This is a genomic window from Halococcus qingdaonensis (assembly GCF_024508235.1).
Lineage (GTDB): Archaea > Halobacteriota > Halobacteria > Halobacteriales > Halococcaceae > Halococcus > Halococcus qingdaonensis.
In genome coordinates this window covers 2401749-2457230 of record NZ_CP101943.1, presented here as the reverse complement: position 1 = coordinate 2457230, position 55482 = coordinate 2401749, and the positions used below count along the sequence as shown (strand labels likewise).

The window sequence follows — 55482 nt, the reverse complement described above, 5'->3', positions numbered from 1 at the left end:
CAATCTTGATCTCGTGCTCTCGGACCACAACCTCCGGTGTACGACCTGTGGGAAGAACGGGCGCTGCGAGCTCCAGGACGCCGCCATCGAGGCCGACGTCGAGGTGCCCCGGTATGGCGTGTTCGACGACCGCGACGAGTACGAACCCATCGACGAGTCCTCGCCGTTCATCCAGATCGACCGGAACAAGTGCATCCTCTGCAATCGCTGCGTCGAGGCCTGCAACGACGTCCAGGTCGAGGGCGTGCTCCGTATCGAGGGGAGCGGTCCGGACACGCGCATCGGCTTCCAGAACGGTGCCGACGAGATGATGGACTCGACGTGTGTCTCCTGTGGCCACTGTGCGACGGTCTGTCCGACCGGTTCGCTCGTCGAGCAGGACTACACCGACGCGGCGACGATCCCGGTCCCTGGATTCACGCAGGAGAACTCCATCGGCGAGACCATCGGCGAGGATTACGACGGCCAGCCGAATCCGGCGACGCCGATGAAAGGGAATCAGACCTACGAGGACGACGCGCTCGACGGGGAGGCCGACGATGACTGAACAGCAAACCAACAGCACGAACGGCGGAGAGGACGAAAAGAAAGGCGTCGCGGGCTTCATGCAGCGCGCACGCGACCAGGCCCACGAGGCGAGCGAGAAGGACGTGACGAAGACGGCCCCGTTCAAGGCATTCGAGCACGCGACCGAGTCGGTCGCGCTGAACACGATGACTGAGGGGCGACTGTTCGATGTGGCCGACGCGCTCTCGGACTACCGCCTGCAGGACGTGGACGTGACCGACACGACCTGTGGCTACTGCGCCGTGGGCTGTCGGTTCGACCTCCACACCAAAGATGGAGAAGTGCTCGGCGCACGACCCACGGACCCGGAAAAAGCGCCGATCAACGGCATCTCGACTTGCGTGAAGGGGAAGTTCAGCTATAACTACGTCAACAGCGACGATCGCCTCACCGAACCCTTGGTCAAGGAGAACGGTGAGTTTCGGGAAGCATCGTGGGACGAGGCGCTCTCGCGAGTGGTCGACGGACTCGGCGGGATCATCGAGGAAGACAGTCCCGATGCGCTCGGGCTGATCTCCTCGTCGAAGGCCACGAACGAGGACAACTACGCGATGCAGCGGTTCGCCCGCGAGGTCATCGGGACGAACAACGTCGACAACTGCAATCGCCTCTGTCACGCGCCGACGGTCGCGGCGCTCAAACAGACCGTCGGCTACGGCGCGGCCTCGGTGGGGATGGACGACCTCGAAAACACGGACTGCTACCTGCTTTCGGGCTCGAACACGACCGAGGCCCACCCCGTGCTGGCGACACGGATTAAACAGAACGTCGCCGACGGGGCCGATATGGTGGTGTTCGACCCGCGGAAGGTCCAGATCGCCGAATACGCCGACCAGTACACCCGAACCGAACCGGGCTACGACACGGCCTGGATCAACGGACTCACCCGCTACATCATCGAAAACGATCTCCACGACGAGGAGTTCATCGACGAGCGCACCGACGGCTTCGACGATCTGAAGGAACATCTCGACCAGTTCACCCCCAAGTACGTCGAGCGGGTGTCGGGAGTGCCACCGGAGGAGTTGGCGTCGGCAGCGGAGACGATCGCCGCAGCCGATTCGTGCTGTTTCTGCTGGACGCTCGGGCTGACCGAGCACACCAACGGGACGGAGAACATCATCTCGATGTCGAACCTCGCGCTCGTCACGGGCAACATCGGCAAGCCCGGTGCGGGGCTGTCGCCGTTCCGCGGGCAGAACAACGTCCAGGGCGGCGGCGGGGACATGGGCCCGCTGCCGAACAACTTCCCGGGCTACCAGCCCGTCACCGACGACGAGATCCGCGAGAAGTTCGAGGCGGCGTACGACACCGAGATCCCGAGCGAGGAGGGGTGGCGGACGACCGAGCAGTTCCTCGCGGCCGATCGGGGCGATCTCCGCGGGATGTACATCATGGGCGAGAACGCCTCGCTCTCCGAACCCGGCGTCGATCACGCCCAGGAAGTCCTCGACGATCTCGACTTCCTAGCGGTGCAGGACATCTTCCTCACCGAGACCGCCGAACACGCCGATGTCGTCCTGCCGGCGACGACCGCCGTCGAGTCCAACGGGACGTTCACGAGTTCGAGTCGACACGTCCAGCTGGTGAAGCGAGCGATCGAGCCGAAGGGCAACACGCGTGGGGACTGGGAGATCCTGCAGGCACTCGCCAGGCGGTTCGGCCACGACTGGGACTTCGCGTCGCCCTCCGAGATCATGGACGAGATCGCCGAGCTGACGCCGATCTACGGCGGGATTAGTCACGAACGGCTCGAAAACGGCGCGGAGCTCCAGTGGCCCTGTTGGGACGACGGCCACCCGGGCACCACGCGCCTCTACGAGGAGGAGTTCAACACCGCGGACGGCAAAGCGTCGCTCATCCCGACGGGGCCGAACGAGCCGGCCGACCTCTCGGACGACGAGTTCCCGCTGACGATGACCACGGGGCGAGTGCTCTACCAGTATCACACGGGCACGATGACCCACCGCGAGGAGGGGATCATGTCCTACGTCGGCGAGGACTTCGTCGAGATCAACCCAGAGACGGCCGCCAACGCCGGCATCGCAAACGGCGACTACGTCCGCGTCGAATCGCGCCACGGGACGATTCGCGTCAAAGCGCAAGTCACCGAACGGCCCGGACAGGACACCGTGTTCGTCCCGATGCATTTCGCCGAATCGGCTGTCAATACGCTCACCGACGAGAACGATCTCGACACGGCGGCGCGAACGCCCGAGTACAAGGTGACGAGCGTCCGGCTCCGCTCCGGCGAGGAGAGCGACCCGGCACGAACGACCCGTGAGAGCGGCGACCGAACGCTCGCGGAGTCCGACGACTGATGACGCTCACACGACGCATCAAGCAGGCGGCGGGGCTCGGCGACGGCGAAGTCGGCGTCGAGAGCGATCGTGAACACGATGTCCGGGAGTGTACGGTCTGCGGGGAGCGCTTCGACACCGGTAAGACGACGTGTCCAGCGTGCGGTAGTCGACTGAGTCGGACGAAGACAGTCGTCCCGCACGCGCTGTTCAACCTGTTCGTGGTGCTCGCGGCGACCGGCCTGCACGCGATCCGGAACGTACTCACCGGCAACATCCCGCCGGAGTAAGGGTCGATTTTACCCTGGCCAGCGCTCTTATCCGTTTTCCGCCCCGAGAGAACGTATGACACGCCACGAGGATCAACCGACGCCCGACGAGAGCGACGAACTGTTCATCTGCCTCGACTGTAGCTACGAGAGCGTCGAGGAAACGGAGAGCTGCCCGAAGTGTGGCGGCGAGCTGGCGGTCAAACACTGACGACGGATTTCGAAAAGCGTCGAAGCCGGGGACACCGAACAGAACACGAGCAAGGAGGGGGGGTGCGAAGCGGTGATGATTCCCTACTGGTCGCCTATTTTATCTCAGCCTCGACATCGAAGTCGTCCGGTGTAGCCGTCCCGATAGCGGGAAGTCGTCGGAGTCGTGGACGGAAGAGGACGTAGACAGCCGTGAACCCGAAGCCGCTGGCGGCCAGCGCCATCGTCGTCGTTGTTCCCAACGTCTCTGCGATCGCTCCTCCGATGAGCGAACCGAGCGGGAGCGTCGCCCCGGAAGCGGTACCCTTTGTCGCCGAAATCCGACCCAGCAGGTCGGCCGGGAACACGCGCTGGTTCAGCGTCGAACTGAGCACGCCAGAGATCCCGGCGGGCACCAACGCAAGGCCGAACAGGACGACGGTGAGTGCCGGCGACGATACGAGAACCGCAGCGAGCCAGCAGCAGGCAGCCAGCCCGTGGACGAGGAGCATTCTTCCGTAGGGAACTCCCTCAAACCACGGACCGACGAGCGAACCGACGAGTCGGCCGATTCCGAGCGCACCTAGCAGCAGGCCGTAGACAGCGGGGCCGCCGAGGCCGTCGCCGAACGCTGGCAGTATCGCCAGCGTAACGCCGGTGGTGAAGTTCGCCACCGCAGTCATCAGTATCAGTTCGACGAACACCGTCCCGCGGAGCATCCTGACCCCGTCCTGGAGGTCCGAAACGTACGAACGAAGCACTGAGCGGACGGTCGGGGCGACTGATTCGGCTCTCGATTTCGTACGCTCGTCAGTTCTTGTAGCGACGCCGAGTCTGATGCCGGCGAACAGCAACGCGGCACCGGCGAACGTGGCCGAGTCAGCGAGAAACAGCGTCGTCGCACCGAAAACGGCGACGAAGCCGCCACCGAGCGCATCGAACACCATGTCCAGTCCGAGCGTCACGGTCGAGAGCGCCGCATTCGCCCCGGGGAGACGTTCGTCGTCGACGATACGGGGCAACAGCGCCGTCTCCATCGGAGCCATCAGCAGCGACGCGAGCATCAATATCGGGGCAACGGCGAACAAAACGCCGACGTGCAGAGAGTTCAGCGCTGCCGCCAGCGGCAGGACCAGTACGACGGTGCCCTGAACCACCTGCGAGCCGACGAGGACGCGTTCGAGCGGTAGGCGATCGACGAGCGGACCGGCAAACACCTGCAACAGCCACGGCAACAGTAGTATCGCGTTCAGCGCGCCGGTGACCAACGTCGAGCCACTCAGCTCGAAAGCGAGCCAGAGCATCGCCACCGTATAGAGGCTGTCACCGGCATTTGTGACGAACTGCCCGGCGAAAAAGCGCCGAAAATCGGCGTTGCGCCACAACACTCGATCGAGAGCGCTCATCGGCGATCACCCCCGAAAACCGTGGGAACAGTAGTGAAGAGAGCGGATAGGGAATTCGCTCGTCGATGCTGTGGCGATCGATGTGATCGGTTCGGTCGTGAGTCGTGTATCGGTACGCGGTCGTGCGAGTGCCGGCGTGTGACCGGCGACTCGGTGGATATCGGCATATGCGTGCGTGGTCGATGGAAAATGCGGCTACCGAGGAGGCAGCGAAACGAACCCGAGTGCTGCGGCTATCGGGCCCGTCCCGAGGCGGAGAGCGGGAGAGGGTTAAAGACCGGACGAACCGCGAACCGGTTGGTCATAGAACGTACATGAGGAGGTATGCGGGAATTCGATAAAAACGCACCGCTTTCGAACGAATGAAACGAGGAAAGAACGCTTGAGCGAGGCAGGAGTAGTCCCACCAGGATTCGAACCTGGGTCGAAGCCCCCAGAAGGCTTCAGGATTGGCCACTACCCCATGGGACTGTAGACGTCAGTTACAGCCGTCTCTACTTATCCCTGTTGGAACGGTTTCGTCCTGAACATCGAAATCGGTGGTTGATCGTCATGGTTCCAGTCGGTTTCGTCCCGAAAGAACAAGCGAACCACCGCCGATGGTCGTGTATGGACACACTTCGACTCGTCGGCGGGGTCGTAGTGGCGTATCTCGGATTCATCCTGATCATAGGTTCGTTCTCGCTCGTCTCGGATGCCGTTCCGGCCATCGCTTCGTTCGTCGCAGCGAACGCGACCCACCCGATAGTGCTGTTGAATCTCGGGTTAGTGGGTGCAACGGTTCTCATCGTCGCGCTCGCGTGGCGCAAACGGTGACGAAAGATCAGAGCTGACCGATGGTTTCGACGAATATTTTCGATTCCACGAACCAGTGCGGGCATGTACATCGGACGATTTCTCGTCGTCGGCCCCGACACCGGCGCGTACCGCGTCTCTTCGCGATCGTTCCCGAACCGGCAGATCGTCGAGCGCGACGACCGCTTCACCGTGGTGCCGACCGACGCGGCCGACAAGACGGACAACCCCTACGTCTCCTACAACTGCGTGCGACCGGTCGGCGATCGGATCGTCGTCGGCAACGGCTCGCACACCGATCCGATCGCCGAGAAACTCGCGCTGGGCTATCCCGCCCGCGACGCGCTCGCGCTCTCCCTCCTGGCGCTCGATTTCGAGAAGGACGACTACGACACCCCGCGCATCGCCGGCGTCGTCGGCCCGGAGAGTTTTATTGGAACTGTTCGCCGCGACGGACTCGTCGTGGAGGAGGTGACGGAGCCGACGCTGGTGGCAACCTACGAGAAGGACAGTCCGGAACCGACAGAGATTGCCATCGAGAGCGCCGCCGGGGCCGCTAACGCGGTCTACAACGCCGACTTCGAGCACGCGGTCTGTGCGGCCGGCGTCGCGCGGGCGGGCGACGAGTTCGAGACGGCCATCGAGAACGGCGATTGAAGGAGGGCGAGGTCGTAACCGGGGCATGATCGTCGGTGTCATCGCGGATATTCACGGGAATCGAGTCGCGCTCGACGCCGTTCTCGACGACATGCCGCCCGTCGACGCGCTGGTCTGTGCCGGCGACGTGGTCGGCTACAACCCGTGGCCCGGCGCGTGTGTCGACGCGCTCCGGGAGCGCGAGGTGCCGACCGTGATGGGTAACCACGACCGCGCGGTGGCGACCGGAACGGATTTTTCGTTCAACAGCATGGCCGGTGCCGGCGTCGCGTATGCCCGCGAGCAGCTCGACGACGGACAACTGGCGTGGCTCGCCGGGCTCCCCGACGAGCGCATCGAATTCGACGATCGGGTGAAAATCATCCACGGCCATCCCGACGATCCGGACCGTTACACCTACCCCGACATGTTCGCCGCGGACATGCTCGACGACGAAGACGTGCTCGTGCTCGGCCACACGCACGTCCAGCATCACGAGAGCTACGACGACGGGATCGTCCTGAATCCGGGCGGCGTCGGCCAGCCGCGCGACGGCGACCCGCGGGCAGCCTACGCGACGCTGGATCTCGATGCGATGAACGTCAATGAGCACCGCGTCGAGTACGACATCGAGCGTGTCGAGCGCGCGGTGAGCGAGGCAGGATTGCCGGAGCAGATCGGAAGTCGGCTGCGAAAAGGTCGTTAGAAGGTGTCCTGAACGATCGACAGCGCGCGCTCGCGATCGTCCCAGTCGACGAGCACCGCCACCGAGGTCGCGCTCGTGATGACGTCGTGGGCGGTGACGTGCTCGTCGCTGAGCGTCTCGATCATCCCCTGGACGACGCCCGACTGGGTCGGGAGCTCGCCACCCGAGATCCGGAGCGCGGCGAACTCCCCGTCGACGGTCACGCTCGACAGGGCGTCCTCGTCGATGACGCGCTCATGGAGCACCGTCTCGGCCTCCGTCGCGTCCTCGGTGTAGAGATAGAACGTGATCGAGTCGAGGCCGCTCGCCGCCGCGTCGATGTTGATCCCCACGTCGCCGAGCGCGCCCGAGAGCGTTGCGAGAATGCCCGGACGATTCCTGATCGCGCGCCCGGCGACCGTGAGACAGGACAGCGGCGTCTCCTGAAGGTCGATGAGCGTCTCGAAGGTGCCCTCGATGCTGGTCCCACCCTGGAGCAGGTCGCCGTGCTGGTAGTGGACGACCCGGACCCCGAGCTCCGGTTCCTTGTAATTGAGCGCGCTCGGCGCGATGACCTCCGCCCCCCGGAAGGAGAGGTTGCGGAGCTCGTCGACGCTGATCTCGCCGACGTTTCTGGCCCCTTCGACGACCCGGGGATCGCCGGTCATCACGCCCTCGACGTCGGTGACGATGACGACCTCCTCGGCACCCATGTAGTTGCCGAGCATGACGGCGGTCGTGTCGCTGCCGCCGCGGCCGAGAGTGGTGACCGAGCCGGCGTGATCCTCGGCGAGAAAACCCGTCAGGACCGGGACGACCTCGCCCATGCGATCGGCGAGCGCCTGCGCGCGGCGGGTCGTCTCCTCGACGTCGACCTCGCCGTGTGAGTCGGTGATGACCGGCCAGTGCTCGCCGCCGGGTTCGACGAACGCGGCGTCGACGCCGCGCGCCGAGAGGGCAGCCTTGACCATCCGGGCGGAGGTGCGCTCGCCCATGCTGACGATTTCCGCCTTGTCGCCCTCGGCGACGTCGAACTGGATCCCGTCGAGGAGGCTGTCGGTCGTCGAACCCATCGCGCTGACGACGACGGCGATCTCGTGGCCGGCCTCGACGGCGGCCGCGATCGAGTCGGCGGCGCGGTTCACCCGATCACCGCTGCCGAGACTCGTCCCGCCGAACTTCGCTACGACGCGCATCCCTGCCTCCGTCGGCGATATCGCCGCGTGAGAGTGTCGTGCATGGGTAGCGCTGGTATCGACCGGGCATAACTGCTTTCATCCATTCCATCGTGACGTTTCGAGCGCGATCGGCCGGTCGAGGGTTTAACTGCCTGCATCCCGACGGCGAGGCATGGAGGTGCGCGATGCCGTCGAAGCCGACGCCGGACGGCTGGCCGCGCTCGGCGACGCGCCGGCGGAGACGATGCGAAATCTGGTCCACGACAGGACCGTGCGCGTCGCGGCCGAAGACGACGATCTCGTCGGGTTCGTGAGTTTCGACGCCCGCCGCGACGCGGTCCACGTCACCCAGTTCGACGGCCGACCGGAAGCCGTCGAACGACTGCTCGACGAACCCGCACGGTTCGCCCGGGGCGAGGGGATGGCCGCCGAACTGCTCGTCGAGGCGTCGCGGGAGGAACTCAGACGCGCTGCGACGGACGCCGGCTTCCGGGAGGTCGGCCCAGGGCCCCGCTTCGACGGCGCACCGACGGTGAAGTTTCGACTCGAAACGTAGGGGTTGCGCAGACGACTACCATACACCACGAAGCGAAGATGAGTGGATTGAGACGGTCCCGTCCGGTGGATTTTTTCGTCGTGCTGAAAAGTCGGAGCGTCGGTGGACCGTTTCGGATGGAAACGGTTTACGGTGAGGGATCGGGATGGATTGTCAGTAGAACTTCTGGATCGTCAGATCGAGCGTGTCGAGATCGACGATCGGCGCGTAGCCCACGTCGGGGTCGATGTTGACGCTCCGCTGGAAATCCGTCTGTTCCTGCCAGCAGCCCGAGTTGAGCGCGAGCACGTTGTGATACTTGCCGTAGCCGAGTTTGTGGACGTGACCGGTGTGGAAGATATCGGGTACCTCCTCCATCACGAGGTAGTCGCGCTCCTCGGGCGCGATGCGCGTGTGACCGCCGTACTGGGGCGCGACGTGGCGCTTCTTGAGGAGCTGATACATCGGTTTGTGCGGCTCGTCGTAGCTGGCCTTCTCCTCCGGGAGTTCGGCGATGACCTCGTCGAGACTCACGCCGTGGTACATCAGGATCGAGACGCCTTCGATCGTCACGGTCGAAGGGTTGCCTGAAATGCGTGCGTCGTGGACGTCCATGATCTCCCTGAGGTCGTCGTCGAACCCGGGCTGGGGTTCGGCGAGGCGGACGGCGTCGTGGTTGCCCGGGATCAGGAGGATCTCCATGTCACCGGGCACTTCCTTGAGATATTCCGCGAACTGCTCGTACTGCTCGTAGATGTCGACGATGTCGAGCTCCTCGTCCTGGTTCGGGTAGACGCCCACACCCTCGACCATGTCGCCCGCGACGAGGAGATACTCGACGGCGCTCGCCTCCTCGGTGTGGAGCCAGTCGGCGAACGCCGACCACGCGTCGGCGGCGAACTCCTGGCTGCCGACGTGGATGTCCGAGATGAGCGCCGCGCGGACGTGGCGATCGGCAGTCGAGGGCGTGTACGTGCGCGGCACGTCGGGGAAGTGGAGGTCGTCGACGAACAGGATGCCGCCGTCGCCCGCGAGCGTCCCCTCGACCGCGACGACCTCGTCGAGCAGGAGTTCGTCGACGACGCTCGCGAGATCGCGATCCTTCATGATGAGACACGGGAAGGTGCCGGTGGTGTCCTCGAGTTCGACCAGCCAGTGACCGTTGGCCGTCGAGCGGATATCGGAGATCATCCCGACGATGGCGGCGTCGCTGCCGCCGGCCATCGCGTGAACGGCCTCGGTGGGACGATGGTTGACCCGCGAGCGAAGCAGTTTCGAGAGCCGCTCGTACCGGTCACGGAAGGTCCGCACGAAGTCGGCATACTCGCCCGTCCCGGTCGAGCGCCCCGTGATATCGCCCGCGATGGCCAACGAACGGAGCTCGGGATCGACCGAGCGCCCCGACCGGCCGGTGGCTCCACCGTCGGCATCCTCGGACCCCTTTGTTTCGACTGGAGCGATGGGTTCGGTGTCGGATCGTGTGTCGGGGTCTCCACCCGAAACAGAGGGGTTGTGAGTCGCTGTCGTGGCGTCGTTCGTGTCGATGCTCCGTCGGACGTGCTCGGCCGAGAGTGTGAGCGCGTCATCGGGGACCGACGCGATGACGCGCTCGATGGCGCGTTCGGGATCGTTCGCCCCGGCGATGAGCGTGACGGCCTCGCGTTCGGCGTTGTAGCCGCGGCTGGCGAGTTCGGTGACGATGCGGACGGAGCTCGAACGCGGCACGGAGACGGATTCCACGGCGGGAACCAAAAGGATAGCGGAGGTGGGAAGGAAACGTTGAAACGACCACCGACGGTATGGATGGCAATGGATTCCGGAGACGGCGACGATGGGTGGCCCGGACGCTGGGACGACCGGGAACCCGACTCCGGAACGGACGAAACGACCGACAGCAGCGCGAACTCTGGAGGCGAAACCGAGGGTCGTGGCGACAGGGACGTTTCGGGTGGAGACGATCCGAACGGGAATGATTCGGGTGCAGGCGATTCAAGCACCAATGATCCGAGTGCGGTCGATTCAACCGGCAGCAGTTCAGCTGCGGGTGATTCGGACGGAGGGGGACCGGTCGCGCGCGTGCGCTGGTTCATGAACACCGACGAGGAGTGGGTTGCGTTCGTCCGCGAGGTGCTTTCGAGCGTCGCGATCGTGGCGATCGTCGGCCTCCTCCTGTTCGCGATCAGCGGGCTCTGGCCGCCGATGGTCGCCATCGAGAGCCCGAGCATGGAACCCCACATGGAGCGGGGCGATCTCGTCTTCCTGATGGAAGAGCATCGCTTCCCCGGCGGGGCAGCCTACAACGGGACCGGTGTCGTCCCCTATCAGGCGGGCGCTGCCGCCGACTACAAGGAGTTCAGCGAATACGGTGACGTCATCGTCTACCAGCCCGACGGCAGTACGCAGAAGACGCCGATCATCCACCGCGCGCGCTTCTGGGTGAACGACAGCGAGAACTGGTACGCGAAGGCCAACGAGGAGTATCTCGCCGGAGCCGACAGCTGCGAGGAGCTGGCGAACTGTCCTGCTCCCCACGCCGGCTTCGTCACCAAGGGCGACAACAACGGGCTCTACGATCAGGTAGACACCGGCGACGGACCGATCAGTAGCCCCGTCAAATCCGACTGGGTCACCGGGACCGCCGAGCTCAGGATCCCGTGGCTCGGTCGGATCCGACTGCTGTTCGGGACGATCGGGACCAGTGATCTCGGTTCGCCTGCGGGTTCCGTCTTGGCCACGAATACCGCTGCACCCGGAAGTTCCGCCGGAGCCGCTAGTTGGCAAGCGAATCCCGCCGCTGTTGGAGTCGGAGCTGGTATTGGAGTTGACAACAGTACGTTCGGTGGCTGAAAAGACGAATTAGCTGTCGAAGCGTGCCTGGACGAACGGTTGAACGTCCTCGATATCGCCGAGTCGGGAGTCGCTCGTGAGGACGGCTTCGGTGTCGTCGATCGGGACGGAGAGGTTCATCTCCTTGGTGCGACCGTATCTCCCCTTCGAAACGACGACCGCGTTGACGATGCCGAGCATGTCGAGTTCGGAGATGAGGTCGGTGACGCGGCGCTGGGTCAACACGTCGGCGTCGATCTCCTCGCAGAGCCGGCGGTAGATGTTGTAGACCTCGCCGGTGTTGATGTTCTGTGCACCGTTGCGTTCGAGCAAGATTACGGCGAAGAGGACGACTTTCGACTGAGTGGGCAGCGTGCGGACGACCTCCACCACCCGATCGAGCTCGATTTTCTCCTGGGCGTCGCGAACGTGATCCTCGCCGACGCGCTCGGTCTGGCCGCGCTCGGCGAGTTCGCCGGCAGTGCGGAGGAGATCGAGCGCGCGCCGGGCGTCGCCGTGTTCTTGGGCGGCGAACGCAGCACAGAGCGGGATGACGTCCTCCGAGAGGGCGTTTTCGACGAAGGCGATGTCCGCGCGCGCCGAGAGGATGTCCCGGAGCTGGGTCGCGTCGTACGGCGGGAAGACGATCTCCTCCTCGCCCAGGGAGGATTTGACCCGCGGATCGAGGAACTCGGTGAATTTGAGATCGTTCGAGATGCCGAGAATCGAGACGCGCGAGTTCTCCAGTTCGGAGTTCATCCGTGAGAGGTTGTAGAGCGTGTCGTCGCCGCTCTTTTCGACGAGTTTGTCGATCTCGTCGAGCATGATGACGACGACGCGCTCGTGGTAGTCGACCGCCTCGAAGAAGGTGGAGTAGACGCGATCGGTCGGCCAGCCGGTCATCGGCACGGGTTCGAACTCGTCGAGATCGGCTTCGAGCTGCTCGATGCGGCGTTCGATCTCGTCGACGGAGTCGAACTCGACGGCAGAGGAGTCGGCATCGTCGGGTTCGGCATCGTCAGGTCCGGCGTTGCCGGGTTCGATGTCGTCGAAATCGGTGTCGGCGAACGCGGCGCTGTCGGAATCGGGATCGTCGAGCATTCCCGGATCGGAGCGGGCACGCTCGGCGAGATCGCGGAGCTCGGCGAGGCGCTCCTCGATGTGTCGTTCGTTGGCGTCGATGAACGTGTTCGCGAGCTGGGCGAGCACCCGATACTGAGTATCCGTCACCTCGCAGTTGATGTATTCGACCTCGCAGGGGACGGTGTACTTCTGTGAGGTGGTTTCGAGTTCGTTGCTGACGAACTTCGCGCTCGCGGTCTTGCCCGTACCGGTTTTCCCGTAGATCAGGATATTCGATGGGGTTTCGCCACGGAGCGCGCCGACGAGCACCGTCGCCATGTTGTTGATCTGCTCGTTGCGATGGGGGAGTCGTTCGGGCGTGTACGAGGGTCTGAGGACGTCCTTGTTCTCGAAGATCGGCTCGCCGCTGAGGAGATCGTCGAACAGTCCCGGTGCGGCGTCGGTTCGCGATTCGTCCGCATCCGCGGGCGCGTCGGTATCGGTAGTGTCGGTGGCGTCCGTCGCGTCCGTTGCGTCGTCACTGTCCGGTACCCCGCCATCACCGTCGACATCGGTCGAGACGGTTGCCCGGCCGGTGATCGGGTCTGTCGAGATACTGTCGTCAGTATCGACGGCGTCATCGGTACCGGCGGTATCGTCGGCATCGATGTCGTCAGCACCGACGCGATCATCGGCACTCACGGTATCGTCGGAATCAGCGCTGTCTGGCGGTGCCGACGAATCGTCGGCGGTTCGGTCGTCGGATGGTCGATCGTTTCCTGTCATTGCCGTTCGGTTCCCGTATTCCAACCCCTTCCTTTCGGATGGAGGAGTTCCCGCACACCATCGAAGAATGGCGTATATCCCCGAGAGAAGGCAGCTACGTCGATATAGGACGATGGTGTGCGTGGGTCTGCTCTGTTAATCGTGCAGCGGAACCAGAGGTTGGGTATATATTAATTTGTTGATTCGGGCGGCAACGGGGAGGAAACGAACGACGGTTGTGACCCGATCAGAACGAAACGGGTCGTCAAGGACGGTCATGAGGATGGTCACACCAACCCTCCACCTCTCCACCCCCCACCCCTTCGTTTCAGGTGGAACGGCTGAGAGGGGTGGGTGGGGGACGAAGGTGCGTCTAGATTGGGGAACTATTAAGTAAAGAGGCTGAGAACAGTATCCGAAGGGTAGAGAAAACACTTCATAGACGACATCTTTTTACCTCTCTAGCGATTTCGACCGCCGTTCGACCGTTCATACCATATCCTAGTTGTTCTTCGTCCTGTCGTGGCTTCTTTCACTGCCCCATCCCGCGAAATTCACCTTGCCACACACCGCTCCATCCCTGTTCCACTCGAAACGAAGGGGTGGGGGTGCGGGAGAATGTGCTAGAATACCATACACCGTAACTAAGGAAAGGAGGGGAAAGAGAAGAAAGGGAGAGTGGGGTGAAGGAAGATCGACGATCGGTACGGTGAGAACAATCGTCGATCAGACTGTGAAGAGTTCGGGACAGGGCGACCGTTCGGTCGAATCAGCAAGCCTGATACGTGTCTGACGTAGGTTTAAGTGTATGCAATATCGTTGTACGCCCGAATTCACCCGGCGGGCGGGTGGGAGAGAATAATGGGACTACTCGCAGGACTCAGAAATAGCATCTCGAACCTCTTTTCGAGCGGGCAGCAACAGCGGCGTATCGGTATCTACGGGCCGCCGAACGCCGGCAAGACGACGCTCGCGAACCGTATCGCACGCGATTGGACCGGCGACGCCGTGGGGCCGGAGAGCCACATTCCCCACGAGACGCGGCGTGCCCGCCGGAAGGAGGACATCGAGATCGAGCGCAACGGCAAGTCGGTGAACATCGATATCGTCGACACGCCCGGCGTCGCGACCAAGGTCGACTACGAGGAGTTCATCGAACACGACATGGAGAAGGACGACGCCGTGCGCCGCTCGCGCGAGGCCACCGAGGGCGTCGCCGAGGCGATGCACTGGCTGCGCGAGGACGTCGATGGCGTCATCTACGTGCTCGACTCGGCCGAGGATCCCTTCACCCAGGTGAACACGATGCTCGTCGGCATCATCGAGAGCCAGGATCTCCCCGTCCTGATCTTCGCCAACAAGATCGACCTCGAGGACGCGAGCATCCAGCGCATCAAGAACGCCTTCCCTCAGCACGAGACGGTCCCGCTGTCGGCGCTCGAAGGTGAGAACATGGACGAGGTCTACGAGAAAATCGCGGAGTACTTCGGCTGATGTCCGAAGCAGACGACTCCAGCGCCGGCGACGCCGACGGCAGCGGCGTCCAGTTGGACATGATCAGTGGCGAGCGGATGGACCAGCTCGCGAGCATGGAGAAGATCCGCCTGATCCTCGACAGCGTCCACGACGGCAACATCGTCATCCTGGAGGAGGGGCTCGACCCGGAGGAGGAGTCGAAGCTCATCGAGGTGACGATGACCGAGATCAGCCCCGACGAGTTCACCGGGATCGAGATCGAGACCTATCCCGGCTCGTCGAAATCGAGCGGCGGCTTCTTCGATCGGCTGATGGGTCGCGAGACGGAGACGAAACTCACCGTCATCGGGCCGGCCAACCGCCTCGAAACGCTCCACAAGGACGAGACGCTCATCTCGGCGCTCGTCACCCGCACGTGACCGCACCGATCGCCGTTTCCCCTGTGACGCCGCCGACGCTCTCTTTGCACTCGGCGGCCACGTCCCGCTAATGCCCCATCAGTGTACGGAGTGTGGCCACACGTTCCCCGACGGCTCGAAGGAGATGCTGTCGGGCTGTCCCGACTGTGGCGGCAACAAGTTCAAATTCGAACCAGCGACCGACGCGCGCGAGGCGAGCGCCGCCCAGTCGGCGGACGAAAGCGCCGACGCAACGGCCCCAGCCGCTCCCGACGATCCAGCAGCCGCACAGCCACCGCCGGCTGCCGATGGATCGTCGGACGCGCTGCCCGACGGCTCCGATGCTTCCACTCCAGTCGAAACAGAGGACGGCGCACAGGCGGACGCCCGACGCGACGTGGCGTCGCCGGACGACCTCGCTGCGGGTGCGGCCCCCGGGACTGACGACACAGCGGGCAACGACCCCGATGCTCCCGATGCAGTCGAAACGGACCCCTCTGCCGATCCCACTGATCTCACAGACGACAGCGATGCCAGCGACACCGACGGCGCGGACGACGCGGAGATGGCGGCGCTCCGCCAGGAGCTCGACGATCAGTTCGAAAGCATCAAGATCCTCGAACCCGGCCAGTACGAGCTCAATCTGATGGAGCTCTACAACCGCGAAGAGTTCATCATCGCCCTCCAGGAGGACGGTCAGTACGTGATCGACGTGCCCGGCTCCTGGCACGGCGAGTGACCACGAAGGAATCGGCGAACGAGCCGTCCGGCGGGCCACGACAATGAAGCACTTAACAGGGGGCCGCGAGAAGCAACTCCCCATGAGTCAGGCAACCAAAATCGTGCTGGGAACGGTCGGACTCTCCGCGCTGCTCGCCGTGGGGATCATCGTCGCGCTCGCGCTCGCGTAGATGTTCGACCGCCGAGCCCTCTCGGACGATCTCGCGGCGGTCCGTGACGAACACGCCCCCGACGCACTCGTTCTCGACACCGAACGGGACTTCGAGACGCTCGATCCGGCGGTCGCCGAGTCGCTCGGCCCGCTCTGTGAATCGCTCGATCCGGTCTCCCATCCCGCCGAGTGGCTGCCGGCCAACGCGCCCGAGATCCTCGCGAACTACGCCAGCGACTCGTTCACGATCGGCATGCCCGGCGATGGCGGCGTCGCGTGGACCACCCAGACCGTGCCACCCACGGTACTGGTCAAACCCCGTCTCGCGGGCTCACCCGAGCCGTTCATCGAGTTCCTGATCGCCGAGACACTCGTCGAGATCGGACTCGACGAGCCCGAACAGTTCCTCGGCTTCTTCGGCGAGCACTACCGCGATCTCGACGCGGCAACCTCGCTCGCCCCGGCGGGCACCTACCAGCTCGCCGCCGCGCTCTACGACGCCTACCTCGGTCGTGCGACCCGTGATGTCTTCGCCGACTGGGACGACGACCACCCTGATCTCCACGCCGCGTGGGTCGACGCGGGCGAGCGCCTCGTGCCCCGACTCACGGAGCTGCCGAGCGAGATCGCCACTGGCGAGACCTCCTTCGCGGCCGCCGCCGAACTCGCCTGTAGCGCCGTCAAACACGATCTCGACGTTCCCACGCCGTTCGGCGCGCTCGACACCCGCGCCTACCGTGAGTACGGTCCCGACTACGCCGTCGAGTGGGCCGAGAAGACCTTCGCCGAACTCGATTAGAACTCGCCGCGAACCTCGCCGTCGACGTCGAGCGAGATGACGCCGTCGAACAGCTCTCGGTACTCCTCGACGACCGACTCGTCGTGGACCTCCTCGGCGAGGTGGAACAGACCGACGGCGTCGTGTTCGCCGAGCAGTTCGAGCAGCGCTTCGACGGCCTCGCGGGCGCGCTCCTCGTCGGCGTAGTAGGCCATCTCCGTGACCGAATCGAGGCTCACGCGGAGCTTGCCGGAGTGGCTCTCCAGGAACTCCGCGGCGGTCTCGACGATTCCGTCGACGTCGTCCGGCGCGGCGACGTAGTGGACACCTTCGCCGGAGCGTCGCGAGTAGCCGCGTTCGATACTCAGCGTATCGAGGATCGTCGCCTTCTCGCGGTCGACGTCGTAGTGTTCGAGCTTCTGTTCGACCTCGCGGGCGGTCGTCCGCGTCGAGATCACGAGCAGGTGGTCGGTGTCGGTGTTGAGGAAGTCGGTATCGATCCGATCGGTTTCGCCGGTGCTCGGATGTATCAAGAGTACGCCGGTTCCGCCGGGAATCGTCTCGGGGGTGTCCTCGACCGCGAGCGCATAATCCATGCCCGAAGCGCGGCGGCAGGCATCTTAATCCCTGCGACACGCCAGACGGTCAAGATGTCAGAAGACGCTGTCGGCGGTGGCCGCGCCGACGACGCTGAACAGCGCCCCGACCGACACCGCCTGCAGCGTCGTCACGAACCGTTCCATCGGTGCCATTGACTCGAGAAACGTCTCCGGTGCGTCGAACATCACCGCGAGGATCACCACCGAGCCGAAGGAGACGGCCATCAGCGAGACGAATCGCACCGGCACCCCGGCGACGGCCCGCTCGTGGTCGGGGTTGCGCTCGTCGTCGGCTTTGTAGAGTGCGCCGTAGCCGATGGCGAGGACGACGGCGACGGTCAGCACGGCGTTGATCGTCTCCATGTTCGTCGCGAGCGTCCAGACCTCCTCGGTGACGACGAACGGTCCGGCGAGCAGGAAGCCGCCGACGACCTGCTGGGCGATGTCCGCCACCTGGAAGTGGGGTCTCCATCTCGTCATGTTGACCGCTCGCCGCCGGCGAACAAGACGCCTGCGCTCGGGCAGGGTCGGCCCGCCGGCCCGAACGGGTTTTCACGTCGGCACCGCTTGCCCCGATATGACCGTCAGAGAGGAGTTCGACGCGTGGGCCGCTGAGGGGCGCGATCGCGGGATGGAGGATCGCCACTGGCACACCGCCAAACACGCTCTCGCGCGCATGCCCGTCGAGGCGGGCGATCGCGTGCTCGATCTCGGTACCGGCAGCGGCTACGCCGGCCGGGCGATCAACGACACGACCGGCGCACTCGTCTGTGGGCTCGATGGTTCGCCCGAGATGGCCAGAAACGCGCGCTCGTACACCGACTCGGACAGTATCGAATTTCTCGTCGGCGATTTCGATCACCTCCCCTTCGCCGACGACACCTTCGACCACGCCTTCTCCATGGAGGCGTTCTACTACGCCGCCGATCCGCACGAAGCACTCGCCGAACTCCGGCGCATGCTCCGCCCGGGCGGAACGTTCTACTGCGCTGTCAACTACTACGAGGAGAACGTTCACAGTCACGACTGGCAGGACTCCATCTCCATCGAGATGACCCGCTGGGACATCGACGAGTACCGCGACGCGTTCCGCACGGCGGGCTTTCACGTCGCCGCCCAGGACACTATCCCCGACCGGGAGACCGAGATCCCCGATGCCAGCGAGTTCCCGACCGACGAGTTCGCGACCCGCGAGGCGATGGTCGAGCGCTACCGCACCTTCGGCACGCTGCTGACCGTCGGCGTCGTCCCCTGAATTGTTCTCCACATCGCTCGATCGGCTCCCCCTCCCCTCCTGCCGATACCAGCAACGGTATCCTCCTTTCTCGTCTCCAGTCGAAGCAACGCCGTCCTCGATCCCGTTCCGGACCCGTGGAACCGTCCCGATTCGAAATAAATAGGCAATAATATCCGTGAAGTGTGAAGTGGTGGCGGAACCTGCCGAAAGTATCGGTAATATATGCCTCCGCGTCGTAGGCGTGAACGGCCATGAGTGATTACGCGAACGACGTGCTCGTTTCGGCCGACTGGGTCGACGAGCATCTCGACGAGTTCCAGAGCGACGATCCCGACTACCGACTGCTCGAAGTGAACAACCCGACCGTGACCGCCGACTCGGAGTACACCGCCTACGAGGAGGGTCACGCACCCGGCGCGGTCTTCCTTGACTGGGAAGAGGACTTCACCGACCGGACGACCCGCGACATCCTCTCGAAGGACTCCTTCGAGGAGACGATGGGCGCGGCGGGCGTCTCCGAGGATAGTACGGTCGTGTTCTACGGCGGCGGCCGCGTTCCCAACTGGTTCGCGCTGTTCGCCTACTGGCAGTTCAAATACTACGGTCACGAGGACGTCCGCGTGCTGAACGGCGGGAAGGACTACTGGGTCGCGAACGACTACCCGCTCACCGACGAGGAGCCCGACTTCCCGAGCCAGGACTACACCGCGCGCGGTCCGTTCGAGAGCATCCGCGCGTACCGCCAGGACGTCGAGCAGGCCGTCGAGGGTGGGCTGCCGATGGTCGACGTCCGCTCGCCCGAGGAGTTCACGGGCGAGGTCATCGCGCCCGAGGGGCTCCAGGAGACCGCCCAGCGCGGCGGCCACATCCCGGGTGCGAGCAACGTCCCGACCGCCACGGTGCTCAACGACGACGGTACGTTCAAATCCGCCGACGAGCTCAGCGAACTCTACGCCGATGCGGGTATCACCGAGGACCAGTCGGTCGTGACCTACTGCCGGGTCGGCGAGCGCTCCTCGATCGCGTGGTTCGCGCTCGTCGAACTGCTGGGCTTCGACGACGTGCAGAACTACGATGGCTCGTGGACCGAGTGGGGCAACATCATCCGCTCGCCCATCGAGAAAGGCGAGGGCGACTGAACGAAGTGAAGGAGGCCTCGTAGCGGAACGGTGAGCCGAAGGCGAACCGTGGAGAAGGGCGAGGCCGAGTGACCGGCGGGAACGAAGCCTCGAAGCGAAGCGGCGAGCAGCCGCGAGCCGCGGAGCAGGGCGAAGGTCAGCATAATTGACTCGGGTAGCCGTAGCAACACTTATTTTTGCGCAGAGATCGGTAGCGATGTGACCGAGTCGTTTTCCTCGCGGTGGTGGTACGGCATCGCCGCGACGCTCGTACTGCTACTGCTCGGCTGGATCGGATGGGCTGGCGTCAGGTTGACAACCACTATCGTGCCCGAAACCGATCCGAGCCAGCTCGCTCCTCACGGCATCGAATCGCTCGTCGTTCTCCTCGGAACGTTCGTTTTCGTGGTCGCAACGTGGACGAGTGCACCGATATTCACCATCAGTCTGTTCATGGACGCTCGTGCGGTCGGCCGAGGGGATTTCGAGTGGCGACCGAATCAGTATCTGTACGGTCTCGTCGGTCTGCTCCATCTCGGTGCGCTGTTTACGGTCGTCGTTTACGCCGTTACCATGCCTGTCGCGCTGTTCTACCTCTATCGTCGTCATCGGCACGTCGGAACTCCCTAACTCCACACGTCAAACGATGGCTGATTCGCCCCGAGCGAGCGCGTCAAGTGGCTTCAGCCCCTGCAATCCACAATGAGCGACACCCAGTCCGGCCCGCTCCAGCCGGACCGTCCAGGCAAGGAGATCCCGTTTCGGGTCGAGGCACCGTTCGATCCCGCGGGCGATCAGCCAGAGGCCATCGAACAGCTCGCGGCGGGGTTCGAGCAGGGGATGGACGCCCAGACCCTGCTCGGGGTCACGGGGTCAGGCAAGACCAACACCGTCTCGTGGGTCGTTGAGGAGATCCAGAAACCGACGCTCGTCATCGCGCACAACAAGACCCTGGCGGCACAGCTCTACGAGGAGTTCCGCAATCTCTTCCCGGACAATGCCGTCGAGTATTTCGTCTCCTACTACGACTACTATCAGCCCGAGGCCTACGTCGAGGCCTCGGACACCTACATCGACAAGGACGCCTCGATCAACGACGAGATCGATCGGCTCAGACACTCGGCGACGCGCTCACTGCTCACCCGCGACGACGTGATCGTGGTCGCCTCCGTCTCCGCGATCTACGGGCTCGGTGACCCGAAGAACTACGTCGACATGAGCCTCGAACTGGAGGTCGGTCAGGAGATCGATCGCGACGAACTGCTCAAGGGGCTCGTCGATCTGAACTACGAGCGCAACGACGTCGACTTCACGCAGGGCACGTTTCGGGTCCGGGGCGATACGGTGGAGATCTTCCCGATGTACGGACGGTACGCCGTCCGTGTGGAGTTCTGGGGCGACGAGATCGATCGCCTCACGAAACTCGATCCCTTGGCGGGCGAGGTCAAAAGCGAGGAGCCAGCAGTTCTCGTCCACCCGGCGGAGCACTACTCGATCCCCGAGAACCGCCTCGATACGGCCATCGAGGAGATCGAGGAGCTGATGGACGAACGGGTCTCCTACTTCGAGCGCGAGGGCGATCTCGTCGCCGCCCAGCGCATCGAGGAGCGCACTACATTCGACCTCGAAATGCTGCGTGAGACGGGCTACTGTTCGGGGATCGAGAACTACTCGGTCCATCTCTCCGACCGAGATTCGGGCGACGCACCGTTCACTCTCCTGGACTACTTCCCCGACGACTTTCTCACGGTGATCGACGAATCCCATCAAACTGTGCCCCAGATCAGGGGGCAGTTCGCGGGCGACAAGTCCCGCAAGGACTCGCTCGTCGGCAACGGTTTTCGCCTGCCGACGGCCTACGACAACCGTCCGCTCCGCCAACCCGAGTTCGCCGAGAAGACCGGCCAGACCCTCTACGTCAGCGCGACGCCCGCCGACTACGAGCGCCAGAACTCCGAACAGATCGTCGAGCAGATCGTCCGCCCCACCCATCTCGTCGACCCCGCCGTCGAGATTTCGCCCGTCGACGGCCAGATCGACGATCTCCTCGAACGGATCGACGGGCGCGTCGAGCGCGACGAGCGGATCCTCGTCACCACGCTCACCAAGCGGATGGCAGAGGACCTCACCGAGTATCTCGAAGAGGCCGGGATCGCCGTCGAGTACATGCACGACGAGACGGACACGCTCGAACGCCACGAACTCGTCCGCGGCCTCCGACTCGGCGAGTTCGACGTGCTCGTGGGCATCAACCTCCTCCGTGAAGGTCTCGACATCCCCGAAGTATCCTTGGTGGCGATCCTCGATGCCGATCAGGAGGGGTTCCTCCGATCCGAGACCACGCTCGTCCAGACGATGGGTCGCGCCGCCCGGAACGTCAACGGCGAGGTGGTACTCTACGCCGACGACGTGACCGACTCGATGGAGTCGGCGATCGACGAGACCCAGCGCCGCCGCGAGATCCAGCAGGAGTACAACGCCGAGCACGGCTTCGAGCCGCGAACGATCGAGAAGGAGGTCGGTGAGACGAACCTCCCCGGATCGGAGACCGACACCGGCGGGACGGCCACCCTCGAACCCGACTCGACCGACGACGCCAGGGAGCTCGTCACCGATCTCGAAGACCGGATGGACGAGGCCGCCGGCAACCTGGAGTTCGAACTCGCGGCGGACATCCGCGACCGCATCCGTGAACTCCGCGACGAGTTCGAACTCGAAGACGAAGGGGGCGTTCCACCCGAGGGCGTGCCGCCGGAAGCGGAGTTCTAACCGGCCGTCCGCTCCGTCGATCCGTTCTCGACGAACCCGGTCAGCATCCGGTAGAACCCGTACAGCGAGAGCAGAGCGACGACGGCGCTCGCGAGGAGCTCCGCGTCGATCGCAACGACGCCATAGCCCGCGACGACCATGATTCCCGACGAGACGGCGAAGACGAGCAGGAAGACGACCGCCACGCCGAGTCGGTAGCCCTTCCGATCGAACATCGTTGATTCGACCTTCGATTGCCGTCTTCATATCTCTTTGGCGCACCGACGATCACCCATCGGGAACCAGAAAAACAACTATATTTGTATTACTGAAAGCAGCATTGGAAAGGTTTATGCGAGTTCCGCGTGCTCGTTCGGTACGGCCGCGGTTCCCGGCCGACGGGAATCGCCGGACGGCGACCGATAGCGAGTCACAACTATGCGTCGACAGCCAGCCACATCATGAGCGAAGGAGCACAGACCACCCAGGCGGACGTCGTTCGTCGGGCGCTCGATCGAGCGCACCCAGCCGACGAGGAAATCATCACCGAGAGCGCCGCCGCGGACGTCGTCGCCGCGACCGAGCGCGACCTCTACGCGGGCGCGACCGATGCTGAGGCCCGCGAGGCGCTCGTCGGGGTGCTGACCGCCCGCATCGAGCGCGAGCCACGATACAAACGGCTCGCCGCCGCGGTGTTCCGCCACCAGCACTATCGCGACGTCGCGGGCGAGGAACCCAGCCCGGAGGGGATCCCCGAAACGGGCTACCGCGAGACATTCAGATGGGGAATCGAGCGCGGCGTCGAAGCGGATCTCCTCGACGAGCGGATGGGCGAGTACGATCTCGCCGCACTCGCCGACCACCTCGATCCCGCGCGCGACGATCGACTCGAATACATGGCGATGACGACGCTCGCCCAGCGCTACTTCCTCACCATCGACGACGAACCGATCGAACTCCCGCAGGCGTTCTGGATGCGCGTCGCGATGGGAATCGCGCTCGCCGAACCTGCGGGTGAGCGTCTCGCACGCGCGAAGGAGTTCTACGATCGACTCTCCACACTCCGCTTCGTCTTCTCGACACCGACGCTGTTCCACGCCGGCACGACCCATCCGCAGCTCTCCTCGTGTTATCTCACGACCGTGCCGGACGATCTGGAGGGGATCTTCGACTCGTACAAGGCCCACGCGAAGCTCTCGAAGTGGTCCGGCGGGCTCGGCAACGACTGGACGAACGTCCGGGCGGCGGGCGCACGCATCGCGTCGACGGGCGTCGAGTCCACGGGCACGGTCCCGTTTTTGAACATCTCGAACGACGTGACCGCGGCGATCAACCGATCGGGAAAGCGCCGCGGCGCGGCGTGTGCCTACCTCGAACCGTGGCATCTCGATTTTCCCGCCTTCCTGGATCTGAAGCGCAACACGGGCGACGAGCGCCGGCGCACCCACGAGATGAACACCGCGGCGTGGGTGCCCGACCTGTTCATGAAGCGTGTCGAGAACGACGGGCAGTGGACGCTGTTCTCTCCCGACGAGACGCCCGATCTCCACGAAACCTACGGCGAGGAGTTCGAGCAACGCTATTGCGAATACGAGCGTCAGGCCGACGAGGGCGAGATCGACCAGTACGAGCGCTGCGAGGCCGCCGAACTCTGGCGGACGATGCTCACCCGGCTGTTCGAGACCGGTCATCCCTGGCTCACGTTCAAGGACGCCTGTAACGTCCGCTCGCCGCAGGATCACGCGGGTGTCATCAACTCCTCGAACCTCTGTACCGAGATCACGCTCAACACCTCCGACGAGGAGACCGCGGTCTGCAACCTCGGCTCGGTGAACCTCGCTCGCCACGTCGACGAGGACGGTATCGACCGCGAGCGCCTCGCCGACACCATCGGGACGGCGATGCGGATGCTCGACAACGTGGTGGATCTCAATTTCTACCCCACCGACCGCGCCGAGCGCTCGAACATCCGCCATCGACCCGTCGGTCTCGGCATGATGGGCTTTCACGAGGCGCTGATCGAACAGGACATCCCGATGGCGAGCGACGAGGCCGTCGACTTCGCCGACCGCATCGCGGAGTTCCACTCCTATCACGCTATTTTGAACTCCTCGCGCCTCGCTGCGGAACGCGGCCCCTACGACTCCTACGAAGGTTCGAAGTGGGATCGCGATCTCTTCCCGCAGGACACCGTCCCGTTGCTCGAAGACGAACGCGATCGTGAGATCCCGATCGACGTGACCGAACGCCTCGACTGGGAGCCCGTCCGCGAGCACGTCGCCGAGCACGGGATGCGCAACTCGAACACGATGGCGATCGCACCGACGGCGACGATCTCGACGATCGCGGGCACCACCCCCTCGATCGAGCCGCTCTATTCGAATCTCTACGTCAAATCCAACATGAGCGGCGAGTTCACCGTCGTCAACGACCGCCTCGTCGCCGATCTCGCCGAGCGCGACCTCTGGGACGAGGAGATGCTCGATCGGATCAAGTATCACGACGGCTCGATCCAGAAGATCGTCGAAATCCCCGAGGAGATCCGCGAGCGCCACCGCGGCGCGTTCGAGATCGACCCGCGCCACCAGCTCGAACTCGCCGCCCACAGGGGAATCTGGCTCGATCAGAGCCAGTCGGTCAACGTCTTCTTCCCCTCGACGGACGGTTCGCTGCTCGACGACGTCTACCGAACGGCGTGGGAACTCGGCCTGAAGACGACCTACTATCTCCGGACGCTGGGCGCGAGCCAGTTCGAGAAATCCACCATCGACATGGCCGAGTACGGCCGGACGCAGACCCGTTCGATCGACGAGGATAGCGCAGAAGACACCGAGAACGACCTTCCGACGGTCGAGGACCCGACCTGCGAGGCCTGCCAGTAATGCCGATCACCTATACGACCGATGCCGACGGACACGACTCGAACAAGATCCTGCCGATCGACTACGAGTGGGCGCGCGAATACTACCGCGACGGCGTGGCGAACAACTGGACGCCCGAGGAGATCCCGATGGGCGAGGACGTCCGTCAATGGAACGAGGGCGAACTCAGCGACGCCGAACGCCAGCTCGTCGAGTGGAACCTCGGCTTCTTCTCCACTGCGGAATCGCTGACCGCGAACAACATCGTGCTCGCGGTCTACGACCACGTCACCGCCCCCGAGTGTCGCCAGTATCTCCTCCGCCAGGCCTACGAGGAGGCCGTCCACACGGACACGTTCATCTACTGCTGTGACAGCCTAGGCTTCGATCCGGACTATCTCTACGGGATGTACGACCGCATTCCCGCCATCGAGGAGAAAGACGAGTTCGTGGTCGATCTCACCAGAGTGATCGATCGCGACGACTTCGAGATCCAGAGCCAGGAGGACGTTCGAGCCTTCATGCGCGACCTGATCGGGTTTTACGTCATCATGGAGGGGATCTTCTTCTACGCCGGCTTCGCGATGATGCTCGGACTCAAACGCCAGGGGAAGATGACCGGCGTCGGCCAGCAGTTCGAGTACATCATGCGCGACGAGTCCCTGCACTTGGGCTTCGGCATCGACCTCATCGACGCCATCCGTACGGAGACCGGCGCGTGGACCGCCGACTTCGGTCGGGAGGTGCGAGAACTCGTCACCGAGGCGGTCGATCTCGAACGCCGCTACGCCCGCGAGGCCTGCCCCGACGAGATCCTCGGGATGGGCCCCGACCAGTTCGCCGACTACGTCGAGTACGTCGCCGATCGCCGGCTCGGCCAGCTCGATCTCGATCCCGAATACGGGACCGACAACCCGTTCCCGTGGCTCTCGGCAGCCGCCGACCTCAACAAGGAGAAGAACTTCTTCGAGACCCAGGTGACGGAGTACCGCACCGGCGGCTCGCTGGAGTGGTGAGCGTGGCCGAAGCGGACGCCGCGGCCGATCCGACCGCCGATAGTCCGGATGACGCTGGCGAAGTGACGCTCGGCGCATCGTACACCGAGACGAGCGAGATCCTGATGCCGACCGACACCAACAACCTCGGGCGCGCGCTCGGCGGACGGGTGCTCCACTGGATGGACATCTGCGCGGCGATCGCCTCGCGGCGGTTCTCGGGCGGGCTGACCGTCACCGCCGCGATGGAGGGCGTCGAGTTCCTCGCACCGATCGGACAGGGCGAGATCGTCACGCTCTCGGGCTACGTCTTCGCGACGGGACGGACGAGCATGGACGTGAAAGTCACCGTTACGGCCGAGCGCCCGGCGGCCGACGAACGCCGCGAGACGACGACCTCGTTCTTCACGTTCGTCGCCGTCGACGGTTCGCACGGTACGCGATCGGTGCCCGACCTCGCCTGCGCGAACGATCACCAGCACGCGCTCCGCGAGCGTGCCCTGGAACAGCGCCGAGATCACTGCAAGCGCATCCGATAATCTCATAGGCGCAATTTTCCGTCGATTTCATTCTTTCTCAAGCCAGCACGACGCGTTCGGTCGGTGACAGGGCGATCATTTCGCTAAAAACGGAAATTTAACTTATTATGGAAAAGGACTCTGCAACCATGATGGATCCATCTTCGTTAGAAACCGACGACACACCCACCGAGTTCGCGTTCGAGACTCGCTCACAGCTGGATATGCTCGTCTTTCTCGTCGCACTCGTCGGTGCCGGCGTGACTCTTGGACCCACGATCGGCTTTCTGGCCGGGCTGGTCTGCATCGGGATCGCCGTCATCACGCTCGGTCGGCTCTACCGTCGAGAACTCCGGTGACGTGGTATTCCATCCGCGAACGGTCCAGCGCCGCGAATTCAGAGCCGCCCCTGGATCGTCGTGGCGGTCTTCTCGCCCACTCCAGAGACCGACTGCAGTTCGTCGGGTGAGGCCGCACGCACCCCGTCGACGCTGCCGAAGCGCCGGAGCAGGCGTTTTCTCGTTTCTGGCCCGATACCGGGAACGTCGTCGAGAACGGTCTTCACCTCGTCGCGCAGGGTCTGGTGGTACTGGACCGCGAACCGATGGGACTCGTCGCGCACGCGCTGGAGCAGGTGGCGTTCGGGTGCGTCGTCGGGCCACGCGAAACTTCCATCTGAAGTGACGACACGCTCTTCGGCCTTCGCCAGTCCGATCGCGGGGACGTCCCAGCCGATTTCGGAGAGCGCATCGCGAGCGGCGGTCAACTGCCCCTCGCCGCCATCGATGAGCAGTAGATCGGGCTCGGGGCGGTCATCCCGCCCTTCGACGGCTCGGCGCGCGCGCCAGGCGACGAGCGCGTGCATGTTGGCGTAGTCGTCGTTCTCGTCGTCGAGTTTCTTCCGCCGATAGTCGGATTTCTCGGGACTGCCGTCGACGAACGTCACGTCGCTGCCGACGGCGGCCCGCCCTTGCGCGTGGCTCACGTCGAACCCCTCGATCCTGTTCGCGCGCTCGATGCCGAGGCGGTCGGCGAGCGCCGCCGTCCCGTCGGCCTTTCCGCGCCCGCGACGGGCGTTTTTGAGCGCCAGTTCCACGAGGGTCGCTTCGCGCCCCGCACCGGGGACGCGCACCGCAACGCCCTCGCCGTCGAGCCAGTCGTCGAGCTCGTCGTCCGTGAACTGTTCGGAGAGCAGCAGTGCGTCGGGCAGCGAGCGCTCGGCGTAATACTGGACGATGAACGCCGCGAGCACGCTCCCCACTCCCTCCTCGCCGTCGTCGGGCACCGAGAGCGTGTGGCGATCGCGCTCGACGAGCTGGCCGCCCTCGCTGTGCAGTCTGGCGACCGTCGCGCGCTCGCCCTCGACGACCGCGCCCAGAACGTCGACCCACTCCTCGCCGGTGTGGGCCGACACGGCCTCGCCACCACCCTCGTGGAACGACTCCACGACCTGGAGCTTGTCGCGCAGGTTCGCGGCCCGCTCGAAGTTCTTTGCCTCCGTGGCGCGCTCCATCTCGCGGCGCAGCGGATCGGCGAGCAGCCCTGGACTTCCCTCGAAGAACCGCTCGACGGATTCGACGTCGGCGATGTACTCTTCACTCCCGATCTCGCCGGTACACGGCGCGGTGCAGAGCCCGAGATCGTGATCGAGACAGGGCCGATCGCGCCCGGCGAACTTGTGGTCGGAACAGCCCCGCACGCCGTAGGTCTCCCGAAGTGCCTTCACCACGGTCTCGACCCGCCCACGATCGGTGTAGGGACCGAACGCCACGGCCCCAGGATTCGGATCGCGCGTGATCTCGATGCGTGGGAACTCGTGATCGGTGAGCTGCACCAATGGATAGGACTTGTCGTCCTTCAGACGGACGTTGTAGCGCGGCTGGTGGCGTTTGATCAGGTTCGCTTCGAGCAGGAGCGCCTGCGTTTCGGTGTCCGTCACCGCACATTCGATCTCTTCGGCGCGCTCGACCATCCTCGCGATGCGCCGCGAGCGCGGGTCCGCGTACGACCGCACTCGATCGCGGATATCGACGGCCTTCCCCACGTAGAGCGTCGTCTCACCCTCCTGAAACTGATAGACGCCCGGTTCGCGCGGGAGCTCGCCGGCGTGCTCGCGGACGTGCGCTGCGTCCATCAGCTATCGAAGGCACGCGAGGCGTTTGATACTGTCGATCAGAACGTCATCGCCCGCACCAACCGCGTTCACGGCTCCGCGACGGCGATCACGATACGTCCGATCGACGATCAGTCGGATTGGTTCTCCTCGTGTGGCGAGCGCGCGGCCTCCGGCCCGTGGCCGTCGAGGCTGATGATGTTCTCGCGCCCGATCGAGAGCTTCTCGACGCTGCCGTCCTCGTTCATCGACGAGAGCAGTCGGCTCACTTTCGCCTTCGACCACTCGGTTCGTTCGACGATCTGTGACTGTTTCATCCGCCCGCCATGGTCGCGCAGCAGCGCCAGCACGCGGTCCTCGTCGGTCATCGGCATCGGATCGGCGATCTCGGTCGTGGGATCCGTATCGGTGGCCGCACCCGCGCCGTCCTCCGGCTCGGTCGCCGATTCGTCGGTGTCCGATCCCAGATGCAGCAGGCTGCCGTCGCGTTCGCGCCATCGGCGGCGGACGACCGCGCCGATGGCCACGACGACGGCGATGACGAGTATCGCGCCGACGACGAGCCAGACCGGTGTCAGGTCGTTGGTCGGGTTCGTCCCGAGCATCGCTTCGAGATCGTCGTTGAGCCCGTCGCCGTCGGTGTCGCTCGCGGTCGGATCGGTGCCGCGCTGGACTTCGATTCCGTCGCGGATGCCGTCACCGTCGCTGTCGGGATCCTGCGGGTCGGAGCCGTACTGGTTGACCTCCGCGCCGTCGGTCAGTCCGTCGGCATCCATGTCCGGGTTCGAGACGTTGTAGCCCGCCTCGACCTCGCGGGCGTTCGTCAACCCGTCGCCGTCGAAGTCACCCTGTCGACGGAGCACCGTCACGGGGACCGTCGTGCGGTCGAGCACCGTCGCGTTGCTCGCGTTCGAGAGCTTCTGGAGCTCGACGGCGAGTCTCTGCTCGCCGGTGGCGTTCTGCGGCCACGTGACGTTCGTGAACTCGGCGGTGCCGTTGGTGCCGTTCGGCAGTGCTTCGAGCCCACAGTCGAGCGTTCGCGTCGTCCCCTTCCGATCGGCACCGAGACAGACGCGGTAGTTGCGGGCGTCCGGCTGGTCGGCGAAGCCGACGCTGACGTTGAGTGACTCGTCGCTCCAGAGATACGTCGAGCCGTTTGCGGGGTCGTTGGTGATGACGCCGCTGCCCGAAACCTCGATCGTGCCGATGCCGTCGTTCGACTGTGCGACGGCCGGGACGGCGGCGCTGGCGAGTACCACCAGACAGAGCACTCCTGCCAAGATACGCGCGCCGTCGCTCATCCTTCGCCTATCTTCTGCGTGCGCTCGGTATTATACTGTCGGTCAGTCGGTAACTGCACATATCCCGCCCCGATCGGTCTCTCCTATCGGCTGTCGGATCGACACAGCGGCATCAGCACGGCGATATCGCTATCGACGAATGTGGTCGATAAAAGCGAACGGTCGGCAGCACCGACCGCGTATCGGTTTTGAGAGGGCTGGGGACCGAATTTAGGCCGCAGCTTCGGTCGTCGTGTTGCCCATCATCTCGGTACCGTCCATCTCCGTACCCATGTCGGTACCTTCCATCATGGTCTCTTCCTCGCCCATCATGGTCGTCTCTTCGCCGTCTTCCATCATGGTCTCCTCACCGTCTTCCATCATCGTCGTCTCTTCGGCCATGCCGCCGTCTTCCATCATGGAAGTTTCCTCGGCAGCACCGCCGTCCATCGCAGTCGTTCCTTCGCTACTGTTGTTACCGCCACCGCCGCCCATACAGCCAGCGAAGACGAGCAGCGCGGCAACGAGACCGACCGCCAGAACGCGCCGTGAGGGGAGCCGCTCCCCGAGCGCGTCGAATGGTTTGCTTGTCATGCGTTCTGCACTCGACACCAGCAGCCTCGGCCACATAAATAGCCCGTCCTGTTCCGTCTGTTGCGGACCGTTACAGCCGCTGAGAAGCCGATTCACGCGCATTTCTTCATGTTCGAACAACACGTGTCTGACGTCTGGCTGACGGCTGTCCGCCACCCCTGTCCTCTGACGGCCGGCTCGCGAGCCGATCGTCCTCGCCCGCGGCCACCAGTCTCTTTTCGAGCGCCACGTACTGCACGAAACGACGATTTCAACTTGGATACCCAACCGTTTCATACCCGAAACGGTTGGTTTTACGTTGTTTTTCTCGCCCGATCGCCGTTTCTCGCGGTGGTCAATCGAGGGCCGGCGGGCGTCCTCGGTGCGGATCCGTCGTTGAGCGCGACGAAGGGGAAAGCACATACCACGGTGTCGAAAACACCCCCACATGGCAGCCATCGAACTCGATGGAGTGACCAAGCGCTACGACGGCGGGCTCGGGCTCCCGGGACGGTCGAGCGATCCCGTCGAGGCGCTTTCGGATCTCGACCTGACGGTCCGAGAGGGCGACATCTACGGCTTTCTCGGGCCGAACGGGGCGGGGAAATCGACGACGATCAACGTGCTGCTCGACTTCGTTCGGCCGACGGCGGGGAGCGCGCGCGTGCTCGATCTCGACGCCCGCACCGAGAGCCAGCAGGTGCGCGAGCGCGTCGGCGTGCTCCCGGAGGGGTTCTCGCCATATGACCGCCTGACCGGCCGTCAGCATCTCGATTTCGCCATCGAGTCGAAAAACGCCGCCGACAGTCCAGCAGAAATCGCCGAACGAGTGGGCATCGCCGACGCGCTCGACCGGAAGGCCGGCGGCTACTCGAAGGGGATGGCCCAGCGCCTCGTCCTCGGCATGGCGCTCGTCGGCCAGCCGGACCTGCTGATCCTCGACGAACCGTCGACGGGTCTCGATCCGAACGGCGCGCGCGAGATGCGCGACATCGTCCGTGCCGAGCGCGATCGCGGCGCGACGGTGTTCTTCTCTAGTCACGTCCTCGGCCAGGTCGAACCGGTCTGTGACCGCGTTGGCATCCTCCGGGACGGCGAACTCGTCGCCGAGGACACCGTCGAGGGGCTGCGCGAGGCCGCCGGCGGCGAGACGACGCTCGCGGTCGACGTCGAGCGCCTGCCCGACGACGCGGTGGCGGCGGTCCGCACGCTCGACGGCGTCTCGACGGTCCGTGCGGACGGACAGCGACTGACCGTCGACTGTGTGGACGGCGCGAAGACCACGGTGTTGTCGACGCTCGAAGACAACGGCGCGCCGGTGGCCGATTTCGACACGACGGGGGCCTCGCTGGAGGAGGTCTTCGCGAGCTACACCACCGGCGAACCGGAGGTCCGCGCGTGAGCACGCTCGCGGTCGCGCGCAAGGACTTTCAGGACGCGATCCGTTCGCGGGTGCTGCTCGGGCTGACAGGTTTATTCGTGCTGTTCGTCGCGGGTGCGTCGTACTTCTTCGCGCGCATCCAGCCTGCTCCGGGCGGCGGTGATCCGACGGCGCTGGTGCTCATCTTCTCGCTGCTGACGCCCGCGAGCCTGCTCGTGCCGATCATCGGGCTGGCGCTCGGCTACAAGGCCGTCGCTGGCGAGCGCGAGAGCGGGCGCATCAAGCTGCTGCTCTCGCTGCCCCACTCCCGGCTCGACGTCGTGCTCGGGAAGACGCTCGGCCGCACGAGCGTGCTCGTCGTCCCGATCCTCGTCGGGTTCGCCGTCGGCGCGGCGGTGATCTTCTGGCAGTCGAGCCGCTTCACGCCGGTGAACTACCTCGTGTTCGCGTTCGTGACCGTCCTGCTCGGACTGGCCTATATCGCGATCGGCGTCGCGCTCTCGTCGGCGACGACTTCGACGTTCCGCGCGCTCATCGGCGGCGTCTCGCTGCTCGTCGTCCTGGAGTTCCTCTGGCAACAGGTGCTCATCGCGGTCGTCTACCTCGTGAACGGACTCAGCCTGCCCCAGCAGCCGCCCGGCGACTGGTACTACTTCCTCCAGTCGCTCCCGCCTGGCAGCGCCTATAACAGCGCCGCACAGTCGCTGCTTCCCCAGAACCCGACGACGCTCGCCGTCACGGGCCAAACTCCCGACGCGTTCTATCTCCAGGACTGGTTCGGGTTCGTCATCCTCGCGGCCTGGATCGTCGTCCCGCTCGCACTGGGCTATCTCCGCTTCGAGGGGACCGACCTCTAAGATCCGCTCCCGTCAGAACTCGATCCCGCGTTCGTCGAGCAGCGCCACGAACTCCTCCTCGGTGAGTTCGGGGACCTCCTCCTGTGCGGCGTCGTCGCGCTTCGTCTGCCCGGGGTTCTCGCCGATCACCAGATAGTCGGTGTTGCCCGAGACACTCCCCGTACTGTTCGCGCCGTGTCGTTCGACGAGGCTCTCGGCCTCCTCGCGCGTCAGTTCCGACAGCCCGCCCGTGAACACGAACGTCTCATCGGCGAGTGCGTCGCCACGCTCGCGCTCGACCGACTCGGGTTCGACGCCGCGCTCGCGCAGGCCGGCGACCGTCTCCCGGTTCTGCTCGCTGTCGAAGAACTCCCGGATCTCGCTCGCGACGCGCGGGCCGATGTCCGGCACCTCGCGGAGATCCTCTTCGCTCGCGTTCATCAGTGCGTCCAAGGTCCCGAACTCGCGGGCGAGGCTCTCGGCGGTCGTCGATCCCACTTCGGGGACGCCGAGTGCGGTGAGGAACACCGGGAGCGGGGGTTCTTTCGCCGCATCGAGCTCCGCCCGGAGGTTCGCCGCGCTCTTCTCGCCCCATCCATCGAGACGGGCGAGATCCGCTTCCCGCAGGTCGTAGAGATCGGGGATCGATTCGACCAGTTCCGCGTCCAGCAGCTGATCGATGCGCTCCTCGCCGAGCCCCTCGATGTCGAGGCCCTCGCGACTGGCGTAGTGTTCGAGCGCGCGCTGGAGCTGTGCGGGACAGGCCACTCCACCTGTGCAGAACGCGAGCGGGCCGTCGCGCTCGATCGTGCTCTCACAGATCGGACAGCGATCGGGGAACTCGAAGGTGCCTTCGCCGCCGTCCTCGACGACCTCGACAACGTAGGGGATCACGTCGCCCGCGCGCTGGAGGCGCACCCGATCGCCGGTGTTCACGCCGAGTTCCTCGATCTCGCCGGGGTTGTGCAGCGTCGCCCGCGAGACCTCGACACCGCCGACCTCGACGGGATCGAGCAATGCGACCGGCGTCGCCCGCCCCGTCCGGCCGATCTGCACGGTGATTTCGGTGATTCGTGTGATCTCGCTCCGCGCGGGGAACTTATAGGCGTAGGCCCAGCGCGGCGCGCGTGCGGTCGTCCCGAGCCGCTCGCAGGCCGCGAGATCGTTCACCTTGAACACCGTCCCGTCGATCTCGTAGTTCAGCTCCTCGCGCGCCTCGCCGAGGCGGTCGCGGTAGTCGATTGCCTCTTCGATGCTCCCGACGACGTCCATCCGGTCGTTGACGGGCAGCCCCCACTCCGGCAGTTTCCGGTACTGTTCGTCGTGACTCGCGAACGCGTAGCTCGTTTCGAGCACGCCGAAGAAGAAACACGCGAGCGGGCGCTCGGCGGTGACGGCGGGGTCGAGCTGGCGGAGCGTCCCCGCGGCCGCGTTTCTCGGGTTCGCGAACGGGTCGTCCCCGCGCTCGACGCGCTCGCGGTTGTGTTCGGCGAAGGCGTCGCGTGGCATGTAGACCTCGCCGCGCACGGCCAGGTAGTCGGGATACTCCCCGCGGAGACGCTGTGGAATCGATCCGATGGTGCGGACGTTCTGTGTCACGTCGTCGCCCTCGCGACCATCTCCGCGGGTCGCGGCGCGCTCGTAGACGCCGTCCTCGTAGACGACCTCGATCGAGAGCCCGTCGAACTTCGGCTCGCAGACGTACTCGATCCCGTCGCCCTCATCCTCGAACTCCGCGAGCGACTGCTGGCCGCCCGTCTCCCCGAGTTCGCGACGCACGCGCTCGTCGAACTCACGGACCTCCTCGGGATCGCCGCTGGAGTCGATCGAGAGCATCGGCGCGACGTGCTCCACGGTCGCGAGTTCGTCGAGTGGTTCGCCGCCGATGCGCCGGGTCGGGCTCGTCTCGGTCGCGATATCGAAGGCGTCTTCGAGCGATTCGAGCCGGGAGAAGAGCGCGTCGTAGGTCCGATCCGGAATCCCCGGGTCGGCTTCGAGGTAGTACCGATGGTCGTGTCGACGGATCGCCTCGCGCAGCTGCTCGGCCTGCTCGCGCGCCTGCTCCTCGTCGAGCGTTGCGGGATCGTCGAACTCCGTCGGCGGATCGCGGAGATAGGGGTTGTCCGCGTCCGCGGCGTCCGAGGCGGTCATTGCCCCAGTTATTCCGGGGCTCCGCTTAGGTGGTTCGCCTCGGCGAAACCGCTGGCCCATCGAATCAACTCTCTGCGGTTCGGGCGACAACTCGTGGCTATGTTCGTCTCTGTCCTGCCGGTAGTTTGATCATTCGCTATCACAATCACTCAACATGGAACAAAATCGATATTCAAAATCCGCGGGCATGCTCGATGAGGATCGTGGTTTCTTGATCAATCAATCCCGGCTCATGGGCCTCGCTACGGTGTTTATCGGACTCAGTCAACTGCCGATGGCAATCATCCTCGCCAATGTCACGGGACACGATAGCTCACTCTTTGTTGTCGGGGCTGGCGGTTGGTTGCTCATCGGTATCGGAGTCAACCTGTTCCGTGGAATGGAGACATTCGAAAGCAAATGGAGCGAAAACGAGCGACTGGAATGGTTAAGCGTGACCGTGACGGTCATGCTGGCTCTGGCAGTGGTTGCTGTTTCAGGTTTTATTACAATTACTACTCTGCTGTGAGGTGCAGCCGAATCGATCGCCAACCACTCTCTGCTCACACGGTTCCGCCCATCGTGTCCCGCCGTCGTGGCAAGTACGGCGATAACGCCGGGGCTTATGTGAGCCGAGGCGGATACACGGCCATGAGCGACGACTTTCTCCTGCTGAACCCCGGGCCGGTGCCGATCACCGATGCGGTCCGCGAGGCGATGGACGCACCGATGGTCTCGCACCGCTCGGCAGAGTTCGAGGCGGTCTACGAGCGCGCCCAGGACGGACTGGAGTACGTCTTCGAGCACTCGACACCACAGGAAGAGGCGACCAGCGACGGCGGCACCGGTCTGGTTCTCAACGGGACGGCGACGATGGGGATGGAGGCCGCCGTCGCCAACCTCACGGACACCGAGAGCGAGGTCGTCGCGCTCGTCAACGGGAAGTTCGGCCGGCGGTTCGAGCGCATTGCCGAGCGCTACGCCCGCGTGACCCCGGTCGAGGTCACGTGGGGCGAGGCGTTCGATCTCGAGACGGTCGCCGAGCACGTCACCGACGACACCGACCTCGTGACGATGGTCCACAACGAGACCAGCACCGGTATCCTGAACCCCGTCGCCGAGGTCGGCGAGATAGCAGGGGAAAACGACGCCCGGTTCGTCGTCGACGGCGTCACCTCGATCGGCGGCGACGTCTTCCGGATCGACGACTGGAACGTCGACATCGCCATCACGGACTCGCAGAAGGCGCTCGCCGCGCCACCGGGGATCAGCGCGCTGTACGTGACCGACCGCGCGGTCGAACACCTGGATGGCGAGCGCGCACCCTTCTACGCCGACCTGGAGTGGCATCTCCGCAAGGCCGCCGACCACCAGACGCCGTTCACGAGCGCCGTCCCGCTGTTCCGCGCGCTCGCGGTCGCCGTCGAGCAAATCGAAGCTGAGGGAATGGACACCCGCATCGGCCGCCACCGCCGGCAGGCTGCCGCCTTCCGCGCCGGCTTCGCTGCGATGGGTCTCGACGGCTTCCCAACGCTCGACGACGCTAGCGAGCGCTCGAACACCGTCACGGCGATCGCGCTGCCCGAATCCGTGCGCGAAAATCCTAAGGAGTTCTTCGACGCCGTCGCCGAGCGCAACGTCTCGGTCAGCGGCGGTCAGGCCCATCTCGACGGGGAGATCTTCCGGGTGAGCAATATGGGCCAGCTCGCCGACGAGCAGGTACTCCGCGGTGTCGAGACGGTCGGCGAAGCGCTCGTCGACGTCGGCTACGACGCCGATCCCGCGGCGGGCCGCGATGCCGCGCGCACCGAACTCTGAATCGGGTTCTATTCTTCGTCCGCGTCCTCGACGTCGATCTCGGTCCAGTCGGCGTCCGTCTCGTCCGTCGGTCCGAACGCCATCTCCGTTCCCCGGACTGCGTCGCCGAGCCCCTCTCCCAGTCGTTCGCTGTCGCCGATCGTCCTGACCTGTTCGGCGAGCGCGTCGATGTCGACGTTCTCGACGAGCGCCACCGCGGCCGCCTCGCCGACGCGACCGCCGACCTCGCTGCCGGCCGATTCCTTCACGACGCGGCCGAGCAGCCCGCTGCTGCTCGCGCCCTTGGCGGCCAGCCGTCCGACGAGTGCGCCGAGGACCTTCCCGAGGCGCTCGTACTCGACGGCGTCGTCGAGCGCCGCGCCATCGGCGAGCGCGTCGAGGTCGATGCCCTCGATCAGCTCCGTGATGGCATCGCCCGCGTAGTACGCTTCCATGCCGCGCTCGATCGCTTCTTCGGGGGTATCGTCGTCCATTACCGAAGCCTATCGCGGCCGACGGATATGACTGTTCCCAGCAGATGCAGCGGTGCTCGATCGACCGCCATCGCCGACGGCGACATTTGCCGTAACTCGTGGTTATAGATGGGACGCGATATATGCACCACATACATGACCGACGCAGCAGGGCGCGGGTTCGGTACGCGCTGCGTCCACGCCGGCCAGACGGCGGACGCGGCGACCGGTGCCCGTGCACCGCCGCTCTATCAGACGACCTCCTACGCCTTCGAGGACGCCGATCGCGCCGCGGATCTCTACGCGCTCGACGCCGAGGGCGATGTTTATTCACGGATCTCGAACCCTACGGTCCGAACCCTCGAAAATCGCCTGGCGGATCTCGAAAACGGCACCGATGCGCTCTGTACTGCATCGGGAATGGCCGCCCTCGACGCCGCGACGCTCGTCCTCGCCGGGACCGGCGACAACGTGGTGAGCGCCGCCTCCATCTACGGCGGTACGCACACCTACCTCAGCGATACCGCCGCCCGGCGCGGCATCAAGGCGCGGTTCGTCGACACGCTCGATCCCGCAGCCTACGCCGACGCGATCGACGAGAACACGGCGTACGTCCATTGCGAGACGATCGGTAACCCCTCGCTCGTCACGCCGGAGATCGGGGAAGTTGCCGACGTGGCCCACGATCACGGTGTGCCCTTGCTGGTGGACAACACGTTCGCCACACCCGCACTCTGTCGCCCGCTCGATCATGGCGCGGATCTCGTCTGGGAGTCGACGACGAAGTGGCTCCACGGCGCGGGCACGACGATCGGCGGCGCGCTCGTCGACGGCGGCTCGTTCCCCTGGGCCGACCATCCCGAGAAATACCCCGAGATCGGCGGCGCGAACCCCGCTTTCCACGGGCTGAACTTCGCCGAGCAGTTCGGCGAGCGCGCGTTCACTGCCGCCGCCCGCCAGCGCGGCCTCCGCAGCCTCGGCGCGAGCCAGTCGCCGTTCGACGCCTGGCTCACCCTCCAGGGGCTCGAAACCCTCCATCTCAGGATGGAGCGCCACGCCGAGAACGCACTTCAGGTGGCCGAGTATCTCGACGACAACGACTCGGTCGCGTGGGTCGCCTATCCGGGACTCGAAGAGCACGAAACACACGCGAACGCCCGCGAGTATCTCGACGGCGGGTTCGGCGGCATGATCGCGTTCGGCCTCGATGGTGGATACGAGGCGGGCAAGCGCCTCTGCGAGGACGTCGAACTCGCCAGTTTCCTGGCGAACGTCGGCGACGCGAAGACCCTCGTGATCCACCCGGCGAGCACGACCCATGCCCAACTCTCGGAGGCCGACCAGCGCGCCTCGGGCGTCACACCCGATCTCGTGCGGCTCTCGGTCGGTATCGAAACCGCCCAGGACATCGTCGCCGATCTGGAGGCGGCGATCGAATGACGACGCGCGACGTTCGCTCCCTCGGCGAGTTCACCTTCGAGTGTGGCGAATCCATCCCGGAGCTCGAACTCGCCTACGAGACTCACGGCGAGTTCACCGGCGACAACGCGGTCCTCGTCTGTCACGCGCTTACCGGGAGCCATCACGTCGCCAGCGGTGGGAGAGGTGGCGACTGGGCGACCGAAACGGACGGCCAGGCCCGCGCGTGGTGGGACGACATCGTCGGTCCCGGCAAGGCCATCGACACTACTGAACAGTTCGTCGTCTGTGTGAACGTTCCCGGCTCCTGCTACGGATCGTCGGGACCCGCTTCGACGAACCCCGAAACCGGCGAACCCTACGGCACCGAGTTCCCGCCCGTCACGGTCGCCGACTGGACGCGCGCCCAGCGCCGCCTGCTCGACGATCTCGGGATCACGACGCTCGCGACGGTCGTCGGGGGGAGCGTCGGCGGAATGAACGTGCTCGAATGGATCAAGCGCTATCCCGACCGCGTCGAGCGTGCGGTTCCCGTGGCTGCGGCCGCCCGCCTCGACGCCCAGTGCGTCGCGCTCGACGGCATCGCCCGCCGCGCGATCACGACCGACGCGAACTGGGCGGGCGGCGACTACTATCGAGGGACCGAGCCTGACGACGGCCTGGCGCTCGCACGCCAGCTCGGCCACCTGATGTATCTCTCGAAGGACTCGATGGAGCGGAAGTTCGGCCGCCGGGCCGCTGGCCGCGACGCTGCCCGCGACGACTTCCCCGTTGACCCCGCAGCGGGATTTTTCCCCTATCGCGATGTCGAGTCGTATCTCGACTACAACGCCGGCACGTTCGTCGATCGTTTCGACGCGAACAGCTATCTCTATCTCACGCGCGCGATGGACGACTACGACCTCGCCGCCGGTCACACCACCGATGCGGACGCGCTCCGGGCCTTCGACGGCGAGGTGCTCGTGATGAGCTTCACCGGTGACTGGCACTTCACGACCGAGCAGTCCGAGGCGCTCGCCGAGGCGTGCCGCACGGCGGGCGTCGACGTCGCCCACCACGTTATCGACTCCGATCACGGCCACGACGCCTTCCTGGTCGAACCGGAGAACGTCGGCCCGCCGATCGCCGACTTCCTCGCTCACGGCACCGCCGGCCGCGCCGTGACCGACACCACTACCGACACGGGCGAGTCGTTCGCGCCCGTCCACGCCAGCCTGTTCGGCGACTGAGTCAGTCGAGGTGTTCGGCGAGCAGTTCCTGCAACTCTTCCATCGATTCGACTACGGCGTCACAGTGCGGTTCGACCGCGGGTTTCGGCTCGTAGCCCACGGCGAACCCCGCAGTCCGGAGCATCGGCAGGTCGTTCGCGCCGTCGCCGACGGCGATCGTCTCCTCGATGTCGATGCCGGCGTTGTTCGCGACCGCCCGGAGCGCGTCGTCCTTGGTCCCCTCGACGAGCGGGCCGGAGACCTCGCCGGTGAGGCGTCGTTCCTCGAACTCGAGCTGGTTGGCGACGATGGCGTCGACGGGGGTTTCGAACCGTGCGAGCACGCTCTCGACGCCGCGGCCGAACCCGCCCGTGACGATCGCGGTCACGACGCCGGCGTCGTTCAGTTCCTGGATCAGATCGCTCGCCCCGGAGCGCAGCACGACGTTCTCGACGCCCGCCTCGACGCCCTCGACCGGGAGGCCCTCCAGCAACGAGACGCGCTCGCGCAGGCTCTCGGCGTACTCGATCTCGTCGTTCATCGCCCGCTCGGTGATGGTCGCCATCTCCTCGGCGACGCCGTACTGTTCGCCGAGCAGCACGCTCATCTCCGAGTCCGAGAGAGTGCCGTCGAAGTCGAACGCGACCAGTTTCATACTCGCCCATCGGCCCGCCGGGTTCAAAACGTTCGCATCCGTGCCGCCCGATCGGCCGGCGAGACGTGCCAGTGAAGAAAGGGTTAACCCTCCCGCGTCGGAGGATTCGACATGAAGGTACTCGTCACGGACCCCATCGCCGAGCCGGGCCTCACACGCCTGCGCGAGGCTGGCCATACCGTCGAAACGGCCTACGACGCCGAAGGTGACGCTCTTTTCGAAGCGATCGCCGACGCGAGCGCGCTCGTCGTCCGCTCGGGCACTGAGGTCACGGCCGAGCTGCTCGATGCCGCCCCCGATCTCGCGATCGTCGGCCGGGCGGGCATCGGCGTCGACAACATCGACATCGACGCCGCCACCGAGCGGGGCGTCATCGTCGCCAACGCCCCCGAGGGCAACGTCCGCGCGGCCGCCGAGCACACCGTCGCGATGACGTTCGCCGCCGCGCGCTCGATCCCGCAAGCCCACGCCCGTCTCAAGGCCGGCGAGTGGGCCAAGGGCGACTATCTGGGGACGGAACTCGACGGCGCGACGCTCGGCATCGTCGGCTTCGGCCGCGTCGGCCAGGAGGTCGCGAAGAAGCTCGACAGCCTCGGCATGGAGCTCGTCGCCTACGATCCCTACATCTCCGAGGAGCGTGCCGCGAACCTCGGTGCGGAGCTCGTCGAGCTCGACGACTGCCTCGCGCGCGCGGACGTCCTGACGATGCACACGCCGCTGACGCCCGAGACGGAGGATCTCGTCGGCGAGGAAGAGTTGGAGCGGCTCGGCGACGGCTATCTCGTCAACTGCGCGCGCGGTGGCGTCGTCGACGAACGCGCGCTCGCGGCCGCCGTCGACGACGGCACGCTCGCGGGTGCGGCCATTGACGTCTTCGCCGACGAACCGCTCGACGAGGACAGCCCGCTCCTGCGCGCCGACGACGTAATCGTGACGCCCCATCTCGGCGCGAGCACGCACGCCGCCCAGAAGAACGTCGCCACCGACATCGCCGACCAGGTCCTTTCGGCCGTCCGCGGCGAGCCGGTGATGAACGCGCTCAACGCGCCCTCGATGGACGCGAGCGCGTTCCCCCGCGTCGAGCCGTATCTCGACATCGCCTCCACGGCGGGCAAGATCGCCACGCAGCTGCTCGACGGGCGCGTCGAGGGTGTCGAAGTCACCTACGCCGGCGACATCGCGGGCGAAGAGGTCGATCTCGTGACCGCGAGCGCCCTTCAAGGAGTCTTCGAGCCGCTCGAATGGCAGGTCAACGCCGTCAACGCCCCGCGCATCGCCGAGGAGCGCGGCATCGACGTGACCGAATCGAAGACCCACACCGCCGCCGATTTCCAGTCGCTCGTGACCGTCACGGTCCAGAACGGCGGCACGGAGATCGGCGTCTGCGGCACGCTGTTCGCCGGCGAGGACCCGCGCATCGTTCGGATCGACGGCTTCCGCGTCGACGCGATCCCGTCGGGCCACATGCTCGTCGCGCGCAACGAGGACGAGCCCGGTCTGATCGGTTTTATCGGAACCGTGCTGGGCGACGCGGACGTCAACATCGCGGGCATGTTCAACGCTCGCGAGACGATCGGCGGCGAGGCGCTGTCGGTCTACAACCTCGACGAACCGGTCACCGACGAGCTGCGCGAGCGTCTCGAAGCCGACGAGCGCGTCATCGACACGACTTATATCGCGCTCAACGGCACGGAGTGATCTCGACCATAACTATATAATGGTCGTTCCGTGTAGTGGCTGAGGTATGAGTACTGACGGGGGGAGCCCCGGCGATCCGACCGACGAGTACGACGAGGGATTGGCCGACAGCAGCGACGACGAACGCAGCATCGAGTTCTATGGCGGGCGCTGGCTGAGCGCGCTCCCGCTCGCGATCTTCGTCGTCTGGGCGATCTTTCAAAGTGGTGTCCTCCAGATCGGCGACACGCAGGGGTTGGTCGCGGGAATGCTCATCGCCCTCATCATCGGGATGTTCTTCGCCAAGGGCGACTGGAAGCAGTACGCGAACACGATCTTCGAGGGGATGACCCAACCCGTGGCGGCGACGGCCATCGTCGCCTGGCTCTGGGCGGGCATGTTCGCCGACACCCTCCAAGCCGGTGGGTTCGTCGACGGCCTCATCTGGGCGGCGACCGCCCTCGACATCGGTGCGACGCTGTTCCCGGCGGCGGCCTACATCCTCGCGGGCCTGCTCGCGACCGGTATCGGCACCGGCTACGGGACGGTCGTCGCGTTCACGACGCTGTTCTTCCCGGCGGGCGTGCTGCTCGGGGCGAACCCGGTGCTCACGTTCGCGGCGATCCTCTCGGGGGCGGTCTTCGGCGACAACCTCGCCCCGGTGAGCGACACGACGATCGTCAGCGCCGTCACGCAGGATTCGGACATCGGCGGCGTCGTCTCCTCACGGTTCAAATACGCCGCCGTCGCGGCGATCATCGCGCTGCCGGCCTACATCGTCGCTGGCAGCCTGATGGACGGCGTCGACGTCGCCCAGCAAGCCGGCGGTCTGCTCACCGAGAACAGCAACCCGCTCGGTCTCGTCCACCTCCTCTCGGTCGCGGTCGTCATCGGCACGGCGATCAGCGGCCGTCACATCGTCGAGGCGATCTCGTGGGGACTGATCACCTCGGCGGTGCTGAACGTCGTCACCGGGCTGGCGAGCGTGAGCGATATGCTCGTCTTTCAGGCCCCACAGGGCTCCGGCATCGCGCAGTCGCTCTCCGGCCTCCCGTTCATCGAACTCGTCCAGAGCTCGGAGACGGGCGTCGCCGGAAGCATCTACAGCGGTGCGGTCGGCTTCTTCCCGCTGATCGTCCTCACACTCTTGATCGTCGCCGGCGCGCAAATCCTCGTCCGCGGCGGCGGTTTCGAGGCGATGCAGGACTTCCTCCTTGGATCGGTCGCGACGAGCCTCCGCCGGGCCGAGACCACGATGGTGCTCGGCACCGCCGCGATCAACGCGATGATCACGATCAACACGGCTGCCGAGATCGCTATCGCGCCGTACATCGCCCGCATCGGCGAGCGGTTCAACATCAACGGCTACCGCCGCGCGAACATCCTCGACGCGAACACCTCGGCGCTCGGCTACATCTTCCCGTGGGGTGGCGGCCTGCTCGCGGGCTACACCGCCATGCTGGGACTGCCCGAGCAGTACAGCTGGTTTACCCAGTCGATGCTGGTCAATCCGGCGGAGGTCTGGCCGTTCGTCTTCCACGGCTGGCTGCTGTTCTTCGTCTTCATCGTCGCCGCCCTGACCGGCTTCGGGCTGGAGTACACGTCCGACCGCGAGACGGGTGAGGTGGCGCGGGTATGAGCCGTCTCAGCGCGTTCACCGAAGGGCTCCAGTTCCGGACGAGCAAGCCGAGTTTCGATCCCGGCACGGAGTTCCGGGCGTTCGTCACCGGCTACGAAAACGGAACCGCGCTCGTCCGCCTCGGCGACAGCGTGCTCCGGATCCCGGACGCCCCGCCGAACCTGCTCGACACGCAGGTGCCCGTCCGCGTCGAATCGTTCGACGACAACGATCACACGGGACAGGCGTCGCTGCTCGACGGCTTCGACGACGAAGGGAACTGAGAAGCTGGTTTGGAGCGGTTCGAGCGCCTGCTCACTCGCGGGCGAGCTTTTCGTAGGTCTCCGCGTGGATTTCGCGGTTGATCTCCGCGAGCCGGAGCACTGCTTCGTGGCGTTCGGCTTCTGATTCGGGGTTTTGGACCCGCTCGCGAAGTTCTGCACGCTCGTCCCGGTAGCTCGATGGAGTGGTCTGTGCCATCCTCTCGCTCGTCAATACGTCGGCCCCGGTATTTACTCTTCGGCTCCATGAGCATGCTCGCGGCAATACGCGATGACACCACTCATATCGACGTTTCGTTCGTCCGTCGCAAAACGCTTGAGGATGGCACGAACGTCGTCGCCGTGGTCGAATTCGTAGCCATTTATTTCGTAGATGATGTCAGCCGTGTTCAACGCGGTACGCTTGTTTCCGTCCACGAACGGGTGTTCGGCGGCGAGTAGTCGCATGAGATGTGCCGCCGTTTCGTGGATCGTGTCAGGTGCTTCGCCGAAATAGCCTTCCGAGACGTAGATCAGTGCGGATTCGACGGTTTCGGGCGAGCGCACGCCGGCTTCGGTTTCGCGATCGCTCGCGACGACCGCCTCGTGGATGGCGAGGACGTCTTCGACCGTCGGATAGACGAGGTCGGCCATCGGCTACCTAGCCGCTCAGGTGATCCAGGATCGCCTCGGTATTGTTCGCCACCGGCTCCGGCTCGGCCCCCGCGGCGGCGGCCGCGTCGGGGTCCTTCAGCAGATGGCCGGTCGTCAGACAGACCACGTCCTCGCTCTCGTCGACGACGCCCTCCTCACGGAGTTTGCGCAGGCCGGCGACGCTGGCAGCACTCGCGGGTTCCACGCCGACACCCTCCTCGGCGAGCGCGCGCTGGGCGTCGGTGATTGCGTCGTCGGCGACCGCGACCGCGGTGCCGCCGGTCGCGCGGATGCCGGGGAGGGCCTTCGGCGCGTTGACCGGGTTGCCGATCCGGATGGCCGTCGCGCGCGTCTCGACCTCTTCCCAGCGCTCGGTGTCCGCGTACCCCTCCTCGATGGCCTCGACCATCGGTGCGGCCCCTTCGGCTTGAACCCCGGTCAGCATCGGCACCTCGTCCTCGGCGAGCGCGCCCGCCCGGACGAGCTCGCGGAACGCCTTGTAGAGGGCGGCCGTGTTGCCGGCGTTACCCACAGGAAGGACGATGCGGTCCGGAAACCGTCCGTACTCGTCGCGAAACGTTTCGAGGATCTCGAAGCCGATCGTCTTCTGACCCTCAAGCCGGAAGGGGTTGAGCGAGTTGAGCAGGTAGGCCTCGCCGCGGTCGGCGAGCTCGCTCACGATGTCGAGGCAGGCGTCGAAGTTGCCGTCGACCTCCAGAATGCGCGCGCCGTGGAGGGCGGCCTGGGCCACTTTGCCGGCGGCGACCTTACCGGCGGGGAGCAAGACGAGCGTCTCTAGGTTGGCGCGTCCGCCGTAGGCCGCGAGTGCGGCGCTCGTGTTGCCCGTCGAGGCACAGGCCAGTCGCGAGACGCCGAGCTCCTCGGCGACGCGGACCCCAACGGTCATCCCTCGATCCTTGAAACTGCCCGTCGGGTTCATCCCCTCGTGTTTGACGCGCAGGCTCCGTACTCCGAGATCGGCTTCGAGTCGGGGGACCTCGTGCAGCGGCGTGTCGCCTTCGGGCAGCGAGACGCCCCGATCGAAGGGTAGCGCCGCGTCGTAGTGCCAGACGCCACGACCCGAGAACGCCTCGAACGTCGGATACTGCTCGTAGCGCGCTTCGAGCAGCCCGCCGCAGTCGGGACAGCGGTAGGTCGGTTCGTCGAACGGGGCGAGTTGTTCGCCACACTCGATACAGGCGAGCCAGACGCCGCCGTCGGCGCAGTCGGGGGTGGCTGCAGCGAGACTGAGATCGGGCATGTGCACGCCTCGAGGGCAGCGGGCAAAAGTCGGCTGGTTTGCACGTTATACTGTCGGACAGAAGTACGCGAACGTTCGATTCCGAGAATCCACTGCAACGAGCTGATTTTCGCGTCACAGGTTCTCGATCAGACCTGTCCGACAGTATACAAGCGTGGTGCTTACCCACGCGTGGCCACAACGCCGCGCATGAGCCAGCGGACGACGCGACGGCGGTATCTCGGTGCGATCGGGGCGACGCTTGCCACCTCGCTCGCCGGCTGTTCCGGCGTCCTCGGCGGCGAGAACACGACGAACGGATCGTCGACGACCACTGGGACGCCGTCGGGGAACGGGACGAACGCCAGTCGCTCCTCACCGAGTCCATACACGCAGGTCTACCGCGACACGATCGACTCGGTCGTCCTCATCAGCGTCACCAGCCGATCGGGCCGGGGTGGACAGGGCTCGGGATTCGTCTTCCGCGGCAACCACGTCGTCACGAACGCCCACGTCGTCAGCGATGCGAGCGACGTCCAGGTTCGGTTCTCCAAGGGGCAGTGGCGCTCGGCGTCGGTCGTCGGCACGGACCCGTCGAGCGATCTCGCCGTCGTCGAGGTACGGAACAGGCCACAGTACGCCGAACCGCTCTCGCTGGTCGAATCCGAACCCGCCATCGGCACGGAGGCGGTCGCCATCGGCAACCCGTTCGGGCTGGAAGGCTCGGTCACGTCGGGACTCGTCAGCGGCGTGGACCGACTGATCCCCGCGCCGAACGGCTACCGGATCCCCGATGCGATCCAGACCGGTGCGCCGGTCAACCCGGGCAACTCGGGCGGCCCGCTCGTCGATCTCGACGGGCGGGTCATCGGCGTCATCAGCTCCGGCGGCGGCGAGAACCTCGCCTTTGCCATCTCGGCGGCGCTCGTCGAGCGCGTCGTGCCGTCGCTCATCGAGAACGGCGAGTACGAGCACGCTTACATGGGCGTCGGGCTGCAGACCGTCACCCCTGACCTCGCCGATCGGGTGGGACTCGATCGCCCGCGTGGCGTGGCCGTCACGCAGGTCAGTCAGGACGGCCCGTCGGACGGCACGCTCAGGCAGGGCGACGTCATCGTCGGTCTCGGCGGCGAGAAAATCGCCGGCCGCCAGCAGCTCTCCTCGTATCTCGCGCTTCAGGCATCGCCGGGCGATACGGTCGACGTCACGGTGTTGCGCAACGGCGAGCGCCGGACGCTCTCGCTCACGCTCGGCAGCCGACCGGAACAGCCCGGTGCGTTCGATCGCACGCCCGAATCGGGCTAGCTCGCCCGCTCATTCGAGCGCTTCGTCGCCGAACTCGTCGATACGCGAGTGGACGTAGGCGGTCCACTCGTCGAGCGTGTCGTGCATCAGCTCCTTCGCCTCGGGCAGCGGCGTCGCGGTGTACTGATAGACGTGGCCGCCGCCGTCGAGCAGTCGGCGACCGCGTTCGGCGAGGCCCTTCTCGCGCAGCGTCGACAGCGAGCGATTGACGTTCGAGCGGTCACGATCCAGCTCCTCCGCGAGCTCCGCGACCGTGCTCTTCGGCCGGTCGCACAGCGTCCGGTAGGTCCGGGTTTCGTGGCGCTGGATGCCGAATACACAGATCATCACCTCCGCGAAACCCGGCTCGGAATCGAGCATCAGATCGCGAAACCGCTGCGGATCAGGATCGGTCTCGACCATGCGAACCGTTCGACGAGGCGGAAGATAAACGTCCGCCCGCGGTCGTGCACGCTCCGCGCCAATGCGTGTTGATCGTCAACACGAGTTATGGTTATGTCGTCACGCGAACGATCGTCGTCCGTATGAGCCAAGAAACTCGCACCGACACGATGGCGGCGACCGGCACGCGACTAGTCGACTGGCAGGCGGGCGTCGTCGGCGGTCTGGCGGGCGGCGTTGCGATGGGCGTACTGATAACCACGATGATGCCGCCGGTCATCGAGATGGCGATTCCGGCGCTCTATGGCCTTCAAGGCGGGCTCGCCGGCTGGATCGTCCACATGGCCCACAGCGCGATCCTCGGCGTGGTGTTCGCCGCGATCGCGGCCACCACAGGTATCGGGAACGGTATCGGCCGATCGGCGGTCGCCGGCCTCGTGTATGGGGTCGTCCTCTGGGCGGTGCTCGCGGCGCTCGTGATGCCGATCTGGCTGCAGACCCTCGGTTTCGCCGGCGCGCCGCCGCTCCCGAATTTCGCGCTCCCCGGAAGTCTCCCGGCACACGCCGTCTACGGCGTGCTCGTCGGCGCGATCGTCCCGCTGCTCGGGAACTAGTGCGCGTCAAGCAAGAAGCTTAGCAGTCCCTTCTGGGCGTGCAGGCGGTTTTCGGCCTGCCGCCAGACGAGCGAGCGCTCGCTCTCGATCACCGCGTCAGTGATCTCCTCGCCACGGTGGGCTGGCAGGCAGTGCAGCACGCGCGCGTCGGTCCCTGCAAGCAGCTGCTCGCTCAGCTGGAAGCCGCTCTCCTGGAAGGCGATGCGCTTCTCCGCACCACCCGTCTCGCCCATGCTCACCCAGACGTCGGTGTAGACCGCGTCGGCATCGGCGACCGCCCGCTCGGGATCGTCGGCCGTCGTCGGCCGCGCGCCGAGTTCGGCCGCTCGCTCCAGTACATCATCGTCGATCCCGTACCCCTCGGGCGTCGCCACGGTGAGATCGATGCCGGCGAGCGCACAGCCAAGCACGAACGATTGGGCGACGTTGTTGCCGTCGCCGACCCAGGTCACCCGCGAGTCGAAGCCGATCGTCTCGCGGATCGTGAGCAGGTCGGCGAGCGTCTGACAGGGGTGGGCATTGTCGGTCAGACCGTTGACGATCGGAACCGTGGCGTGGGCGGCGAGCTCTTCGAGATCGTCGTGTTCGAACAGCCGCACCATCGCGCAGTCGACGAAGCCCGAGAGCGTGCGCGCGGTGTCCTTCAGGGGCTCGCGCTCGCCGAGTCCGATGTCCTCCGGGCCGAGGAAGATGGCGTGGCCGCCGAGTTGGGTCATCCCAGTCTCGAAGGAGATGCGCGTCCGCGCGCTCGGCTTCTCGAAGACCATTCCCAACGTCTGTCGTTCGAGCAGCGGCTCGCGCTCGCCGTGATTGACCTGTGCTTTGAGTTCACTCGCCGTATCGAGCACCGTCGTCAGCTCGTCGGCCGAGAGGTCGTCGATATCGGTGAAGTGGCGGGTCATGTCTCCCCCGTGATCCGTTCGGCGACGGTACAGAGCACTTCGACGCTCGTGTCGAACTCGGCGAACGGGAGGCGCTCGTCGGGCGCGTGATCGAAGTCCGAATCACCCGGCCCGTAGGTGATCATCGGGCAGTCCCAGGCGCGATAGATGTTCATGTCGCTGGTGCCCGTCTTGCGGAGGCTGCGCGGCTCGCCGTCCGCCTCCCGAATCGCCGCGCGGAACGCGCTCGCGAGCGGCGTTCTCGGGCTCGCCATCACGGGGTCGACGCTGTCGTGCCAGCGAGCAGTACCAGAGTCGAGCTCGCCGTCGGCCATCTCGCGCACCTCGTCGACGGTGAGGCTCGGCGGCACGCGCAGCTGGACGTCCATCGTCGCCTCGACGGAGAGCCCGTCGTCGCTTACACCGCCCGCGATCGCGGTGGCCTTCGGCGTGACGCGCTCGAAGACCGGCGTCCACTCCTCTCCCTCGTCGACGGTCGCCTTCACCCGTGCCCACCACTCCATCGCGTCCTCGATGGCGTTGTTCTCGGGGCGTGAGGTATGGCCCGATTCGCTCGTGGCGACGTAGGTGCCCGCGAGCAGGCCCCGGTAGCCGAAGGTGACGCCATCCCAGCCCGAGGGCTCGCCGTTGACCACCGCTTCGGGTGGCTCGCGCGTCGAAACGAGATGGCGCGCGCCGTCGGAGTCGGTTTCCTCGCCGACGACGCCCGCGAAACTCACACCCGTTCGCACGGCCGCGACCGCCATCGCCGCGAGCGGACCGGTCGCATCGACGCTGCCGCGCCCCCAGAGCACCTCTTCGTCGCCATCTGCCTCGACCCGAACCGGGATCTCGCCGGGCACGGTGTCGATGTGGGAGGTCAGCAGTACGGCGTCGTCCGCGGGCGCGCGAACGTTACCGACCGCGTCGATCGTCGCTTCGCGCCCGTGCGCTTCGAAGAAATCGACGAGGCGCTCCGCACAGGCGCGTTCCTCACCGGTCGGCGACGGGGTTTCGACGAGCGAGACGAGCAGGTCGCGCGCCCGACTCGTCGAAACGGTTGCGACGCTCTCGCTCACGACTCCCCTCCGAGGACGGCTGCGAGCGCCTCGACCACCCGATCGGCGTCTTCTTCGTCCATCACCAGCGGCGGGAGCAGCCTGACGACCGACCGGCCGGCCGGTAGCGCCAGAATCGAGTGATCGAGTGCGAGATCGCGGAGGAGCCGGTTGGCTCCACGCTTGACCTCGATACCGACCATCAGCCCCATGCCCCGGATCTCGCGGACGTCGTCGCCGACCGCGGCCCGGAGTTCGGTTTCGAGATAGTCGCCCACGTCCCCGGCGTGAGCGGGCATCTCCTCCTCGACCAGCGTCGAGAGGGTCGCGTCGATAGCGGCGCTCACGACGGGCCCTCCACTGAAGGTCGAGTTGTGCGAGCCGTGGCTCTCGGCGATCCAGTCGGCACAGAGCGCCGCGCCGGCAGGCAGGCCGTTTGCCAGCCCCTTCGCCGTCGTGAGCACGTCAGGAACGACGCCCTCGTGCTTGCAGGCCCATAGCTCGCCCGTGCGCCCCATCCCGGTCTGCACTTCGTCGAGGATCAGGGCTGCGTCCGTCTGCTCGGTCTGTTCGCGCGCCGCCGCGAGATAGCCCTCGGGCGGGCGATTGATGCCACCCTCGCCCTGGACAGGTTCGAGGATCAGCGCGGCCGTCTCGTCGTCGACCGCATCCGCGAGCGCCTCGCTGTCCCCGTAGGGGACGAACTCGACGTCGCCGATCAGCGGCTCGTAGGGGTCGCGATACTCGTTCTTCCAGGTTGTCGCGAGCGCGCCCATCGTCCGGCCGTGAAAGCCCTGCATCGTGGCGACGATCTTCGAACCACCCGTGGCGCTCCGGGCGAATTTCAGGGCTGCTTCGTTCGCTTCGGTACCCGAATTGCAGAGCCAGACGTTCTCCAGCCCCTCCGGCGCGGCGGCTTCGAGCGCCGCGTTCGCCCGTTCGCGCGCCGCGACGGGATAGGAGGCCTGGACGAACGTCAGCCGTTCCAGCTGCTCGCGGATCGCCTCGGTTACTGCCGGATGGGTGTGGCCGAGCGGCGCGCAGGCGTAGCTCGCCCCGCAGTCGAGATACTCGTCGTCGTTCTCGCCGTAGAGGTGGACGCCTTCGCCGCGTTCGAGCCGGATCGGCTTCTCGGCGTGGACGAAGCCGCTCATGCCTCGACCTCCCCGAGCACGTCGGGCAGGAGCTGCGTCCCGCCGCCGTCGAGCGCCGATCGAATGGGCTCCTCGGCATTGGCGTCGGCGACGACGACCGATGCCGCACCGCCGCCGAGCGCCTCCTTCGCGGCCATCACCTTCTTTCCCATGAACCCCTCGGCGACCGACTCGACCCGTTCGAGCTCTTGGGGCGTCGCCGCCCGTTCGATGAGCGTTGCCGGGTCGTCCGGATCGTCGAGCACGCCCGGAACGTCGGTCAACACCACCAGAGTCGCGTCGAGCGCGCCGGCGACCGCCGCGGCCGCGCGGTCGGCGTCGGCGTTCACAGGTGTATGGTCGTCGGCCACCATCGGCACCGTTACGACCGGCGTGTAGCCGTCCGCGAGCAGCGATTCGAGCAGCTCGTCGTTGACCGACTCGATCTTCCCTGAGTGCTCGCCGCGGCGGATCTTCGTCTTGCCGTCTTCGACGACCTTCACCGCGGACTTTCGCGGCCCGGTCAGCAGTCCGCCATCGACGCCCGACAGTCCCAGTGCGTCCACACCGTCCGCCCGCAACTGCGCGGTGAGATCGGTGTTCAACTTCCCAGGTAAGACCATCTCGAAGACCTCCATCGTGCGCTTGTCGGTGAACCGCCCGACGACGCCGCGGGGCGTCTCGACGTATTCGGGTTCGTCGCCCAACTCGCGGAGCGTTTCGTCGACCGCCGTCGAGCCACCGTGGACGACGACGCACTCTTCGCCCTCGTCAACGAGCGCCGCCACGTCCGCAACCGCACCCGCGGGGTTCACCGCTCGCGCGCCGCCGACTTTCACGACGACGGTCATCAGGGAGCTCCCACGGGGTGTAGCCCCTGAAAGTCGAGCCCGGCGGTTTCGTCGAACCCACAGGAAATATTCGCCGCGTGGACGGCCTGGCCAGCCGACCCTTTCATCATGTTGTCGATCGCCGAGAAGACGACGATGCGCTCGTTGCTCGGATCGAGTTCGAACCCGACCTCCGCGTAGTTGGTGCCCGCGACGGCCTTCGGCTCGGGGTAGCGATACACTCCCGTGCCGCCGGCCACGAGCCTGACGAACGGTTCGTCGTCGTAGGTCTCGCGGAAGGCACCCCAGAGGTCGCCGGTCGTCACCGGTTCGTTCGGAAAGACGTGACAGGTCGCCGCTGCGCCACGGGTCATGTCGACCGCGTGGGCCGAGAACGCCGTTTCGCAGCCGAATTCGGCCTGGATCTCGGCCTCGTGGCGGTGGCCCGTCGGCGCGTACGGTCTGACGACGCCCGACCGCTCGGCGTGCGAGGACGCCTTCGAGTTTCCGGCACCGCCCTCCGAGGAGCCGACCTTGACGTCCACCACCAGTTGCTCGCTTCCGTCCAAAATTCTGCCGTCGAACAGCGGCGCGAGCCCGAGGATGGTGGCGGTCGCGTTGCAGCCACCTGCCGCGATCAGTGATGTGTCCGACAGCTCGTCGCGGTTGCGCTCGGGGAGCGCGTACACCGATTCCTCCAGGAGCTCGGGCCGGCTGTGGCCGTCGTACCACTCGTCGTATTCGGCCTCGCTATCCAGTCTGAAATCGGCGCTCAGATCGACGACCGTGTCGGCCGCTTCCCGAAAGGCGTCGATATGCTCCATCGAAACCCCATGAGGAGTGGCGGCGAACAGCACGTCGACACTCTCGAGATCGGTCGGCTCGCTGAAGCGGACGTCGAGCTCCCGGAGATTGGGATGCACACTGCCGACCGTCTTGTTCGCGTACTCGCGGCTGGTCGCCTGTGCGACCTCGAACTCCGGGTGGCCGGTGAGCAGACGCAACAGCTCGCCGCCGGTGAACCCGCTCGCGCCGACGACGGATGCCGTGTGGCTCATTTCGTCCTCTCGACCGCCGTCATGCGGGGACCTCGGCGGGTTCCGTGGTCTTCGCTTTCGTTTCGAGCCAGTCGACGACTTTCTCGGGGACGTCGACGTCGGCGACCCCGTCGAGCGCCTTGAACTCCACAGTATGGTTCACTTCGTGGACGGTATAGGAATCGCCCGTCTCCATCAGGTCCACACCCAGCAACCCGCCGCCGACGGCCTCGCTCGCGCGGGCGACGAGATCGCGTGCCTCGTCGTCGAGTTCGAAGCGCTCGGTTTCGGCACCCTTCGCCGCGTTCGTGAGCCAGTGATCCGAGGAGCGCACCATCGCCGCCACGGGCTCGCCGTCGGTCGCCAGCACGCGGATGTCGCGGCCGGGCTTCTCGACGAACTCCTGGATGTAGAACACCTTGTGCTCGTAGTGGCCCAAGGTGGCCTTGTGTTCCAGAATCGCCTCGGCGGCGCTTCTGGAGTCGATCTTCGCCATCAGACGACCCCACGAGCCGATGACGGGTTTGAGGACGCAGGGATAGCCGAACTCCTCGATACACTCCATCGCGCTCTCCTTGGTGAAGGCGACCTCCGTGCGCGGGGTGGGCACCCCGGCCCCCGCGAGCGCGAGGCTGTTCTTGGCCTTGTCGGCACAGATGTCGGCGGTCGCGGGATCGTTGATCACGGGGATCCCGTAGGCCGCGAGGAACTGCGTCGCGTACCGGCTCCGGCTGGTCGCCAGACAGCGGTCGACGACGATGTCGACGTCGGCGAGCGCCGCCGGCGGCTCCGAGAGGCCGAAGCGCTGGTCGCGCACGTCGACTTTCACGACCTCGTGGCCGCGCTCGCGGAGCTCGCCGAGCAGGAGCTTCTCGTCCTGCCTGATACGCGAGTAGAGGACGCCTATCTTCACGCTTACTCCCCCCAGTCTTCCTCGAGTTCGGGGGCGGTTTCGAGTTCGACAGGGCCGGTGGCGACCACTTCGAGCTCGCCGCCGCAGGTGCCACAGTCGATGATCTCGCCGGTCTCGACGTCGTCGTGCAGGGACAGTTCGGCCCCGCATTCGGGACAGTTCGCCATTGTGTCCCCACCTCACCCGGGAATCCGCTTAAACCCTTCGAACCTGTTTAATAGTTTACAAAAAGTGCAGACGTCTCTCGACGTCGAAATCGGGCGGTTCGCGCGTTTCGTCGGTATCGACGAAGTGAAATGTTCCCCCTCGCGGGGGCGGTCGTTCAGGCAAATTCACCCACCTCCGCTTCGAGTGCGCGCTCGGCCGCGGCGAGTCCCTCGCGGCGCTCAGCAAGCAACTCTTGATCGTCCTCGATCCCGTCTTCCATCCCGTCGAGCACCGCCGCGACCGCACCGGGTGCGGGCCCGCCGACGGAATCACGACTTGCCACGCTCGCCGCCGGGTCGAGCGCCGCCTCGACGGCCTCGCGCTCGACGTATGTCGAGAGCGCGTCGTCGAGTACGTCCTCGGTGGCCGCCCTGACGGCCGCGTAGTCAGCACCCTCCTCGGCAGCCTGCGCCAATATCTCGTGGGCAGACCGAAACGGCACGCCGTGCATCGCGAGCAGATCGGCGACGCCGGTTGCGGTCGAAAACCCGTCACCCGCTGCGGCGGCCAGTTCGGACTCGTTCCAGGATGCGGTCGCGACCGCACCCGCGGCGACCTCCGTCGCGGGGACGACCGCATCGACGGCGCTCCAGATGTGGGGCGTCGCCTCCTGGAGGTCGCGGTTGTATGCCCGGGGCAACCCCTTGAGCGTCGTCAGCAACCCGTTGAGGCCGGCGCTCGCGGTCCCGGCGGAGGCCCGGACGAGTTCGAGCGTGTCGGGGTTCTTCTTCTGGGGCATGATCGACGAGGTCGAGGCGTAGTCGTCGTCGATTTCCACATAGCCGTCGGCGGCGAACTCGACGAGGTCGGTCGCGAGCCCGGAGAGCGTCACCGAGAGGGCCGCTAGCACGCCCGCCGCTTCGACGAGGAAGTCTCGCGTCGAGACCGCGTCCATCGAGTTCTCGAGAACCGAATCGAACCCGAGCAGGTCGGCGGTGCGCTCACGGTCGATATCGAACGGTGTGCCCGCGAAGGC

The 55482-nt window shown here is 65.7% G+C and carries 58 protein-coding genes and 1 tRNA gene (2 of these 59 running past the window's edge); 33 read left to right on the top strand and 26 right to left on the bottom strand.

All coding sequences use genetic code 11. The features are described from left to right. The 4 genes in view from NO363_RS12790 to NO363_RS12775 are tightly spaced (at most 55 nt apart) and all read left to right on the top strand, a layout consistent with a single transcriptional unit that may run on beyond the window. Positions 1-547, top strand: the 3' portion of a protein-coding gene (locus NO363_RS12790) for a 2Fe-2S iron-sulfur cluster-binding protein (protein WP_256685604.1). Its footprint begins 407 nt before the window's first position; the window shows 547 of its 954 coding nt (coding positions 408-954); its start codon lies beyond the left edge, outside the window; the stop codon is at positions 545-547. Then, the gene (fdhF, locus tag NO363_RS12785; protein WP_256685603.1) at positions 540-2888 is read left to right on the top strand and encodes a formate dehydrogenase subunit alpha; all 2349 of its coding nucleotides are present in this window, start codon (positions 540-542) and stop codon (positions 2886-2888) included. The genes NO363_RS12790 and fdhF overlap by 8 nt, the downstream gene beginning before the upstream one ends. Next, positions 2888-3157 carry a hypothetical protein gene (locus tag NO363_RS12780; protein ID WP_004053880.1) on the top strand — a complete coding sequence of 90 codons (270 nt, stop codon included), beginning with the start codon at positions 2888-2890 and terminating at the stop codon, positions 3155-3157. The genes fdhF and NO363_RS12780 overlap by 1 nt, the downstream gene beginning before the upstream one ends. Positions 3158-3212: 55 nt before the next feature. After that, positions 3213-3347: a hypothetical protein gene (locus NO363_RS12775; RefSeq protein ID WP_256685601.1), complete on the top strand. Its 135-nt coding sequence runs from the start codon at positions 3213-3215 to the stop codon at positions 3345-3347. Between the two features lie 94 nt (positions 3348-3441). Here the strand turns inward: NO363_RS12775 and NO363_RS12770 are convergent, their stop codons facing one another. Continuing rightward, positions 3442-4731: an MFS transporter gene (locus NO363_RS12770; RefSeq protein ID WP_256685600.1), complete on the bottom strand. Its 1290-nt coding sequence runs from the start codon at positions 4729-4731 to the stop codon at positions 3442-3444. Between the two features lie 398 nt (positions 4732-5129). Continuing rightward, positions 5130-5202 (bottom strand) — tRNA-Gln (locus NO363_RS12765). Between the two features lie 138 nt (positions 5203-5340). Between NO363_RS12765 and NO363_RS12760 the strand changes: the two genes are divergently transcribed. From NO363_RS12760 to NO363_RS12750, 3 genes are all read left to right on the top strand, one after another. Further along, positions 5341-5547 (top strand): hypothetical protein, encoded by a 207-nt coding sequence (locus NO363_RS12760; protein WP_256685598.1) that lies wholly within the window; start codon positions 5341-5343, stop codon positions 5545-5547. A 63-nt stretch (positions 5548-5610) separates the two neighbouring features. Beyond that, positions 5611-6183, top strand: a complete 573-nt coding sequence (locus NO363_RS12755; protein WP_256685596.1) for an IMP cyclohydrolase — start codon at positions 5611-5613, stop codon at positions 6181-6183. Positions 6184-6208: 25 nt separating this feature from the next. Continuing rightward, positions 6209-6868, top strand: coding sequence for a metallophosphoesterase family protein (locus NO363_RS12750; RefSeq protein ID WP_256685595.1), 660 nt, complete (start codon positions 6209-6211; stop codon positions 6866-6868). Here NO363_RS12750 and NO363_RS12745 read toward each other — a convergent pair. After that, positions 6865-8043, bottom strand: coding sequence for an aspartate kinase (locus tag NO363_RS12745; RefSeq protein ID WP_256685594.1), 1179 nt, complete (start codon positions 8041-8043; stop codon positions 6865-6867). The two genes, NO363_RS12750 and NO363_RS12745, sit on opposite strands and share 4 nt — an antisense overlap. Before the next feature lie 154 nt (positions 8044-8197). Here NO363_RS12745 and NO363_RS12740 point away from each other — a divergent pair, with 154 nt between their 5' ends. Beyond that, positions 8198-8581 carry a hypothetical protein gene (locus NO363_RS12740; RefSeq protein ID WP_256685593.1) on the top strand — a complete coding sequence of 128 codons (384 nt, stop codon included), beginning with the start codon at positions 8198-8200 and terminating at the stop codon, positions 8579-8581. 153 nt (positions 8582-8734) lie between these two features. On the opposite strand, the gene NO363_RS12735 is transcribed toward NO363_RS12740, so the two are convergent. Next, on the bottom strand, positions 8735-10285 hold the full coding sequence (locus NO363_RS12735) for a DNA-directed DNA polymerase II small subunit (protein WP_256685591.1): 1551 nt from the start codon (positions 10283-10285) through the stop codon (positions 8735-8737). 84 nt (positions 10286-10369) lie between these two features. Here NO363_RS12735 and NO363_RS12730 point away from each other — a divergent pair, with 84 nt between their 5' ends. Then, positions 10370-11407 carry a S24/S26 family peptidase gene (locus NO363_RS12730; RefSeq protein ID WP_256685589.1) on the top strand — a complete coding sequence of 346 codons (1038 nt, stop codon included), beginning with the start codon at positions 10370-10372 and terminating at the stop codon, positions 11405-11407. Between the two features lie 9 nt (positions 11408-11416). On the opposite strand, the gene NO363_RS12725 is transcribed toward NO363_RS12730, so the two are convergent. Further along, the gene (locus NO363_RS12725) at positions 11417-13234 is read right to left on the bottom strand and encodes a Cdc6/Cdc18 family protein (RefSeq protein WP_256685588.1); all 1818 of its coding nucleotides are present in this window, start codon (positions 13232-13234) and stop codon (positions 11417-11419) included. An 840-nt stretch (positions 13235-14074) separates the two neighbouring features. Between NO363_RS12725 and NO363_RS12720 the strand changes: the two genes are divergently transcribed. The 5 genes from NO363_RS12720 (at position 14075) to NO363_RS12705 (ending at position 16778) form a co-directional block, all read left to right on the top strand. After that, the gene (locus NO363_RS12720) at positions 14075-14707 is read left to right on the top strand and encodes a divisome-positioning GTPase DipA (protein ID WP_256685586.1); all 633 of its coding nucleotides are present in this window, start codon (positions 14075-14077) and stop codon (positions 14705-14707) included. Continuing rightward, a complete protein-coding gene (locus NO363_RS12715; protein ID WP_004053909.1) occupies positions 14707-15108 on the top strand; it encodes a divisome-positioning protein B in 402 nt (133 codons plus the stop codon). Before NO363_RS12720 ends, NO363_RS12715 begins: the two co-directional genes overlap by 1 nt. A 70-nt stretch (positions 15109-15178) precedes the next feature. After that, positions 15179-15826 (top strand): Zn-ribbon domain-containing protein, encoded by a 648-nt coding sequence (locus NO363_RS12710; RefSeq protein ID WP_256685584.1) that lies wholly within the window; start codon positions 15179-15181, stop codon positions 15824-15826. A gap of 82 nt (positions 15827-15908) precedes the next feature. Next, positions 15909-15998, top strand: coding sequence for a hypothetical protein (locus NO363_RS14215; RefSeq protein WP_425311076.1), 90 nt, complete (start codon positions 15909-15911; stop codon positions 15996-15998). Beyond that, positions 15999-16778: a DUF7089 family protein gene (locus tag NO363_RS12705; RefSeq protein ID WP_256685583.1), complete on the top strand. Its 780-nt coding sequence runs from the start codon at positions 15999-16001 to the stop codon at positions 16776-16778. On the opposite strand, the gene NO363_RS12700 is transcribed toward NO363_RS12705, so the two are convergent. Together NO363_RS12700 and NO363_RS12695 are read right to left on the bottom strand one after the other, a co-directional pair. Further along, entirely contained in the window at positions 16775-17353 is a 579-nt protein-coding gene (locus NO363_RS12700; protein ID WP_256685581.1) for a DUF7090 family protein, read from the bottom strand. The two genes, NO363_RS12705 and NO363_RS12700, sit on opposite strands and share 4 nt — an antisense overlap. A 57-nt stretch (positions 17354-17410) precedes the next feature. Then, on the bottom strand, positions 17411-17836 hold the full coding sequence (locus NO363_RS12695) for a DUF2391 family protein (RefSeq protein WP_256685579.1): 426 nt from the start codon (positions 17834-17836) through the stop codon (positions 17411-17413). A gap of 97 nt (positions 17837-17933) precedes the next feature. Between NO363_RS12695 and NO363_RS12690 the strand changes: the two genes are divergently transcribed. The 4 genes from NO363_RS12690 (at position 17934) to uvrB (ending at position 22480) form a co-directional block, all read left to right on the top strand. Next, positions 17934-18611 (top strand): class I SAM-dependent methyltransferase, encoded by a 678-nt coding sequence (locus NO363_RS12690; RefSeq protein ID WP_256685577.1) that lies wholly within the window; start codon positions 17934-17936, stop codon positions 18609-18611. Between the two features lie 233 nt (positions 18612-18844). After that, on the top strand, positions 18845-19732 hold the full coding sequence (locus NO363_RS12685) for a sulfurtransferase (protein WP_256685576.1): 888 nt from the start codon (positions 18845-18847) through the stop codon (positions 19730-19732). Between the two features lie 198 nt (positions 19733-19930). Further along, positions 19931-20341, top strand: coding sequence for a hypothetical protein (locus tag NO363_RS12680; RefSeq protein ID WP_256685574.1), 411 nt, complete (start codon positions 19931-19933; stop codon positions 20339-20341). Positions 20342-20413: 72 nt separating this feature from the next. Then, positions 20414-22480: an excinuclease ABC subunit UvrB gene (gene uvrB / locus NO363_RS12675; RefSeq protein WP_256685572.1), complete on the top strand. Its 2067-nt coding sequence runs from the start codon at positions 20414-20416 to the stop codon at positions 22478-22480. On the opposite strand, the gene NO363_RS12670 is transcribed toward uvrB, so the two are convergent. Then, positions 22477-22695 carry a hypothetical protein gene (locus NO363_RS12670; protein WP_256685571.1) on the bottom strand — a complete coding sequence of 73 codons (219 nt, stop codon included), beginning with the start codon at positions 22693-22695 and terminating at the stop codon, positions 22477-22479. The two genes, uvrB and NO363_RS12670, sit on opposite strands and share 4 nt — an antisense overlap. A 225-nt stretch (positions 22696-22920) precedes the next feature. On the opposite strand from NO363_RS12670, the gene NO363_RS12665 reads away from it, so the two are divergent. From NO363_RS12665 to NO363_RS12650, 4 genes are all read left to right on the top strand, one after another. Further along, the gene (locus NO363_RS12665; protein WP_256685569.1) at positions 22921-25341 is read left to right on the top strand and encodes a ribonucleoside-diphosphate reductase subunit alpha; all 2421 of its coding nucleotides are present in this window, start codon (positions 22921-22923) and stop codon (positions 25339-25341) included. After that, positions 25341-26336, top strand: a complete 996-nt coding sequence (locus NO363_RS12660) for a ribonucleotide-diphosphate reductase subunit beta (RefSeq protein WP_256685568.1) — start codon at positions 25341-25343, stop codon at positions 26334-26336. Before NO363_RS12665 ends, NO363_RS12660 begins: the two co-directional genes overlap by 1 nt. Positions 26337-26440: 104 nt before the next feature. Beyond that, complete coding sequence (locus NO363_RS12655; protein ID WP_370525596.1) at positions 26441-26854, top strand: acyl-CoA thioesterase; 414 nt, start codon at positions 26441-26443, stop codon at positions 26852-26854. Between the two features lie 131 nt (positions 26855-26985). Beyond that, the gene (locus NO363_RS12650) at positions 26986-27192 is read left to right on the top strand and encodes a hypothetical protein (protein WP_256685565.1); all 207 of its coding nucleotides are present in this window, start codon (positions 26986-26988) and stop codon (positions 27190-27192) included. A gap of 38 nt (positions 27193-27230) precedes the next feature. On the opposite strand, the gene NO363_RS12645 is transcribed toward NO363_RS12650, so the two are convergent. The 3 genes from NO363_RS12645 to NO363_RS12635 all read right to left on the bottom strand — a co-directional run bounded on the left by NO363_RS12645 (position 27231) and on the right by NO363_RS12635 (position 30820). After that, on the bottom strand, positions 27231-28967 hold the full coding sequence (locus NO363_RS12645) for an excinuclease ABC subunit C (RefSeq protein WP_256685563.1): 1737 nt from the start codon (positions 28965-28967) through the stop codon (positions 27231-27233). Between the two features lie 110 nt (positions 28968-29077). Continuing rightward, entirely contained in the window at positions 29078-30247 is a 1170-nt protein-coding gene (locus NO363_RS12640; RefSeq protein WP_256685561.1) for a helix-turn-helix transcriptional regulator, read from the bottom strand. A 210-nt stretch (positions 30248-30457) separates the two neighbouring features. Then, the gene (locus tag NO363_RS12635; protein ID WP_256685560.1) at positions 30458-30820 is read right to left on the bottom strand and encodes a hypothetical protein; all 363 of its coding nucleotides are present in this window, start codon (positions 30818-30820) and stop codon (positions 30458-30460) included. Positions 30821-31247: 427 nt separating this feature from the next. Here NO363_RS12635 and NO363_RS12630 point away from each other — a divergent pair, with 427 nt between their 5' ends. Next, positions 31248-32201, top strand: a complete 954-nt coding sequence (locus NO363_RS12630) for an ABC transporter ATP-binding protein (protein WP_256685559.1) — start codon at positions 31248-31250, stop codon at positions 32199-32201. Further along, on the top strand, positions 32198-33037 hold the full coding sequence (locus tag NO363_RS12625) for an ABC transporter permease (RefSeq protein ID WP_256685557.1): 840 nt from the start codon (positions 32198-32200) through the stop codon (positions 33035-33037). The genes NO363_RS12630 and NO363_RS12625 overlap by 4 nt, the downstream gene beginning before the upstream one ends. 12 nt (positions 33038-33049) lie before the next feature. Here NO363_RS12625 and ligA read toward each other — a convergent pair whose 3' ends face one another. Continuing rightward, positions 33050-35167, bottom strand: a complete 2118-nt coding sequence (gene ligA, locus NO363_RS12620) for an NAD-dependent DNA ligase LigA (protein WP_256685555.1) — start codon at positions 35165-35167, stop codon at positions 33050-33052. A 154-nt stretch (positions 35168-35321) separates the two neighbouring features. Here ligA and NO363_RS12615 point away from each other — a divergent pair, with 154 nt between their 5' ends. Both NO363_RS12615 and NO363_RS12610 read left to right on the top strand, forming a co-directional pair. Beyond that, a complete protein-coding gene (locus tag NO363_RS12615) occupies positions 35322-35675 on the top strand; it encodes a hypothetical protein (protein ID WP_256685553.1) in 354 nt (117 codons plus the stop codon). Positions 35676-35797: 122 nt separating this feature from the next. After that, positions 35798-36964: a pyridoxal-phosphate-dependent aminotransferase family protein gene (locus NO363_RS12610; protein ID WP_256685551.1), complete on the top strand. Its 1167-nt coding sequence runs from the start codon at positions 35798-35800 to the stop codon at positions 36962-36964. Between the two features lie 8 nt (positions 36965-36972). On the opposite strand, the gene NO363_RS12605 is transcribed toward NO363_RS12610, so the two are convergent. After that, positions 36973-37437, bottom strand: a complete 465-nt coding sequence (locus NO363_RS12605; protein WP_007740242.1) for a hypothetical protein — start codon at positions 37435-37437, stop codon at positions 36973-36975. A gap of 135 nt (positions 37438-37572) precedes the next feature. Here NO363_RS12605 and NO363_RS12600 point away from each other — a divergent pair, with 135 nt between their 5' ends. Beyond that, the gene (locus tag NO363_RS12600) at positions 37573-38856 is read left to right on the top strand and encodes an O-acetylhomoserine aminocarboxypropyltransferase/cysteine synthase family protein (protein WP_256685549.1); all 1284 of its coding nucleotides are present in this window, start codon (positions 37573-37575) and stop codon (positions 38854-38856) included. Continuing rightward, positions 38853-40064 carry a homoserine O-acetyltransferase MetX gene (metX, locus tag NO363_RS12595; RefSeq protein ID WP_256685548.1) on the top strand — a complete coding sequence of 404 codons (1212 nt, stop codon included), beginning with the start codon at positions 38853-38855 and terminating at the stop codon, positions 40062-40064. The genes NO363_RS12600 and metX overlap by 4 nt, the downstream gene beginning before the upstream one ends. A 1-nt stretch (position 40065) precedes the next feature. On the opposite strand, the gene serB is transcribed toward metX, so the two are convergent. Further along, positions 40066-40698, bottom strand: coding sequence for a phosphoserine phosphatase SerB (gene serB, locus NO363_RS12590; RefSeq protein ID WP_256685547.1), 633 nt, complete (start codon positions 40696-40698; stop codon positions 40066-40068). Between the two features lie 111 nt (positions 40699-40809). Here serB and serA point away from each other — a divergent pair, with 111 nt between their 5' ends. The 3 genes from serA to NO363_RS12575 are packed head-to-tail and all read left to right on the top strand — an operon-like array spanning position 40810 to position 44277. Continuing rightward, the gene (serA, locus tag NO363_RS12585; RefSeq protein WP_256685546.1) at positions 40810-42396 is read left to right on the top strand and encodes a phosphoglycerate dehydrogenase; all 1587 of its coding nucleotides are present in this window, start codon (positions 40810-40812) and stop codon (positions 42394-42396) included. Between the two features lie 46 nt (positions 42397-42442). Next, on the top strand, positions 42443-44014 hold the full coding sequence (locus tag NO363_RS12580; protein ID WP_256685545.1) for a Na+/H+ antiporter NhaC family protein: 1572 nt from the start codon (positions 42443-42445) through the stop codon (positions 44012-44014). Continuing rightward, positions 44011-44277, top strand: a complete 267-nt coding sequence (locus tag NO363_RS12575; protein ID WP_256685544.1) for a DUF7513 family protein — start codon at positions 44011-44013, stop codon at positions 44275-44277. Before NO363_RS12580 ends, NO363_RS12575 begins: the two co-directional genes overlap by 4 nt. Positions 44278-44308: 31 nt before the next feature. On the opposite strand, the gene NO363_RS12570 is transcribed toward NO363_RS12575, so the two are convergent. From NO363_RS12570 to thrC, 3 genes are read right to left on the bottom strand one after another with little or no spacing between them, the layout of a single operon-like run. Beyond that, entirely contained in the window at positions 44309-44473 is a 165-nt protein-coding gene (locus NO363_RS12570) for a hypothetical protein (RefSeq protein ID WP_256685543.1), read from the bottom strand. Positions 44474-44505: 32 nt separating this feature from the next. After that, positions 44506-44907 (bottom strand): type II toxin-antitoxin system death-on-curing family toxin, encoded by a 402-nt coding sequence (locus NO363_RS12565; protein WP_256685542.1) that lies wholly within the window; start codon positions 44905-44907, stop codon positions 44506-44508. A 7-nt stretch (positions 44908-44914) separates the two neighbouring features. Then, a complete protein-coding gene (thrC, locus tag NO363_RS12560) occupies positions 44915-46168 on the bottom strand; it encodes a threonine synthase (RefSeq protein ID WP_256685541.1) in 1254 nt (417 codons plus the stop codon). Between the two features lie 189 nt (positions 46169-46357). Here thrC and NO363_RS12555 point away from each other — a divergent pair, with 189 nt between their 5' ends. Then, positions 46358-47452 (top strand): S1C family serine protease, encoded by a 1095-nt coding sequence (locus NO363_RS12555; protein ID WP_256685540.1) that lies wholly within the window; start codon positions 46358-46360, stop codon positions 47450-47452. 9 nt (positions 47453-47461) lie between these two features. On the opposite strand, the gene NO363_RS12550 is transcribed toward NO363_RS12555, so the two are convergent. After that, positions 47462-47854 (bottom strand): helix-turn-helix domain-containing protein, encoded by a 393-nt coding sequence (locus NO363_RS12550; RefSeq protein ID WP_256685538.1) that lies wholly within the window; start codon positions 47852-47854, stop codon positions 47462-47464. 122 nt (positions 47855-47976) lie between these two features. On the opposite strand from NO363_RS12550, the gene NO363_RS12545 reads away from it, so the two are divergent. Then, complete coding sequence (locus NO363_RS12545; RefSeq protein ID WP_256685536.1) at positions 47977-48447, top strand: histidine kinase; 471 nt, start codon at positions 47977-47979, stop codon at positions 48445-48447. Here NO363_RS12545 and argF read toward each other — a convergent pair. From argF to argH, 8 genes are all read right to left on the bottom strand, one after another. Next, positions 48444-49349, bottom strand: coding sequence for an ornithine carbamoyltransferase (argF, locus tag NO363_RS12540; RefSeq protein WP_256685534.1), 906 nt, complete (start codon positions 49347-49349; stop codon positions 48444-48446). The two genes, NO363_RS12545 and argF, sit on opposite strands and share 4 nt — an antisense overlap. Next, positions 49346-50407: a [LysW]-lysine hydrolase gene (locus NO363_RS12535; protein ID WP_256685533.1), complete on the bottom strand. Its 1062-nt coding sequence runs from the start codon at positions 50405-50407 to the stop codon at positions 49346-49348. The genes argF and NO363_RS12535 overlap by 4 nt, the downstream gene beginning before the upstream one ends. Next, entirely contained in the window at positions 50404-51540 is a 1137-nt protein-coding gene (locus NO363_RS12530; protein ID WP_256685532.1) for an aspartate aminotransferase family protein, read from the bottom strand. Before NO363_RS12530 ends, NO363_RS12535 begins: the two co-directional genes overlap by 4 nt. Next, complete coding sequence (locus tag NO363_RS12525) at positions 51537-52370, bottom strand: acetylglutamate/acetylaminoadipate kinase (RefSeq protein ID WP_256685531.1); 834 nt, start codon at positions 52368-52370, stop codon at positions 51537-51539. The genes NO363_RS12530 and NO363_RS12525 overlap by 4 nt, the downstream gene beginning before the upstream one ends. Next, on the bottom strand, positions 52370-53407 hold the full coding sequence (argC, locus tag NO363_RS12520; protein ID WP_256685530.1) for an N-acetyl-gamma-glutamyl-phosphate reductase: 1038 nt from the start codon (positions 53405-53407) through the stop codon (positions 52370-52372). The genes NO363_RS12525 and argC overlap by 1 nt, the downstream gene beginning before the upstream one ends. A 19-nt stretch (positions 53408-53426) precedes the next feature. Then, positions 53427-54299: a lysine biosynthesis protein LysX gene (gene lysX / locus NO363_RS12515; protein WP_256685529.1), complete on the bottom strand. Its 873-nt coding sequence runs from the start codon at positions 54297-54299 to the stop codon at positions 53427-53429. Positions 54300-54301: 2 nt separating this feature from the next. Continuing rightward, positions 54302-54466 (bottom strand): lysine biosynthesis protein LysW, encoded by a 165-nt coding sequence (lysW, locus tag NO363_RS12510; RefSeq protein WP_004053979.1) that lies wholly within the window; start codon positions 54464-54466, stop codon positions 54302-54304. Between the two features lie 155 nt (positions 54467-54621). Then, on the bottom strand, positions 54622-55482 hold the 3' portion of the coding sequence (argH, locus tag NO363_RS12505) for an argininosuccinate lyase (RefSeq protein WP_256685527.1). The gene runs 585 nt beyond the window's last position; the window shows 861 of its 1446 coding nt (coding positions 586-1446); its start codon lies beyond the right edge, outside the window; the stop codon is at positions 54622-54624.

Bases quoted from the DNA above. Each gene is read 5' to 3' on its own strand.
- fdhF (WP_256685603.1), top strand. From the start codon at position 540: ATGACTGAACAGCAAACCAACAGCACGAACGGCGGAGAGGACGAAAAG.
- NO363_RS12780 (WP_004053880.1), top strand. From the start codon at position 2,888: ATGACGCTCACACGACGCATCAAGCAGGCGGCGGGGCTCGGCGACGGC.
- NO363_RS12775 (WP_256685601.1), top strand. From the start codon at position 3,213: ATGACACGCCACGAGGATCAACCGACGCCCGACGAGAGCGACGAACTG.
- NO363_RS12770 (WP_256685600.1), bottom strand. From the start codon at position 4,731: ATGAGCGCTCTCGATCGAGTGTTGTGGCGCAACGCCGATTTTCGGCGC.
- NO363_RS12760 (WP_256685598.1), top strand. From the start codon at position 5,341: ATGGACACACTTCGACTCGTCGGCGGGGTCGTAGTGGCGTATCTCGGA.
- NO363_RS12755 (WP_256685596.1), top strand. From the start codon at position 5,611: ATGTACATCGGACGATTTCTCGTCGTCGGCCCCGACACCGGCGCGTAC.
- NO363_RS12750 (WP_256685595.1), top strand. From the start codon at position 6,209: ATGATCGTCGGTGTCATCGCGGATATTCACGGGAATCGAGTCGCGCTC.
- NO363_RS12745 (WP_256685594.1), bottom strand. From the start codon at position 8,043: ATGCGCGTCGTAGCGAAGTTCGGCGGGACGAGTCTCGGCAGCGGTGAT.
- NO363_RS12740 (WP_256685593.1), top strand. From the start codon at position 8,198: ATGGAGGTGCGCGATGCCGTCGAAGCCGACGCCGGACGGCTGGCCGCG.
- NO363_RS12730 (WP_256685589.1), top strand. From the start codon at position 10,370: ATGGATTCCGGAGACGGCGACGATGGGTGGCCCGGACGCTGGGACGAC.
- NO363_RS12725 (WP_256685588.1), bottom strand. From the start codon at position 13,234: ATGACAGGAAACGATCGACCATCCGACGACCGAACCGCCGACGATTCG.
- NO363_RS12720 (WP_256685586.1), top strand. From the start codon at position 14,075: ATGGGACTACTCGCAGGACTCAGAAATAGCATCTCGAACCTCTTTTCG.
- NO363_RS12715 (WP_004053909.1), top strand. From the start codon at position 14,707: ATGTCCGAAGCAGACGACTCCAGCGCCGGCGACGCCGACGGCAGCGGC.
- NO363_RS12710 (WP_256685584.1), top strand. From the start codon at position 15,179: ATGCCCCATCAGTGTACGGAGTGTGGCCACACGTTCCCCGACGGCTCG.
- NO363_RS14215 (WP_425311076.1), top strand. From the start codon at position 15,909: ATGAGTCAGGCAACCAAAATCGTGCTGGGAACGGTCGGACTCTCCGCG.
- NO363_RS12705 (WP_256685583.1), top strand. From the start codon at position 15,999: ATGTTCGACCGCCGAGCCCTCTCGGACGATCTCGCGGCGGTCCGTGAC.
- NO363_RS12700 (WP_256685581.1), bottom strand. From the start codon at position 17,353: ATGGATTATGCGCTCGCGGTCGAGGACACCCCCGAGACGATTCCCGGC.
- NO363_RS12695 (WP_256685579.1), bottom strand. From the start codon at position 17,836: ATGACGAGATGGAGACCCCACTTCCAGGTGGCGGACATCGCCCAGCAG.
- NO363_RS12690 (WP_256685577.1), top strand. From the start codon at position 17,934: ATGACCGTCAGAGAGGAGTTCGACGCGTGGGCCGCTGAGGGGCGCGAT.
- NO363_RS12685 (WP_256685576.1), top strand. From the start codon at position 18,845: ATGAGTGATTACGCGAACGACGTGCTCGTTTCGGCCGACTGGGTCGAC.
- uvrB (WP_256685572.1), top strand. From the start codon at position 20,414: ATGAGCGACACCCAGTCCGGCCCGCTCCAGCCGGACCGTCCAGGCAAG.
- NO363_RS12670 (WP_256685571.1), bottom strand. From the start codon at position 22,695: ATGTTCGATCGGAAGGGCTACCGACTCGGCGTGGCGGTCGTCTTCCTG.
- NO363_RS12665 (WP_256685569.1), top strand. From the start codon at position 22,921: ATGAGCGAAGGAGCACAGACCACCCAGGCGGACGTCGTTCGTCGGGCG.
- NO363_RS12660 (WP_256685568.1), top strand. From the start codon at position 25,341: ATGCCGATCACCTATACGACCGATGCCGACGGACACGACTCGAACAAG.
- NO363_RS12655 (WP_370525596.1), top strand. From the start codon at position 26,441: ATGCCGACCGACACCAACAACCTCGGGCGCGCGCTCGGCGGACGGGTG.
- NO363_RS12650 (WP_256685565.1), top strand. From the start codon at position 26,986: ATGGATCCATCTTCGTTAGAAACCGACGACACACCCACCGAGTTCGCG.
- NO363_RS12645 (WP_256685563.1), bottom strand. From the start codon at position 28,967: ATGGACGCAGCGCACGTCCGCGAGCACGCCGGCGAGCTCCCGCGCGAA.
- NO363_RS12640 (WP_256685561.1), bottom strand. From the start codon at position 30,247: ATGAGCGACGGCGCGCGTATCTTGGCAGGAGTGCTCTGTCTGGTGGTA.
- NO363_RS12635 (WP_256685560.1), bottom strand. From the start codon at position 30,820: ATGACAAGCAAACCATTCGACGCGCTCGGGGAGCGGCTCCCCTCACGG.
- NO363_RS12630 (WP_256685559.1), top strand. From the start codon at position 31,248: ATGGCAGCCATCGAACTCGATGGAGTGACCAAGCGCTACGACGGCGGG.
- ligA (WP_256685555.1), bottom strand. From the start codon at position 35,167: ATGACCGCCTCGGACGCCGCGGACGCGGACAACCCCTATCTCCGCGAT.
- NO363_RS12615 (WP_256685553.1), top strand. From the start codon at position 35,322: ATGGAACAAAATCGATATTCAAAATCCGCGGGCATGCTCGATGAGGAT.
- NO363_RS12610 (WP_256685551.1), top strand. From the start codon at position 35,798: ATGAGCGACGACTTTCTCCTGCTGAACCCCGGGCCGGTGCCGATCACC.
- NO363_RS12605 (WP_007740242.1), bottom strand. From the start codon at position 37,437: ATGGACGACGATACCCCCGAAGAAGCGATCGAGCGCGGCATGGAAGCG.
- NO363_RS12600 (WP_256685549.1), top strand. From the start codon at position 37,573: ATGACCGACGCAGCAGGGCGCGGGTTCGGTACGCGCTGCGTCCACGCC.
- metX (WP_256685548.1), top strand. From the start codon at position 38,853: ATGACGACGCGCGACGTTCGCTCCCTCGGCGAGTTCACCTTCGAGTGT.
- serB (WP_256685547.1), bottom strand. From the start codon at position 40,698: ATGAAACTGGTCGCGTTCGACTTCGACGGCACTCTCTCGGACTCGGAG.
- serA (WP_256685546.1), top strand. From the start codon at position 40,810: ATGAAGGTACTCGTCACGGACCCCATCGCCGAGCCGGGCCTCACACGC.
- NO363_RS12580 (WP_256685545.1), top strand. From the start codon at position 42,443: ATGAGTACTGACGGGGGGAGCCCCGGCGATCCGACCGACGAGTACGAC.
- NO363_RS12575 (WP_256685544.1), top strand. From the start codon at position 44,011: ATGAGCCGTCTCAGCGCGTTCACCGAAGGGCTCCAGTTCCGGACGAGC.
- NO363_RS12570 (WP_256685543.1), bottom strand. From the start codon at position 44,473: ATGGCACAGACCACTCCATCGAGCTACCGGGACGAGCGTGCAGAACTT.
- NO363_RS12565 (WP_256685542.1), bottom strand. From the start codon at position 44,907: ATGGCCGACCTCGTCTATCCGACGGTCGAAGACGTCCTCGCCATCCAC.
- thrC (WP_256685541.1), bottom strand. From the start codon at position 46,168: ATGCCCGATCTCAGTCTCGCTGCAGCCACCCCCGACTGCGCCGACGGC.
- NO363_RS12555 (WP_256685540.1), top strand. From the start codon at position 46,358: ATGAGCCAGCGGACGACGCGACGGCGGTATCTCGGTGCGATCGGGGCG.
- NO363_RS12550 (WP_256685538.1), bottom strand. From the start codon at position 47,854: ATGGTCGAGACCGATCCTGATCCGCAGCGGTTTCGCGATCTGATGCTC.
- NO363_RS12545 (WP_256685536.1), top strand. From the start codon at position 47,977: ATGAGCCAAGAAACTCGCACCGACACGATGGCGGCGACCGGCACGCGA.
- argF (WP_256685534.1), bottom strand. From the start codon at position 49,349: ATGACCCGCCACTTCACCGATATCGACGACCTCTCGGCCGACGAGCTG.
- NO363_RS12530 (WP_256685532.1), bottom strand. From the start codon at position 51,540: ATGAGCGGCTTCGTCCACGCCGAGAAGCCGATCCGGCTCGAACGCGGC.
- NO363_RS12525 (WP_256685531.1), bottom strand. From the start codon at position 52,370: ATGACCGTCGTCGTGAAAGTCGGCGGCGCGCGAGCGGTGAACCCCGCG.
- argC (WP_256685530.1), bottom strand. From the start codon at position 53,407: ATGAGCCACACGGCATCCGTCGTCGGCGCGAGCGGGTTCACCGGCGGC.
- lysW (WP_004053979.1), bottom strand. From the start codon at position 54,466: ATGGCGAACTGTCCCGAATGCGGGGCCGAACTGTCCCTGCACGACGAC.